Genomic DNA, 41,243 nt, shown 5'->3' on the forward strand with positions numbered 1-41,243 from the left:
GGTGGTCGCCGGCGTGCTGCTCGGCACCTCCTTCTTCACTGTGGTCAACCTGGGCTGCCTGGCCCAGGTGTTGGCCCGGGTCAACGGCGTCCCGGCGTGGCAGATCTTCCGCTCCGAGGTGCGGCTGTCGGCGTACATGGCGATCGGCACGGTCGCGACCGGCCTCACGACCGCCGTGATCGGGCTGAACGCACCGGTGCTGCTGCCGTTCATGGCGATGCCCGCGCTCGCCGTCACGTACGCCTACCGGGCGGCCGCGCAGGAGGCCGACGAGCGGGCCCGCTCGGCGTGCCTGCTGCGGCTCTCCCAGGCGCTGGCCGAACGCGATGACGTCGTACGCCAATTCCTGCTGCTGGTCCGCGAGGCGTTCGACGCCGACGTCGCCGTCGTGGTGCTGCACGACGCGCAGGTGGCGCTGACCGTGGACGAACGGAACCCGAAGGACGTGACCACCGGGCCGCCCCCGCAGCACCTGGCGAGCCTACGCGGGATCGAGCGCGCCGAACTGCTCTCCGAGGACCTGCCGCCGCAGCTGCGCCGGCTGCTCGTCGTGCCGATGGAGGCCGGCGACCGCCGCTTCGGCATCGTCGCGCTCGCCATCCGGCAGGGGCGGCGGGCGCGGCTCTCGACGCGCGATCTGACCGTGCTGGCGCCGCTCGTCAACGCCCTGGCGGCGGCGATGCGCGGCGCGGAGCACCTGGACCGGCTGGTCGCGGAGACGAGCAAGCTCCAGGCGATCGCGGAACAGTCCACCGAGGGCATCTTCATGGTCGACGGTGACGGCGCGGTGCAGATGTGGAGCCGGGCGTTCGCCGAGCTGACGGAGATCAGCGCGGAGCGGGCGGCCGGCCGGCCGCTGGCAGAGCTGCTCGACGTGCCGGACCCGGTGGAGCGCGCGGCGCTGCTGCCGGTGACCGCGGACCGGCCCAAGGCGGCGGTCGAGGTCACGATCCGTCGCCCCGACGGGGAGCCGCGACGACTCCGGCTGGCGCATTCGGCGATCTTCAGCGAGGACATCCTGGTGCGGGACGTCGTGGTCGTCCGCGACCTGACCCGGGAGCACCGCACCGATCGGCTCAAGTCGGACTTCATCGCGACCGTCTCGCACGAGCTGCGGACCCCGCTGACCCCCATCATCGGCTATCTCGACCTGCTGAAGACTCGGGGCGAGCGGATGACGCCGCAGAAGCGCACGGAGTGCCTGACCCTGATGGCGGACCGCGCGGCGCACCTGTCCCGGCTGGTGGAGGACCTCTTGATGGCCTCGCGGGTCGATGACGCGGACGAGGACCTGGCGTTGCACGTCTCGGTGGGGGCGCATGACCTGACCGCGATCGTCCGCCAGGTCGTCGACGACCTGGACAGTCCCCGCGTCACCGTCGCCCTGCCGGACCACGCCGTCCCGACACGCTGCGACGCGGAGCGGACGCTGCAGGTCGTGTCGAACCTCGTCGGCAACGCGCTGAAGTACTCGCCGGAGACGGAACCGGTGCGGGTGGCGATGCGGCTCGACGGGGAGCGGGTGCACGTCGAGGTCGCCGACCACGGGCGCGGAATCCCGGCCGATCAGTTGCAGAAGGTCTTCGAGAAGTTCCACCGGGTCGAGGACCCGATGACGATGAGCACCAGCGGCACGGGCCTGGGGCTGTTCATCGCGCGTCGGTTGGCGCAGGCGATGGGCGGCGAGATCACCGTCGATTCGACGCTGAACGTCGGTTCTGTCTTCACGCTCACCCTGCGGTGCGGTGACGCGCCGGCAATGAATGCCGAATCGGAGCTATCCGTTGTGAAACGCTAAGAGTGGCATGTTTTCTGCCTATATAAGCGACAATTCCGCAGGTTACGACTGCGCGCCTTGAGCGAGAAGGAAACGTCAATGACGGTCCGCCCCCGAATCCTCTGCGTGGACGATGAGCCGTTCGTCCTCGACGGACTGCAGCGGTATCTGCGTGTGAGCTACGACGTGGTCACGACGACGCAGCCGCACGAGGCGCTCGAACTCCTCGCGGACCAGGAGAAGAATCCCATCGCGGCCGTGCTCTCCGACATGCGGATGCCGGAGATGACCGGCGTGGCGATGCTGGAGCGCGCCGAGCAACTGGCACCGGACACCACGCGGTTGCTGTTGACCGGGGACGCCGACCTGCACAGCGCGATCGCGGCGATCAACCAGGGCCACGTCTTCCGGTTCCTGCTCAAGCCGTGCCCGCCCGAGGTCCTCAAGGCCACGATCGCCGCCGCCGCCGAGCAGCACCGACTCGTCCGCGCGGAGCGGGAGCTGCTGGAGGCGACGCTGAAGGGCGCGGTCGAGGCGCTCATGGAGACGCTGAGCATGGCGCAGCCGGAGTTGTTCAGCCGCGCAGCCCGGCTGCGTCGGCTGGTGGAGGCGCTCTGCGCCAAGCTCCAGGTCCCGGACGCGTGGCAGGTCGAGGTGGCCGCGCAGATGGGGGAGATCGCGGCTATCACGCTGCCTCCCTCGGCGATCGCCGCGCTCGAAGGTGGCAACCCCAACAGCGAGGCGGAGGCGGAGATGCTCGCGCGGCTGCCCGCCCTCGCCGACGGGGTGCTCGCGCGCATCCCGCGCCTGGAGGCGGTCCGGGAGATCGTCCGCCATCAGCTGCCCACCGACCGCAGCCCGGTCCGGCCGATGGCCGACGCCGCGCCGTCGGGCGCGCGACTCCTGCAGGCCGTGCGCGAATACGACGCGCTGGTGTGGCGCGGCATGCCGCCGGACCTGGCGGTGGCGACGCTGTCGTTCCGCAAGACCCACGACATGGAGACGCTGCGCGCGCTGGCCGAGGTCGGCGGGCTGCGGCTGCCCAACCAGGCGGTCCGGGAGATCGACGTCGACGACCTGGCCGTCGGCGACGAGCTTGCCGACGACCTCTACAGCGCCAAGAGCGTGCTGCTGGTCTCCCGCGGCCAGGTGATCACCGAACGACTGCTGATCCGCGTGCAGAACTACGCGATGACCACCGGCCTGCAGGGGCGCATTCTCGTCGTCGACCTGTAGCTCGTGCCAACACTGACCCGGCCGTGCGCTGACAGCGTCGTCGCAGACGCTCGCGGTGGCCGGCGGCGCGGCGGCGGGCGGTGCAGGGCGGAGGAAACTGCCGTTACTCGGGCGAAAGTCGCGTTAGCCGGATGGGGCGGCGGGTACCCGACCGGGCGCCGGGTGGCCCGGGTACGAGCAGGCGGGGGGCGGCCGTGGGGGGCTATGGCTTGCAGGTGGCGCTGGTGCTGGTGCTGGTGCTGCTGAACGCGGTGTTCGCGGGCAGCGAGATGGCGCTGGTGTCGCTGCGGGAGGGGCAGCTGCAGCGGCTGGAGCGCGAGTCGCGGGGCGGCCGCGTGCTCGCCCGGCTGGCGCGGGACCCGAACCGCTTCCTGGCGACCATCCAGATCGGCATCACGTTGGCCGGGTTCCTGGCCTCCGCGGCGGCCGCGGTCTCGCTCGCCGCGCCGTTGGTGAAGCCGCTGGGCTTTCTCGGCGGGGCGGCGGAGCCGGTGTCGATCGTTCTCGTGACGATCATCCTGACCTTCGTCACCCTCGTGTTCGGGGAGCTCGCCCCGAAGCGGATCGCGATGCAGCGCCCCGAGGGCTGGGCGTTGCTGGTGGGGCGACCGTTGGATGCCCTGTCGTCGTTCTCCCGGCCGGCGGTGTGGCTGCTCAGTGCCGCGACCGACGTCGTCGTACGGCTGACCGGCAGTGACCCGGAGGCGCGCCGCGAGGAGGTGACCACCGAGGAGCTGCGGGACATGGTCGCCGCGCAGCGGAGCCTCACCCCGGAGCATCGCACGATCATCAGCGGTGCCTTCGAGGTGGCCGACCGGATCCTGCGGGAGATCCTGGTGCCCCGCCGCGACGTCTTCTCGTTGCCGGCGACGATGCCCGTCGGTGAGGCGCTGCGCGGCCTCGGCGAGTCCGGCAAGACGCGGGCGCCGGTGGTCGGTCCCGGCGGGCTCGACGACGTGGTGGGGCTGGTGCACATGCGCGACCTGCTGGACGGCGCCGGCGTGGTGGCCGACCGGGCCAGCCCCGCGCTGTTCCTGCCCGAGACGCTCAGCGTGACCGATGCGATGCGCGAGATGCGCCAGCAACGACAGCCGTTCGCGCTGATCGTGGACGAGCGCGGCGCGATCGACGGCATCGTCACGATCGAGGACCTGGTGGAGGAGGTCGTCGGCGAGATCTACGACGAGACCGACCGGGACGTCCAGGCGGCGATCCGCGAACCGGACGGCGCCGTGGTGCTGCCCGGCGTCTTCCCGATTCACGACCTGCCGGACGTCGGCGTCTCGATCCGCGACATCGAGGACGGCGACTACACGACCATCGCCGGACTCGTCCTGGCCCGGCTGGGGCACATCCCGCGGGCGCCGGGCGAGATGGTCGAGCTGCCCGGCTTCACGGCCCGGGTCGTCGAGGTCACCGGTCGGGCGATCACCAAGGTCCGCGTCCAGCCGCGTCCGCTGGAGAGGCCCGACGACGACGTGGCGAACGTCCGCAAGCGCGAAGATGACTGATCACGCGATTTCCGGGACGGCCGTCACCAGTGCTGGGACAGTGTGAACGAGGCGACACGCGAATCGTGCGTCGCCGCTCCCGACGCTGCCCGTGGGCCAGAAGTGGCGGTGAATGCGGCGTGATCCAGCCGAACAGTCCCGACCCGATCCACTCGTGGGAGCCCGGCTACACCCCGGCGTTCGTCTCCAACGGGGTGGTCGGGCTACGGGTGTGCCCCATACCCCTGCTGTCCGGCGTGACCACCGTCAACGGCTTCGTCGGCATGGATCGGGAGACCGGGGTGGAGGGCTTCGCGCAGACGCCCTATCCGCTCGCCGGTGACCTGCGCATCAACGGCGTGTCGCTGTCCCAGTCGCCGGAACGGGCGACGCTGCGCGAGCAGCGGTACGACTTCTCCTGCGGCGAGCTGCACACGCGCTTCCACTTCGACGGCGACGGAGCGGGCGCCGAGGTCAACAGTGTGATGTTCTGCAGCCGGACCCGTCCGCCCGTTGTCGTGCACAGGCTGCAGTTCCACGTCGATCAGGACTGCCAGTTGGAGATCGCCGCCGGCCTCGACCCACAGGGTGTGCTCGGCCGCTGGCTCGAGCCGCCGCGCTGTCCGCCGGACCACGTCCGCAACATCGACTGCGTGACGCAGTGGGGCAGCCACGGCGACATGGGCTCGCTCGGGCTCGCCTACGGCACGGACTTCCGGGGCACCGATCAGGCGGTCCGCCGGTTCAGCGAGCAGACCGGCGGCCAGACGTTCACCACGTATGCGGTGCGGGCCGAGGCGGGGCGCCGGTACGAGCTGCGGCAGTTCACCAGCCTTGTTCCGGACGCATGGCACGAACGTCCCCTGCACGAGGCGGCCCGGCTGCTCACCGCCGCGGTGTCGGCCGGCGGCGACGATCTGCGGGCCGACAACCGCAGGGCCTGGGAGGAGCTGTGGTGTGGGCGGCCGACCCTCGTGGGTGCGCCCCCGCAGTGGCAGGGGATAATCGACGCGGCCTTCTTCTATCTGCACAGCTCCGCGAACCGCTCCGCGCCGGCGAGCACGCACCTGTTCGGGCTCTCCTCCTGGCCCGACTACCACTACTACCGTGGCCACGTGATGTGGGACGTCCCGGCGTTCGCCGTCCCGCCGCTGCTGCTGAGCTCCCCCGAGAGCGCCCGTAGCCTGATCACCTACCGCTACGCCAAGCTCTGCGGCGCCTTCGCCAACGCCGCCGCCCGCGGGTACACCGGTGCCCAGTTCCCGTGGGAGAGCAGTCCCAGCAAGGGGGAGGAGGCGGCACCGGTGGAGGTGCCGCACTCGTACACCGAAGAGCACGTCAGCATGGACGTCGCGCTGGAGTTCGCGAACTACGTGCACGCCACCGGCGACCGCGGGTTCGCGGCGGACTTCGCCTGGCCGGTGATGTCGTCGGTGGCGCGCTGGCTGGACAGCCGGGTGGAGCACACCGCGCGCGGCTACGAACTTCGTGGGGTGAACGGCATCGCGGAGACCGAGACGACCGTCGACAACAACGCGTTCGTCAACTGCTCCGCGGTGCTCGCGCTGCGCGAGACGGTGGCGCTCGGACGGTCCCTGGGGCAGACGGTCGACGAGCACTGGGAGAGCATCGCCGACCACCTGGTCCTCCCGATCGATCCGGAGACCAGAGTCATCCGGAACCACGACCGTCACGATCCGTGCGAGGACAAGGGGGAGACACCGGAGGGGGCGGCGGTGCTCTTCCCGCTCGGCTATCCGGTCGACGCCGAGACGGAACGGGCGACGCTGGAGTTCCACCTGCGCTCGGCCGACCGGTACGTGGGTGCGCCGATGCTCTCGCCGATGCTCGGCGTCTACGCGGCGTGGCTCGGCGACCGCGGCCGCGCTTACGAGCTGTTCGAGCGCGGTTACGCGTCGTTCGTGGTTCCGCCGTTCGCCATGGCGACCGAGTTCAGCCCGGCGCGGTATCCCGACAAGCCCCGGGCGGTGCCCTTCACCGCCAACCTGGGCGGCATGCTGGCCGCCTGCTACTACGGGCTTTGCGGCATGAGGTTGAACGACGGCGACCCGGCCACCTGGTGTGAACGGTCGATCATGATGCCGTGCGTCGGCGAGTCGATCCACGTGGAGCGGATGTGGGTGCGGGGCCGGCCCGCGGCGCTGACGGCCGAGGACGGGGCCGAGCGCGCGCGCATCACGTTCCTGTAGCGGTGTGCCCACGGCCGGGCCGTGGGCACACCACGCATGGCGGCTACGGGTAGTTCGTCAGGTACGACACCAGGTTCGAGGAGTTCGAGGTGCCGCCGGCGTTGTTGATGATCCGGGCGATCGTGCCGGCGCCGCCGAGCGAGACCGTCACCATGTTCGTGAACCGCACGTTCGGATTCTGCGGCACCTCGAAGGCGCGGTCCGCGGCGATGCCGGCGTCGGTGGTGAAGACGCAGTAGCTGCCCAGCCCCCACGCCTGGTGGCTGGTGACGTGGTCGGCCACCTTGTACGCGGCCCACCCGCGGCTGGACCCGTTCATCCACGCCGCCTGGTTCGGCGGGTCGTACGGCATCTCGTTCTGGTAGAAGTACGTCCGCCCGCCGTTGCCGTTCCAGATCGTCTGGTACTTCTGGTAGTGCTCGACGAAGAGGCCGTACATGGTGACGTCGTCGCCGTTGACGATCAGACCGGTGTCGGCGGTGTTCACGTTCCAGCCGACGCCGGTGCCGTGGTCGGCGCGCCACAGCCACATGTGGTCGCCGATCACGTGGTCGCTGTTGACCACGAGGGTGGTGGCCGCCCGGCCCACGCCGGGCCCGCCGATCCGGAAGAACACGTCGTGCAGCGAGATCGGGTTGGCGGCGTTGTTCGCGGCGGCGCCGGGCGGGCCGATCTCCATCAGCGTCGGCGAGGAGACGGGGCCGGCGTCGATCAGGATGCCGGCGACCTTCGCCCCCGGCACGTCGGCGACGCTCACCGCGGTGATGCCGTTCTGCGGGACCAGCGTGGCCAGGCCGAGCCCGAGCACGACGGTGTCGGGTCGGGTGATCCGCAGCGTCTGATCGAGGTTGTACACGCCCGGCGAGATGATCAGGTGCTTGCCCTGGGCGAGGGCGGCGTTCATGGTGGCGGCGGTGGTGCCTGGCCGGGCGATGAAGAACTGGTCGAGCGAGATCGACGTGCCCGCCGGGGTCTTGCCGTACCAGCTGGTGCCGCGGCTGTTGGTGCGCAACGCCGGGACGAAGACGCGGTAGACGCCGCCGCTGTCGACGTACAGGAACGGCTTCTCCCGTACGACGGGCGTGGTGTCGAGAACGGTGTGTGAGGGGTTCGGGAAGTGCGGCGCGGGGGCCCCGGTGACGCCCTGGAAGACCATGTTCCACACCGAGCCGGTCCATCCGTTGCCGAACTCGCTGTTGCGTGAGTACCACTGCTGCTGGGACCCCGAGACCACCAGGCCGTCGATGCGGGTGTCCGCCATCAGGCCGCCGCTGGACCAGCCGTCGCCGCCGTTCCAGAGCTGGATCTGGTTCTGACCGCCGCGCAGGTGCATGCGCCGGTACGGCGCGGCCTGCGAGACCGCCCACCGTTCGACGCTCACCCCGGCCGGCAGCGTCACCGACAGGTTCTCCGCGGACCGCCAGAAGTTCTGGGTGGCGTTGCCGCCCATCCAGAACGCCTCGGCCCGGACGTGCCCGTTGAGGTTGACGTCGTCGGGGGAGAGGCCGAGGCCGGCGACCTGGGTGAAGAAGCCGAGGTTGACGTCGGCGGTGTAGGTGCCGGGCTTGAACAGCACGGCGTAGCGGTTGGGGCCGAACTGGTTGGTCTCCTGCTGGGTGAAGATGCTGTTGAGGTGACTCTGGATCTGTGACGTCGGGGTGGACGGGTCGAAGATCCGGGTGTTCGGGCCGAAGTTCGGGTTGCGCGGGTCGGTGGGCTCCACCGGGGGGCCGCCGGTGCCGCCCGACTCGCCGTAGACCTGGAACTCCCAGAGCGAGTAGCCGTAGCCGGTAGCGCGTTGCGTGCCGTACATCCGCACGTACCGGCCCGCACCGGCCACCGTCAGGCTCTGCTCGCCGCCGGTTCCGGTGGTGATGGAGTAGATCGAGGTCCAGGCGCTGCCGTCGTCGGAGGTCTGGATCTGGAACGCGCGCCCGTACGCGGTCTCCCAGCGCAGGGTGACCTGGCTGATCGTGGCGCGGGCGCCCAGGTCGACCTGGAGCCACTGCGGGTCGCTGAAGGCGCTGGACCAGCGGGTGCCAGTGTTGCCGTCGACCGCCGCCGAGGCGGGCGTGCCGCCGTTCTCGGTCGAGGAGGCGAGGGCCGGCCGGCCCTGGGAGAGCAGCACCGGCGCGGCCTGCGCGGCCGGCGCGGCGCCGACCGGGAGCATGCCGGCCGGGAGCACGGCGCCGGCCGGGAGCGTGGCGCCGACCGGGAGCACGGCGGCGGCCAGCGCCACGGCGAGTCCGCGCGCCGCGCGCCGCAGCCGCGGGCCGCGGGCGCGCGGCGGCGGTGGCGAAATGAGCTGAGGTTTCATGATGACGCCTGTCGCTAGGAGAACTTCGGACGCCGGGTGACGGGGGCGCGACGCGGTGTCGCTCGGGGGTGGCGTCGTCCGGCCGGGGCGACGCCAGAGGCTGAGAGCGCTCTCAATGGTTCAGAAGTGTTACGGCGGCGTTGCCCGACGTCAAGACATCGACGTATTACGGTGTTATTTATGTAGATACGTCATTGGTGGCCGGTCGTCACTCCCGCGTCCCGCCCGCGGCCAGTAGCCCCGCGACCGGGAGCGTCGCCGCCCCCAGCGCCACCGCGTCCACGCCGAGCCGGCACACCTCGATCGACGCCTGGGCGTACGGCTGGCGCAGCGCCTGCCGCGCCGCGGCCTCGCGGATCGCCGGCAGCAGCCGCGTGCCGAGCGCCATCCCGGCCCAGCCGCCGAGGACGACCCGCTCGGGGTTGAACAGGTTGATCAGGTTCGCCACGCCGGCGCCGAGGTAACCCGCGGTCTCGTCCAGCACCCGTTGGGCCACCGCGGAGCTCTCCGCCGCCGCGATCAGCTCGGTGAGCTGCGACTCCTCGTCGACGCCCGGCACCGGGCGGCCGCGCCGCGCCTGCCGGTAGCGGTCGATGATCCCCTCCGCCCCGACGTACGCCTCCAGGCACCCCGTGGCCCCGCACCGGCAGGAGCGTCCGCCGTACACCAGCGTCGTATGCCCCCACTCGCCGGCGCTGCTCGACGCGCCCCGGTACGTGACGCCGTTGGTCACGATCGCCGCGCCGACGCCGGAGCCGACCAGCGCGAAGACCGCGTGCCGCGCTCCGCGACCCGCGCCGAACCACATCTCGGCCTGGCCGAGGGTCTTGGCGCCGTTGTCGATGTGCAGCGGCAGGTCGGTGCCGGCCCGGATCAGCCGCTCGAGCGGGACGCCGTCCCAGCCCAGCGTCTGGGCGTGCACCACCACCTCGGGGCCCTGCGCGACGACGCCCGAGACCCCGATCCCCACCCCGAGCAGTTCGGCGCGGGCCACGGTGGCCCGGGAGGTCACCTCGTCGATGCCGGCCAGCACGTGCCCGGCCACGACGGCCGGGTCCGTGCCGCCCGGCTGGAGCGGGTATTCGACGCTGGCCAGCAGCGTCATCGCGAAGTCGAACAGCTCGACCCGCACCCGGGTCTCGCCGACGTCGACGCCGGCCACGCAGGCGAAGCGCGGCGCGATCCGCAGCCGCATGCTGGGGCGGCCGCCGTCGGACTCCAGCACCCCGGCCTCGGTGACCAGCCCCTCGTCGATCAGATCGCTGACCACGTTGCTGACGGCGGGCTGGCTCAGCCCGGTGCTGCGGGCAAGGTCCTGGCGGGTGAGTGGCCCGTCGAGAAAGAGCTTCCACAGCAGCGCCGACCGGTTCCGCCGCCGTACGGACCGGTTGGTTGCTCGCTCCAGCTCCACGCGTCACCTCGATCTTTCGCGGTCTCCGGCACTCTACGGGCCGGGCCTTGACGGTCCCGTCGTCAACCACTTTAATAACGGCGTTAATTAAGCCCTGATGTAACTCCCCCCTCGACGCAGAAGGGCAGACCGTGTCGAATCGATATCTGGCGGCCGCGGCCGCGGCCGTGCTGGCGGCCGGGTCGCTGAGCGCCTGCGGCGGCTCCGGCGACTCCCCGGAGTCCACCAAGACCCTCACCTACTGGGCCAGCAACCAGGGCGCCAGCCTGGAGGCCGACAAGCAGATCCTCCAGCCCGAGCTGGACAAGTTCGAGCAGCAGACCGGCATCAAGGTCAATGTGGAAGTCGTGCCCTGGTCGGATCTGCTGAACCGGCTGCTGGCCGCCGCCACCTCCGGCAAGGGCCCGGACGTGGTGAACATCGGCAACACCTGGTCGGCCTCGCTGCAGGCGACCGGCGCGCTGGAGGAGTTCGACGACGCGACGCTGGCCGAGATCGGCGGCAGGCAGCGCTTCGTCCCCGCGGCGCTCGCCGCCACCGGGGCGGCCGGCAAGCCCCCGGCGGCCGTGCCGCTCTACAGCCTCGCGTACGCGCTGTACTACAACAAGAAAGCGTTCGCCGACGCCGGCATCAGCGCCCCGCCCGCAACGTGGGAGCAGCTCGTCGAGGCCGGCCGCAAGCTGACCAAGGGCGGCCGGTGGGGCCTGGCGGTGGAGGGGGCGAACCCCTCGGAGAACGCCCACCACGCGTTCACGTTCAGCCAGCAGTACGGCGGTGAGTGGTTCGACGCCGCGGGCAAGCCGACCTTCGACACGCCGCAGAACGTCGCGGCGGTCAAGCGGTACGTCGACCTCATGGCCGCTGACAAGATCGTCAACCCGAGCAACGCCGAGTACGCGCAGAACCAGGCGGTCTCGGACTTCGCCAACGGCAAGGCCGCGATGCTGCTCTGGCAGGCCGCCGGCTCGAACCTCAAGACCCAGAACATGGCCCCCGACGCGTACGGGGTGGCGCCCGTGCCGCTGCCGGCCAGCGCGCCCGCCGGTGGCAAGAAGGTCACCAGCATGGTCGCCGGCATCAATATCGCGGTCTTCAAGCACACGAAGAACCGGGACGGGGCGTTGCGGTTCGTGAAGTTCATGACGAGCGACGAGGAGCAGGTCGCGCTGAACAGGACCTACGGGTCGCTGCCGGCGGTGAGCACCGTCGCCGCCGATCCGGCGTTCGCGGGGCCGGAGCAGCAGGTGCTGCAGCAGACCCTCGCCGGCACCGCCGCCCCGCTGCCGCAGGTGCCCGACGAGAGCACGTTCGAGACCCTCGTCGGGACCGCGATCAAGGACCTCTTCGCGGACGCGGCCAGCGGCAAGCCCGTCACCGAACAGGCCGTGCGGACCGCGTTGACCCAGGCGCAACAGCAGCTGCGCTGACCTGCCGGACCGGTGGCCGTGGGCGGTACGCCGACCCGCCCACGGCCACCCCCGTGTCGAGAGGAGCGCGATGGCAACCCCCACCCGCGCGCCGGCGCTGACCGGCGCGCACCCCGGCGACGCCGCCGCGCGCCCCCCGGCCGTCCGGCCCCGAACGCGACGCCGGCCGCTCCTGCCGTACCTGCTGCTCGCCCCGGCGCTGGTGCTGGAGCTGGCGATCCACGTGATCCCGATGTTCGTCGGCGCCTTCATGAGCCTGCAGGAGCTGACCCGCTTCCACCTGCGGGACTGGTCCGGGGCGCCCTTCGTCGGCCTGGACAACTTCCGCGACGTGCTCGATGTGGACGGTCCGGCGGGCGCGCAGCTGCTGCACTCGTTCTGGGTCACGGTCGCCTACACGATCGCCTCGGTGGGGCTGTCCTGGCTGCTCGGCACGGCGGCGGCGGTGGTGCTGCAACGGCCGTTCCGGGGGCGGGCGGTCCTGCGCGCACTGTTCCTCACCCCGTACGCGCTGCCGGTCTACACCGCGGTGATCACCTGGAGCTTCCTGCTCCAGCGCGACACCGGGCTGGTCAACCACGTCCTGGTCGACCAGCTGGGCCTGCTCGACGAGCGGCCGTTCTGGCTGATCGGGGAGAACAGTTTCGTCGCGCTGCTGGTGGTCTCGGTCTGGCGCTCCTGGCCATTCGCCTTCCTCTGCATCATGGCCGGGCTGCAGAACATCCCGACCGAGATGTACGAGGCCGCCGCGATCGACGGCGCCGGCTTCTGGCGGCGGCTGCGTGATGTCACCCTGCCGATGCTGCGGCCGGTGAACCTGGTGCTGGTGCTGGTGCTCTTCCTCTGGACGTTCAACGACTTCAACACCCCGTACGTGCTCTTCGGCGGCTCCGCGCCGGAAGCGGCCGACCTCATCTCCATCCACATCTACCGCAGCTCGTTCGAGACCTGGGACTTCGGCGCCGGTTCGGCGATGTCCGTGGCGCTGCTGCTGTTCCTGCTCGCCGTCACGGCGGTCTACCTGCTGATCACCAACCGCCGGGGGAGGAGTCATGCGTGAGACCACGGGGGAGCGCTGGGGTCGACGCGTCGTGCTGACCCTGCTCGCACTCTTCGTCCTGACCCCGCTGTACGTGATGGTCACCTCCGCAGCGAAGCCGCTGCAGGACGTGCAGGACAGCTTCACCTGGTGGCCCAGCCGCCCGACCGCGCAGGCGTTCGTGGACATGTGGTCGACCGTTCCGCTGGGCCGCTACCTGGTCAACAGCCTGCTCGTGTCGAGCGTCGCCGCGGTCTTCTCGGTCACGGTCGCGATCTTCGCGGCGTTTGCGGTGAGCCGCTACCGGTTCCGTGGCCGCGGGCTGTTCTCGGTGACGGTGCTGTCGACGCAGATGTTTCCCGGCATCCTGTTCCTGCTGCCGCTCTTCCTCATCTACGTCAACATCGGCACCGCGACCGGCATCGAGCTGTACGCCAGCCGCACCGGCCTGATCGTCACCTATCTCACCTTCTCGCTGCCGTTCTCGATCTGGATGCTGGTCGGCTACTTCGACTCGATCCCGCGCGGCCTGGACGAGGCGGCGCAGGTCGACGGCGCGGGACCGCTGCGCACGCTGTTCCAGGTGGTCCTGCCGGCGGCGGTGCCCGGCGTCGTCGCCGTCACCGTCTACGCGTTCATGACCGCCTGGGGCGAGGTGCTGTTCGCGTCGGTGATGACCGACGAGTCCAGCCGCACGCTCGCCGTCGGGCTGCAGGGCTACTCCACCCAGTTCAACGTGTACTGGAACCAGATCATGGCCGCCTCCCTGGTGGTGAGCGTCCCGGTCGTGGCCGGCTTCCTGGTGCTGCAGCGCTACTTCGTCGCCGGCCTGACCGCCGGCGCGGTCAAATGAGCCGCTACCCGTCGGAGGAGAAACCACCCGTGTCGGATCTGTCCATGCTGCCGCCGGAGTTCGTCTGGGGCGTCGCCACCTCGGCCTACCAGATCGAGGGGGCGGTCGCGGCCGACGGCCGCGCGCCGTCGATCTGGGACACCTTCTGCCGGGTGCCCGGCGCGATCGACAACGCCGACACCGGCGACGCCGCGTGCGACCACTACCACCGGTGGGCGGAGGATGTCGCGTTGATGAGCCGGCTCGGCGTGGACGCGTACCGGTTCTCGGTGGCCTGGCCGCGGGTGATTCCGGACGGGACCGGTCCGGTGAACGCGCGGGGCCTGGACTTCTACGACCGGCTCGTGGACGCGCTGCTGGCCGCGGGGATCCGCCCGTTCGTCACGCTCTACCACTGGGACCTGCCGCAGGCGTTGCAGGAGCGTGGCGGCTGGCCGGAACGCGCCACCGCCGAGGCGTTCGCCGACTACGCGGCGGTGGTCGCCGGGCGGCTCGGCGACCGGGTCGCGGACTGGAACACGGTCAACGAGCCGCTCTGTGTGGCCTGGATCGGGCACCTGGAGGGGCGGATGGCGCCCGGCGAGCGGGACCTCGCCCGGGCGGTGCGCGCCTCGCACCACATTCTGCTCGGGCACGGCCTGGCCACCCGGGCGATCCGGGCGCACGCCGCCCGCCCCGCGTCGGTCGGCATCGTGCTCAACCTCAGCCCGTGCGAACCGGGGAGCGACCGCCCCGAGGACGTGGCGGCGGCGGTCCGCGCGGACGGGCACACCAACCGGTGGTGGTTGGACCCGCTGTACGGGCGCGGCTATCCCGCCGACATGATCGCGACGTACGGCGTCGAGCCGCCCGTGCGCCCCGGCGACCTCGACACGATCGCCACCCCCACCGACTTTCTCGGCGTCAACTACTACTTCCGGCAGGTCGTGGTCGACGACCCGGACGGGCCGGCGCCGTTCGCGCGGCAGATCCCGGTGCCCGGCGCGGTCACGACGGCGATGGGCTGGGAGGCGTACCCCGCCGGGCTGGAGCGGCTGCTCGTCTCGGTGGCCGAGGAGTACCGCCCCGGCCGGCTCTTCATCACCGAGAACGGCGCGGCCTGGCCCGATCGGGTCACGCCGGTCGGCACGGTCGACGACTCCGAGCGCACGGAGTACCTGGAGCAGCACCTCGCCGCGTGCGCCGCGGCGGTCGCCCGCGGCGTGCCGCTGGCCGGCTACTTCGCCTGGTCGCTGCTGGACAACTTCGAGTGGTCGTACGGGTACGACAAGCGCTTCGGCCTGGTGCACGTCGACTACGAGACCCAGGCGCGCACCGTCAAGGCGAGCGGGCACCGCTACGCCGCGCTGATCCGCGCCCACCAGCAGCTGTCGCGGGCCGTGGCGGGCCCGGCCCCGACGGCGTCCAGGCCGGGCTGACGGGGCCCGGGGGAACCCCGGGTGCCGCCCCGCGCGGCACCCGGGGCCGGACCCGCCCCGGGGCGGGGGTGGGTCAGCGTGCGGTTTGCGCGTCCAGCCAGGCTTCGGCTTCTTCGTGGGTGTCGAACTCCGCCTTGAACATGCCGGACTGGTTGGACAGGCGTCGGGTCTGCAGCCGGGTGGCGGCGCGTGGCAGGATCTCGGCGACCCGGGACATACCGGCCGCCATCAGCGCCTGCTGAGCCGCGATGTGCAGCGGCATGACGTCCTCGTGGTGCGGGCGCATCGTGGTCGCGTCGGTCAGCACGGCGAACTGCGGCCGGAGTCGCTTCGCCGCTGTCGTCAGATCCTCCACGTAGCGGGGCGCGTCCTGCGGCGACAGCCAGTACCCCTTGACGGTCAGGTAGAGCCGGTTCTTGGCGGTGTCGACCGCGATCGCATAGCGGTCGTTGCTCACGAGCTGCTGCATCTTCCCCCCACAGGTGCCACGGCACTGTCGTATCAGGATCGGCAGAAGGCGCCCGTGGTTGAGAGCCGCGCGGGGTGACGACGGCGGAGATCGACGGTGATTGCTTGACCGGCATTCAACAACGTGGATACATTCCTTCCGGAACACTTCCGGAATTCTCCATGCCGTCCCCCCTCCACGGAGAACCGATATGCGAAGGTTCGCTCCGCCCGCCCCGGCATCGACAACCACCCCGGCATCGAAACTCCTGCGGGTCGTCCTGGCGGTGGCGCTCGCGGCCACGGCCGCCGGCGCCATGGACCGGCCCGCCACGGCAGCCGGCGCCATCGGCCGGCCCGGCACGGCGGCCGCGCCGGCCACCGGGGACCAGCCCGGCACCTTCATCGCGTACGCCCCGACACGCGGCGGCTTTCCGCTGGTGGCCGGCGGCCGGGCCGCCCCGGTGGTGGTCAGCGGCGCCGACCACCCCGGCGTGGTCCGGGTGGTGCAGGACCTGCGCGCCGACGTCGACCGGGTGACCGGCGTGGCGCCGGCCGTCTCGGTCGACCGGGTGCCCGCCCGACGCGACATCGTGCTGGTCGGCACGATCGGCCGCAGCCCGCTCATCGACCGGCTGGTCCGCGCCGGCAAGCTCGACGTGCGCGGCATCGCCGGCAGGTGGGAGACGTCGCTGCAGCAGGTGGTGACCGATCCGCTGCCCGGCGTCGGCCGGGCGTTCGTCATCGCCGGCAGCGACCAGCGCGGCACGATCTTCGGCGTCTACGAGGTCTCCCGCCAGATCGGCGTCTCGCCCTGGTACTTCTGGGACGACGTGCCGTCGGCGCACCGGGACGCGCTCTGGGTGCGGCCCGGCCGGCACAGCCAGGGCACGCCGAAGGTGAAGTACCGGGGCTTCTTCATCAACGACGAGAACCCGGCGCTGGGCACCTGGGCGCCCGGCTTCTTCGGCCCCGGCAAGGCCCCCGGCTTCCCGAACGGCTTCAACGCCGACTTCTACGCCACCGTCTTCGAGACGATGCTGAGGCTCAAGGCCAACTACCTGTGGCCCGCGGTGTGGGGGCGGGCGTTCGCCGAGGACGACCCGGCCAACCACGCCACCGCCACGGCGTACGGCGTGGTGATGGGGACCTCGCACGAGGCGCCGATGATGCGCGGCATCGAGGAGTGGAACCGGCACGCCGTGCCCGCCGTGCGCGACGGCAACGGCACGATCACCACCCCCGGCCGCGACCCGTACGGCGGCACCGGGGAGTGGAGCTTCCGGCGCAACGAGGCGGCCGTCACGGCGTACTGGCGGGACGGCGCGCAGCGCATGAAGGAGCAGGACATCGAGGGCGTGATCACGCTCGGCATGCGCGGCAACGGCGACGTCAGCCTGCCCGACGGCGACGGCATCGACCTGATGGGCACCATCATCGACACGCAGCGGCAGATCCTGCGCGACACGGACCTGATCGACGCGCCGCAGGTGCAGACGCTCTACAAGGAGGTCCAGCGCTACTGGGACAACGGCTACCGGCCGCCGGACGACGTCACCGTGGTGTTCTGCGACGACAACTGGGGCAACATGCGCAAGCTGCCGCACCAGGGCCTGCCGGCGCGCAGCGGCGGCTACGGCATGTACTACCACTTCGACTACGTCGGCGGCGGGCGCAACTACAAGTGGGTCGACACCGCCAATCTGGCCAACACGTGGGAGCAGCTGCACCTGAGCTACACGTACGGCGTCGACCGGCTCTGGGTGGCGAACGTCGGGGACATGAAGAACGAGGAGCTGCCGCTGCAGTTCTTCCTCGACTACGCCTGGGACCCGGACCGCTGGCCGCTGGAGAAGCTGGGCGAGTGGGAGCGCCGGTACGCCGCGGAGAACTTCGGCCCCGCGCACGCCGACGAGATCGCCGAGGTCCTCAACCGGTACGGCTTCCTGCAGTCGCGCCGCAAGCCGGAGCTGCTGAACCGGCGCATCACCCTCGTCCCCGGCAAGGACCCGGCCACCGACCGCGACGCGATCGTCTACGACGACCAGGGCAACCCGTACACGCTGACCGACTTCCGCGAGATGGACACGGTGGTGGCGGAATGGCGGGCGTTGGCGGCGCGCGCGGAGCGGCTGCGGGCCACGCTGCCGGCCTCCCACCAGGACGCCTTCTACCAGCTCGTCTACTACCAGGTGAGGGCGTCGGCCAACCTCTACGCCCTGCGGCACGCCAACTTCACCAACCTGCTCTACGCGGCGCAGGGGCGGGCGGCCACCAACGACGTCGCCGCGCTCGCCGAGGCGCGCTTCGCCGAGGACCGGGCGATGTCGGAGTACTACAACACGCGGCTCGCCGGCGGGAAGTGGGCGGGCTGGCAGACCCAACCCAAGATCGGGTACGGCAACGCGGCCCGCTACAACAACGCGGCCTGGCAGCAGCCGCAGACCGACAACCACGTGGCGCTGCCGGACGAGATCTACCCGCATCTGAAGCGGATCACCGTGCCGGCCGCGGCCGAGCTCGGCGTGGCGATCGAGGGCTCCGAGCAGTGGTGGCCGGCCGCGTCCACCCCGGCCGTGCTGCCGACGTTCAGCCCGTACCAGAGCCGGCCGGCGCAGTACATCGACGTCTTCAACCGGGGCGCGACCGCCTTCGACTACGCCATCACGACGGGCGCGTCGTGGCTGCGCGTCACGCCGGCCAGGGGCCGGGTCGACAAGGAGGTCCGCGCCACCGTCCGGGTCGACTGGGCGCGCGCCCCGCACGGGATCACGCGGGTGCCGATCACCGTCACCGGCGCGGACGGCCGTCGGGTCGAGGTGACCGCGGTGGTCGACACCAGCCGGCCGCGCGGCGCGGCGCGCGGCTTCGTCGAGGCGAACGGCTACGTCTCGATGCTGGCCGACCACTACACCCGGGCGGTCACCGCCCCCGGCGTCGGCTGGAAGACCATCCCCGGCATCGCCAGGACCGGCAACGGGGTGACGCCGTGGCCGGTGGACGCCGCCAGCCGCGCGCCGGGCGGGGCGAGCCCGCGGCTGGAGTACGAGATGACCCTGACCTCGTCCGGCCCGGTGACCGTGTCGGCGCTCCTGTCGCCGCGCAACAACGTGTTGCCGACCGACGGGCTCAAGTACGCGATCTCCATCGATGACGCCGCTCCGCAGATCGTGAACATCACGAAGGCCACCGGTGCCGACGACGGCGGCATGAACCGACAGTGGGAGCGGAACACCTCCGACAACGTCAACGTCACCGTCACCACCCACACCATCGACAAGCCGGGCGTGCACACGCTGAAGCTCTGGATGGTCGACCCCACGGTCATCGTGCAGAAGGTGGTCGTCGACACCGGCGGCGTCCCGTACAGCTATCTCGGCCCGCCGGAGAGCGTCCGCGTCGGTCGATAGCCCTTCCTTTCCTCGAAAGGGGAACCATGCGCCGCCGCTGCCTCATATCGCTCGCCGCCGCCGCCGCGCTCGGCCTCGTCGCCGCCTGCGGGGCGCCCGACTCGCCCGGCGGGTCGGCCCGGACCGGCGGACCGGTGCCGGAGAAGCCGGGCGCGCCGGTGACGCTGAACGTGCTCGACGTGGCCGGAAACCTTCAGCTCACCCAGACGATGATCGACGAGTTCGTGCGGCGGCACCCCGACATCGTCTCCCGCGTCACCTACAGCAAGTCCCCGGCGCCGGAGCTGGTCGGCAAGGTCAAGGCCCAGCAGAACGCGAACCGGGTGGACATCGATCTGGTGCTGACCGGCGTCGACGGGCTGGCCGCCGGCATCGATCAGGCACTGTGGACGCCGCTGCTGCCGACGTACGCGGGGCGGCTGCCGGGGATGGCCAGCTATCTGCCGGGCGCGGCGGCGATGCAGAAGTTGGCCGGGGATTTCGGGGTGACGGTCACGTACTACCCGTCCGGCCCGCTGCTCGAGTACCTGCCGAGCAAGGTGCCGAACCCGCCGACCAGCGCGCAGGGGCTGCTCGACTACGCGAGGGCGAACCCCGGTGCCGTGCAGTACGCCCGCCCGTCCAACTCCGGGCCCGGCCGCACGTTCCTGATGGGGCTGCCCTACCTGCTGGACGACTCCGACCCGAAGGACCCGGTGAACGGCTGGGAGAAGACCTGGGCCTACCTCAGGGAGCTGGACAAGCACGTCAGGCTCTACCCGTCCGGCACCGGTGAGACGATGAAGAACCTCGCGAACGGCTCCGCGAAGATCATCGTCACCACGACCGGCTGGGACATCAACCCGCGGGCGCTCGGCACCGTGCCGAAGGACGCGAAGGTCGCGGCGCTCGACGGGTTCCACTGGGTGACCGACGCCCACTACGCGGTGGTGCCCAAGGGGGTCTCGACCGACAAGCAGGCCGCGGTGCTGGCGCTGCTGAACTGGATGCTCACCCCGGAGCAGCAGGCCAGGGCGTACGACAAGGGCTACTTCTATCCGGGCCCCGCGGTCCGGGACGTGCCGCTGAGCATGGCACCGGCCGACAGCCGCGCCGCGATCGAGGAGTACGGCCGCCCTGAGTACGAGCGGCTGATCGCCGACCACCCGCTCGAGGTGCCGCTGGACGCCAAGGCCCTGGTCGCGGCGTTCGACCGGTGGGACCGGGAAATCGGCGGGGGGAAGGTCACGCAGTGACCGCGCGGAGTGTGCGCAGCGAGCCCCGCAGTCGCGGACAACGGGTGGCTCAGTGAGTTTCGACAAGCTCCGGCTGGACGGGGTGACGCGGCGCTTCGCGGGACGGCCCGGGTTGGTCGACCTGACGCTGACGATCGAGCGGGGCGAGTTCATCGCCCTGCTCGGCCCCTCGGGTTGCGGCAAGTCCACCGCCCTGAACTGCCTCGCCGGGCTGCTGCCGCTCTCGGTCGGCAGCATCTGGGCCGACGACACCCGGCTCGACACACTGCCGCCCGAGCGGCGCGGCTTCGGCATGGTGTTCCAGAACTACGCGCTCTTCCCGCACATGTCGGTGCGCAGGAACATCGCCTTCGGGCTCCAGATGCGCCGGCTGCCCCGCGCCGAGGTGCGGCGGCGCACCGACGAGGCGATCACACTGGTCCAACTGGAGGAGCACGCCGCCAAGCTGCCCGGCCAGCTCTCCGGCGGCCAGCAGCAGCGGGTCGCCATCGCCCGCGCGGTGGTGCTGGAGCCGGCGCTGGTGCTGATGGACGAGCCGCTGTCCAACCTGGACGCCAAGCTGCGGCTGGAGATGCGTACCGAACTCCGCCGGCTGCACCAGTCGCTCGGGCTGACCACCGTCTACGTCACCCACGACCAGGAGGAGGCGCTGTCGCTGGCCGACCGGCTGGTGGTGCTCCGCGACGGCCGCGTCCAGCAGATCGGCACCCCCGAACAGCTGCACACCCGGCCGGCCAACCGGCACGTCGCCGACTTCATGGGCTACCGCAACCTGCTCCCGCTGACCGTCACCGAGAAGGTCGGCGACCGGGTCGTGCTCGCCCGCGGTGACCTGCGGCTGATCGGCACCGCGGTCGCGCCGGTCGACCTCGGCGACGAGGTCACCGTCGGCATCCGCCCCGAGGACCTGCGGCTCGTCGACGCCGACGCCATCCCGGCCACCGTGGAGGTCGTCGAGTACCAGGGTCGCGAGGTCGCCGTCGAGGCGCGCACGGCCGACGGCGTACGCCTGCACCTGCGTACCCCCGACCGGCCGGCACCCGGACACAAGATCCATGTGGCCGCGGACCCGGACCGGGTCCTGGCCTTCCCGACCGACGACGGGGCCGGCGGATGAGCGGGCGCACCGCGCTGCGGCACCGGCTCGCCGAACGCGGCATCGACCGGCAGCTGCTGCTGCTCGCCCCGGCCGCCGCGTTCGTCGCGGTGCTGTTCATCTACCCCTTCCTGTACGGCGTCGGGCTGTCGCTCCAGCCGGCCCGCGGTGGCCCGCTCGGCGCGTACCGGCAGTTCTTCGCCGACCCCTACCAGCGCGACACCGTGCTCACCACCCTCGGCCTGGCACTGCCGGCGGCGCTGCTCAACGTCGCCGCGTCGGTGCCGATCGCCTACCGGATGCGCGGGCACCGGTCCGGGTGGCGCAGTCGGGGCAAACGCCTGCTCACCACCGTGCTGGTTGTGCCGATCACGCTCGGCACCGTGCTCACCGCCCAGGGGCTGCTCAACTTCCTCGGCCCGACCGGCTGGTTCAACCGCATCCTGCTCGCGACCGGGCTGGTCGATGCGCCGCTGCGGCTCACCAACAACTACTGGGGCGTGTTCTTCTCGCTGGTCATCACCGGGTTCCCGTTCGCGTTCCTGCTGGTGCTGTCGTACCTGTCCGGGATCGATCCGACGCTGGAGCGGGCCGCCGCCACCCTGGGCGCCGGCGGGGCGCAGCGGTTCCGCCGGATCACCCTGCCGCTGCTGGCCCCCGGCCTGGCCACCACGTTCTGCTTGACGTTCGTGCTGGCGTTCAGCGTCTTTCCCTCGGCGGTGCTGGTCGGCGACCCGGCGGGACAGACCCGGGTCATCTCGATCGCCGCCTACGACGCCGCCTACGTGCGCTACGACTACCCGATGGCCGCCGCCATCGCCGTGATCATGGGCGTGGTCGAGCTGGCCGTCATCGCCGCGGTCCTCGGCTGGCGGTCGCTGCTCTATACCGGCTCGACGAGCGGGGGCAAGGGATGAGGCGCGGACTGGTGGCGCGGCCGGCGGCCTGGCTGGTGTGGGGCCTGGTCGCGTTCTTCTTCGTCAACCTCGCCGGCGTGATCGGCTCGGTGGTGGTCAGCTCGTTCGGCACCCGCTGGTTCGACACCTGGCTGCCGCAGGGCTGGACCGGCGGCTGGTACGCCCAGGCGTGGCAGGAGTTCGGGCTGCTGTCCGTGCTGCTGGTGACGGTGCAGGTGTCGGCGCTGGTGGTCGGCATCTCGGTGCTGATCGGCGTGCCCGCCGCGTACGTGCTGGCCCGGCGCTCCTTCCCCGGCCGGCGGCTGCTCTACCTGCTCTTCCTGCTGCCGATCCTGATGCCGCCGATCACCTACGGCATCCCGCTGGCAACCGTGCTCTACAAGTACGGCTTCGCCGGGCACGTCTCCGGGGTGGTGCTGGCCAACCTGGTCCCGTCGGTGCCGTTCGTCATCCTCACCATGACGCCGTTCATCGAGCAGATCGACCCGGCGATCGAACGCGCCGCCCGGATGTGCGGCGCCGGCACCCGGCAGATCTTCACCCGGATCCTCGCCCCGCTGCTGGTGCCCGGTCTGCTCGCCGCCTCGATCCTGGTGCTGGTCCGCACGGTCGGGATGTTCGAGCTGACCTTCCTGACCGCCGGGCCCGACTCGCAGACCCTGGTGGTGGCGCTCTACTACTCGATGTCCGCCGCGGGCATCCGCGCCCAGCAATCGGTCGACGCGATGGCCGTCATCTACACCACGATGATGCTGGTGCTTCTCGTCGTGGCGCTGCGCTTCGTCAACCCCACACAGCTGGTCGCGCGGGTCAAGGAGGACGTGGAGTGAAGATCACCGACGCCCGGGTCATCGTCACCTGCCCCGGCCGCAACTTCGTCACCCTGAAGATCGTCACGGATTCCGGTATCACGGGGGTGGGGGACGCGACCGTCAACGGCCGCGAGATGGCCGTCGTGGCGTACCTCCGCGAGCACGTGGTGCCGCTGCTGATCGGGCGGGACCCGGCGCGGATCGAGGACACCTGGCAGTACCTCTACAAGGGCGCGTACTGGCGGCGCGGCCCGATCACCATGGCCGCGATCGCCGCGGTCGACACCGCGCTGTGGGACATCAAGGGCAAGGTGGCCGGGCTGCCGGTCTACCAACTGCTGGGTGGGCGGTCCCGCGCCGGCGCCACCGTGTACGGCCACGCCTGCGGCGAGACCATCGAGGAGATCCTGCGCGAGGTGGCCCGGTTCGTCGACCGGGGCTACCGGGCGGTGCGGGTGCAGTCCGGCATCCCCGGCCTGCACGGCGTCTACGGCATCAGCAACAACACCCCGATCTACGAGCCTGCCGACGCCGCGATCCCCACCGAGGCGGCCTGGTCGACCGAGCGCTACCTGGCGCACATCCCGTCGGTCTTCGCGAAGCTGCGCGACGAATTCGGGCCGTCGCTGCGGCTCCTGCACGACGTGCACCACCGGCTCACCCCGATCGAGGCGGCCCGGCTCGGCAAGGAACTGGAGCCGTACCACCTGACCTGGCTGGAGGACCCGGTGCCGGCCGAGCTGCAGGAGGGGTTCCGGCTGATCCGCCAGCACACCACCACGCCGATCGCGGTCGGGGAGGTCTTCAACACCGTCTGGGACTGTCAGCAGCTCATCACCGAGCAGCTCATTGACTACATCCGGGCCACGGTGGTGCACGCCGGCGGGATCACCCACCTGAAGCGGATCTTCGACCTCGCGGCGCTGTACCACGTCCGCAGCGGCTCGCACGGGGCGACCGACATGTCGCCGGTCTGCATGGCGGCCGCCGTCCACCTGGACGTGGCGATCCCCAACTTCGGGCTGCAGGAGTGGGCCGGGCACAGCGGGGAGACGGACCGGGTCTTCCCGCACGGCTACCGGTACGACGACGGCTACCTGCACGTGTCCGAGGAGCCGGGGCTGGGCGTGGACATCGACGAGGAGCTGGCGGCGCAGTACCCGTACAAGCCGGCGGCGCTGCCGGTCAACCGGCTGGAGGACGGCTCCCTGCACAGCTGGTGAGAGTTGCGCGGACGGCTGAGGGCGGTGAAGCCGTCGTCGGTTCCGGGCCAGTGTCTGCGGACGGCTTCGAGGCCGGCGCGGCGAACGGTGGAGCGCAGGACGGCGGTGACGATGACCGCATCGTCGGCGTAGCCGAGACCTGGGATGAAGTCGGGGATCAGATCGTTGTGAGGCGCGACCTCGGGCGCTGACGACCGCTTCACCAGGCGCGTTCGTTCGCGCCCGGCCCGCCGTGCCGAGGCTGGTCGGCCGCGCCGCCCTGGCACCGCCGGGCGTGCATGCTCTGCCAGTCGCGCAGCGCCCGCTTGATGCGCTCGTTCTCCCGGCGCACCCGTACCACCTCGGCCTGTAGCGCCCCGAGATCGACCGCGACGCGGTCGAGAAAGGTACGCACGTCGTGCGGGTCGAGACCCCGGCGGCCGAGCCGGGTGACCGCGAATTCGCGCTCGCGCACGTGGCGCGGGCTGAGCAGCATCGCCGATTCCGCCCGATACACGGTGCCGGCACGCGGATCGCGATGGTGAATTGCGGGCATGAGATAACCCTTTCTCGTCGACACGATGGATGGGGCGGAGCGCTGCCTGCTGATCGGGTCCCGGCCGCGCTCCGCCCCGCCCTGCGACCGCAGCCTCAATTGGCGGGTACGGCGGCAGGGCCGTCTATCGGGACCGGGTCGCACCGGGGAGAACGTTCGTGATAGATGTGTGTCAAGTCGGTGCGGGGATCCACGGATCCCTCCTCAGAGACTCGACGTGTTTCGGTATGCGACTGCCACTCGCAACGCCCATTCACGTCACCTTCTCGGCTCCTGGCAAAGCCGCGGTTGCTCGCTGACTGCCCGCGGCGGGCGGTAACCACCATCACCTGCTCCGATGGCCACGTTTTCAGTGCCATTGAGGTGGAGCAATGGTTCATGCGCCAACTTCCCCGGGAACTCTCGAGAGGTGGACAATGCCGCACAAGCCGTTCATCCGAACCCTGCGCGCGCAGTGGCTCGGCCAGCAGCTGCGCGAGCTGCGTGAGCAGCGCGGGATGACGTTGAAGCTCGTCTCCGAGCACCTGCAACGGGACATGTCCGCGCTCGGCCGCTACGAGCGCGCCGAGTGGCCGATCCGGCGCGGCGACGTGGTCGCGCTCCTGGATCTCTACGGATTCCACGAGGCCGGTGAACGGGACCGGCTACTGCGCCTCGCCGAGGAGGTGTGGCGCACCGACCGCTGGGACGAGGACTACGGCGACGTCGTCGACGCGTCGTTCATCGACTTCCCCTGGCTCGAATCCAAGGCCGAGCAGGTCTGCTCCTACCACGCGATGCTCGTGCCCGGACTGTTCCAACTTCGCGAGTATGCGGAGCTGGTGATCCGCTGTGTCGAGGGGCCGAAGGCCACCGAGGAGAAGGTGTTGCGCTGGGTCGACCTACGGATGCAGCGGCAACACGTCCTCGACGATCGGAGTAACACCAAGGTTGAGAGCATCATTGACGAGTCAGCACTTCGACGCCAGGTCGGAAGTGCGACGGTGATGCGAGCACAACTGGACCACATCGTCCAGCTCATGCAACACCCCAATGTTCAGGTGCGCGTGCTGCCCTCGCGCGTCGTGCTGCACCCGGGCGTCGACGGGTCGTTCTGGCTGTTCAAGATGCCCGAGCCGTATCCGGCGGTCGGCTATCTCGAGAACCTGGCGGGACAGCTATACGTGGAATCACCGAAGTCAAAGCGCTTCGTCGACACGTACGATCGGCTCCGGGAGGCCGCACTCGACCCGCGCGAGTCGGCGAAGCTGATCGGGACCATCGCGGAGGAACTGCAATGAGCGAAGACTTGTCGGCAGTGGCGTGGCGCATCAGTACCAAGAGCGCGGACAGCGGTGGCAGTTGCGTGGAGGCGGGGCCGGTCGGGGACGGCAGCGGTCGGGTCGCCCTCAGGCACAGCAAGAACCCCGACGGTCCGACCATCGTCTACACCCGAGCGGAGTGGGACGCCTTCATCGGCGGCGTCAAGGACGGCGAGTTCGACTTCGACGAGAGCTAGTCGACGCCAGGGCGAGTGTGTGAACGCTTATTGCTGTTCCGGCGGCAACGAGCGTTCACACACCGCCCTCAGTCCAGGAGCCAGTTGTGCAGGCTCGCGCCGTACGGGGTCAATGTGAACGCCACCAGCGCGAAGCAGAGCACGGTGCCGACCGCCAGCCGGACGACGGTTGGCCGGCGTGAGCGGACACGGGCGGCCTGGGCCAGACCGGCGGCCCCGACGAGCCCGCCGAGGATCGCCAACGGCGCGATGAACAGCGCCACGGCGCGCGCGACGCCGAAGATCCAGGTCAGCGGGTTCCACGCGGATGCCGGTCCGAGCGGTGGGATCCAGTCCTTCGGATCGCCGTACCGCTCCAACCCCGGATCGAGCAGCCCCGCGTAGTCGCCGGTGCCGATCGCGGCGGTCAGCAGCGTGACCCCGGCGCCGAGCAGGTACGCGATCACCACCAGGTGCTGCGCCCAGCTCGCGAAACGGAGGCCCACCGCACGCTCAACCCGCCGGACCGCGCCGTCGTCAGCCACGTCGGCCATGAGTGGTCGTCCTCTCACACGTCGCGTACACCTGCAGGGGTAACCCGCGGTCCCATCTGTTACAACAACGGCCACGTCCCCGGCGCGGCCAACACAAGCTCCGATGTGGACCGCCCGCGTCACGACACCGCTCGCTCATCGTGTCACGTCGAACTGAGCGTCAGTACCAGGAGCGGGCCCGAACATCGATGTCCGCGCAGCCATCCGGGCCGAGTAGTCGACCACCAGGGTCCGCCCGTATCCGGCCCGCACCGCGGACGCTCCGGACAGCGGATGAACTGGCGTCATCCCGCACGCGTACACCGGACGTTTCAGATCGTGGCACCGCCAGCGGCACCGCGGCTCAGTCCTGATGCAACCGAGCGCCGCGATGAGGCGTGACAGGCGCAGGATCGCAAGGGGGAGGGGACGTTGGACAGAGACGAAGGGTTCGAGGAGTTCTATCGAACCAGCAGACATCGGGTCGTCACGGTGCTCTACGCGCTCGGTGGTGACCTGACCGAGGCCCAGGACGCCGCGCAGGAGGCGTACGTGCGGGCCTGGCAGCGCTGGTCGCAGGTCAGTGAGTACGGCGATCCGGAGGCGTGGGTTCGCACAGTCGGCTACCGGCTTTTGGTCGACCGCTGGCGCAAGATCCGCAACGGGATCGCCGCGTACCGCCGCCACGGGCCGGACCCGGCGGCCGGCCCACCCTCGGAGAACACCGTCGCCCTGGTGGCGGCGCTACGCCGACTGCCCGCGGAGCAACGGCAGGCCATCGTGCTGCACCACCTGGCCGACCTGTCGGTCGCGGAGATCGCGGCGCAGACCGACACGCCGACCGGCACCGTCAAGGCCCGCCTCGCCCGGGGCCGCAAGGCCCTCGCCACCCTGCTCGACACCACCCTGCCCGAGGAGGTCAGCCATGCCTGATCCACTCTTCGCCGAGCTGTACCGCGACACCGAGTACCTGACCTGGGCGCCGACCGAGCAGGTGCGCCGGCGCGGCCGGCAGCGCACCCGGCGTACCCGGATCGCGGCCGGCCTGGCCAGCGCCGTGGCCGTCGCCGTGGTCGCCACCGGCGCGGCGGCCCTGGCTGGTCGCCCGGACGCTTCCCCGCCGGCACCTCCGGCGACGAACCCCCCGGCGCCGTCCAGCACTCCCAGCCGCGCCGCCGATCCGACGCCCTCCCGCGGTCCGACCTCCGCCGACGCGACGCCGCCGGGCCCACCGCGGACCAGCAGCCGACCCAGCACCGAAACGCCGGATCCGGCCGTCCCCGCCGCCGCGCTGCTGCAACTGTCCGACCTGCCCGACGGCTTCGTCAGGAGGGAGAGCGACCTCGACGGAGACTGGTCGCTGGAGGCGGTGACGATCTACTGCCGCAACAACTCCCCGTCGATCCGCGTCGGCGAGGTGGCCCTGCGGGGGGTCGTGTTCGACTCGCCGACCGCCGGATTGATCGAACGGGTGACCCGCCACTCGGGTGACAACGCCGCCATGTCCATGGACCGGGTACGCCGCGTGGCCCGGGAATGCGTCCCGCACCGGGAGGGCGACTCGCTGTCGATCATGGCCGAGGGGCTCGCCGGTGACGAGTCGGTGCTGGTGGGCGCGGTCATCGAGGGCAAGCCGGGCCGCTGGCTCTTTGTCCGGCAGGGTGACCTGGTGGCGCAGCTTCGGCTCGACAGCAAGTCGACGCCGGCCGAGGCGCGGATCTATGCGCAGCGGGCGGCAAATCGGCTCTGCGCTGGCACCGACGCCTGCTGACCTTTACTGCGGCGGTGACCCGCGCGCCGGAACCGGTGCGCGGGTCACCGCCGCAGCGTGGGTGTGGATCACCGGCCACGCCGAGACCTGCGCGTACGACCATCCGCCTGCGCGTACGAAACGCTGGCAGACGACTGGTTCGGACAAGCGGCGACGGCCGGCGCCGTCCGGACTCGGACGGACGTTAGCGTGTGTCCGTGAACGTGGCCGACGATGAGCAGGTGGCGGCGTCACTGGCTGGCTGGATCAGGGAGCTGACGTTCGTCGACCGGGCTGAGGACGAGGTAACGGCGCTGCTCGTCGACGCGGCGGTGGCGTGGGGGACGGGCCAGGGCTGGCGGGTCTACCGCAGAGCGCCCAGCGTCGTCTCCCTTCCGCCCCCGTACGAGCATCGTCGGTCGTCGCTGGACGTGGCATGTGCGCGGGCCGGGGGAGCGCCGATCGTCATCGAGGTCGACCGCTCCCACCGCCGGCGTACGGTCGACAAGCTCGTGGCGGAGTCCGAGGCGGGTCGGATCGCGATCTGGGTCCGATGGGGAACCGGCACGTTCGAGCCCCCCGCGGCACCGGTGAGGATGGTGACCTGCCCGGTCACCTCCCGTCGCGGTCTCGGGGGCCAGGGCACCCTCTACTCGCGCCTACCGGCAAGTGACCGGCCGGCCCCCCAGCACACGGCGGTCGATATCAGCGTGGACCGGCAAGGGGACCTGTTCGACTGACCGGCCGTCGGGCTGCGCCGCCGGTCACATGGCGTGTGAGCAGCGGTACAGGCCCGAAAGAGGGAACGTGCCGCACGACGGCGATCTCGACATCCGACGAGTGGATAATGAAACCGGCCCGCGCAATGTCGCCCGACGCCGTGACCGTCGTGCCAGTTCGAAATCGTAAGGTCGTACTCTCGTGTCCGCGCTCACGCTGCTGGGTATCACCGGCAACGTCCTGTCCACCGTCGCCATCTTTCCCCATCTCGCCCAGGCGATCCGCGAACGCCGCCCGAGCGGTTCCGCCTTCGGCTGGAGCCTCGGAGCCCTCTGCGGCCTGCTCTGGCTCACCTACGGCATCCTCACGCAGAACCTGATCGTCGGCGCGCCCGGCTGGATCACCGTACCGGTCGGTGCGGCCCTGGGCTTCTGGTGCTGGAAGTCGGAGCGGGGCCCGGTCATGGCGCTGGTCGCGCCGTCCCTGGCACCCGCCCCGGCGCCGGCCGTCGCGCCCGCAACGCCCGCCGTGGTTGCCGCAACGCCGGATCAGGCCGGGATTCCCCGGCAGTCCGCGGCAGCGACCTTGACGATGCCGAAGCTGACCCCGTCCTGCACGCCGCCGCGGCAGCAGCTGCGTCGCGCGCCCGCCGTGCGCGCCCGCGCCGCGGCCGGACGACGTCAGTACTGACACCGCGCACCACATCACCGCGTAGCAGCCCCGGCTCGGTCGTCGATGCCGGGGCTGCCTGCTGCTCCCATGTGGACGCTGGCTCGCGAGGACACCGAAATACGTGGTTACGTTGTCGCGACCGGGGGGTATCAACCGACCGTCTACCTCGACCACGCCCCCCCGTGCGGGGACCCCTCTTGCACGCTAGGAGACGCCAGTGCGTACCGGATCAATAGGTGGAGTGATCATCCTCATCTGGCTGGTCATCGGCGCGATAGCGGCGGGCCAGCGCGGCTACTTCGACAACTCTGAGAAGAACTGCGCCGAAGCCGGCACCATCGCGGTGACGGTTGTCGCCGGGCCACTCAACTACCTCGGCGTCAACCCCAAGATCAAGTGCACGCTGCCCCAGCCTTCGAAGTAGCGTGACCCGCTCGGACGTCCGCCTCCCGCCCGTCCCGGGGGGAGGCGGGCCCGGGCGGCGTCGACGATCCGTCGGGGCGGCCGCGCGGGGTTCGTCGTTCGGGCGACCCGTTCCCGTGAGCTTTTTTCCGGACCGCTCTACAGCGAACGTCCACGCTAGACACACGTGAAACTCGGCCGCTTGAACATCGTTTGTAAATAATCGCGCGGAATGCCGCTCGCCGTTGCCGGCTCGCGCGGCGTCGGTTCGTCGAGGAGCTCGGCCTCGACCCCCGGCTCGAACTCCAACGGCTGGAGCACCTGCCCGCCCGACCCGGACGACGTGCGCGGCGCACCGCGGCGCCGGTAGAGGAACGCGCAACGCCCCCGCCGCCCGCGGTCGCGCCCCGGAAATCGTCACGGTGGGTAATCCGCGGCGCCCTGTTATCCGTACCCATGGTCATGAATGCCGTGGCGCCGTCCGTGAGCGACGGACGCACAGCGGGTCCGCCATCGCCGCCGGTGTGGTCCCTACCGTTCCTGACTGGGAGGTCAGCCACCGTGATGACTATCGGGGACGCGCCGCGCGTCGAGTTGACCGACCGACAGCGGGCGGTGCTCCGGCTGCTCTGCGCCGGCGCCACCGACCGGCAGATCGCCGCGCACATCGAGGCGAGCGGCCGCACCGTGCAGCGCGAGATCGCCCGTGTCCGGGCCGTGCTCGGCGCACCGACCCGGGCCGCGATGATCGCCGCCACGGTGCGGGCCGGCGAGCTCGACGCGGCGCGTCACGGGTAGCGCGCCGGCGGTGACGTCGGTCCGTCGTTGGGCGGTGCGCCCGGCATGAAGCCGGACGACGCGGGTATCCGGGCGGGGTGCCGCGCACACCAGCCGGGAGAGGGATCGGCAGATGACACAGCTCCCCACCACCGAGGACCCGCGCCTCACGCCCGTGTGCGCCGCGGACCGGGTCTGGACCGGGGTGACCACGACGCCGGACGGACGCATCTTCGTCAGCTTCCCGGCGGCGGACGGCCCCGGCATCCAGGTCGGCGAGGTCAGGGACGGGACGATCGCGCCCTATCCGGACGCGTCGTGGAACGCCGTCCGGGAAGATCACAACCCCGACGGGGCGTTCGTACGGGTCAACGCGCTGCGGATCGGCCCCGACGGCTACCTCTGGATCGTGGACGCCGGCGCGCCCGGCATCGGGCTCAGCCGGGTCCCCGGCGGCCCCCGGCTGGTCGTCGTCGACCCCGAACTCAACCAGGTCATGCGGGTCTACGATCTCGATCCGGTGACGCGGGAGACGAGCTACGTCGACGACATCCGGTTCAACGGCCGCTACGCCTACCTGACCGACGCCGGTGCGCCGGCCCTGATCGTGCTCGAAGTCAACAACGGCCACCTACGCCGGGTGCTCGACAGCCATCCGAGCACGACGGCGCAGCGTCCGATGTACGCCGACGGGAAGCTGCTGCGCGACCAGCACGGCGGCGAGGTACGCCTGCACGCCGACCAACTCGAGGTCTCGCCCGACGGACGGTACCTCTACTTCCAGCCGCCCTGCGGCCCCCTGTCCCGGGTGGAGACCCGCTGGCTCGACGACCCGGACGTGTCCGCCGCGACGCTGGCGGAGCACGTCGAGACGGGCTGGGTGGACACCCCGACGACCGGCGGCACCGCGATCGACGGCAACGGCGTCATCTACCTCAGCGACAGCAACCAGCGCCGCGTCCTCACGATCGCGCCGGACGGCGAGGTGCAGACGCTGATCGCCGATCCCCGGCTGATCTGGCCGGACGCGATGTGGGTCGACGCGCGGGGCGACCTGTGGATGCCGGCCGCCCAGCTCAACCTGACGCCCGGATTCAACGGCGGCAGGACCGAGGTGCGCTATCCCGTACAGGTCTACAAGCTGCACGTCGACGCCGGCCCCGCCCCCAACGACCACGCCTGACCGTGGCGCGGGGCCGTGCCCGCCGCGTCACGACGTTGCCGGCGCTATGCCCGACTCACCGCGGGCACAACGCGCAGTTCGTGCGCGAGCTCCAGCGACGCCCGCACGGGGTCCTGCGCCCACCTGCTGGCGAACGCGTCGCGCAGCGTCCAGCCCATCCGCCGCAGCGCGCGGTGCCGCTCCAGGTGCGCGGCGACGCCCTCCGGGTGCACCCCGCAGATCAACCCGACCGCGCTGTCGCCGTCACCGACGCACAGGTCGACGCTCCACCGTCCGACCGGGTAGTCGACGCGCACCGTGAGGCCGTGCGACGCCAGCCGCGCGCCCAACCGGGCAGGCCAGTCCGGCCCCTCGCCGGGCGGGTGTTCGACGCCGGCCGGGAGCACCGACGCGTACCCGAGGTAGTCGCCGACGATGCCGGAGCTGTCGCGGAGCGAGGTGACGACCACCAGGCGCTCACGGGCACGCGTCACCATCACGTTGAACAGGTGCCGGTCGCTGACGAACCGCTGACGGGCCGGGGAGTCGTCGTCCGCCAGCCCCAGCGACACCACCACGGTGTCGGCCTCGCTGCCCTGGAACGCGTGCACCGTGCCGGTCCGCAGCCGCAGCCGCTCGATCTCCTCGACCGGGAACGCCGCCAGCAACGCCGACTCGAGCGCGTCCGCCTGGTCCCGGAACGGGGTGATCACACCGATGTCGGCGGCGTCCCGCTCGGCCAGCTCGCGCACGATCCCGACCACGGCGTCCACCTCGGCGCGGTTGACGCCGCCCTGCACCGCCGACGTGTCGAGCCGTACCACGTCGATGGCGTCGGCGCGCTCCGTGCGCGGATGCCGCGTCATCAGCGCGATGCGGTCACGGTAGAACCGGCGCGCGGAGAACTCGATGAGGTGGGGCACGGAGCGGTAGTGCTCCTCCAGGTACGTCACCGACGTCGCGCCGGCCGCGATGTCGAAGGCGCTCACCCGCCGTACGTCCAGCCGGTCGCCGTACCCCTCCAGTTCGTGCCGGGCCAGCGTCACCGCCACGTCCACGTCGGCGACGAAGGAGACGAACCGCAACTGCTGCGGGTCGCCGACCACGAGCGCCGACCGGGCGCGGGCCAGCACCGGGGCCGCCCGGATCTGGTCGATGTGTGCCGCACGGCGTGGCTCTTGCCGTTGCCGGGCGGGCCCGAGACCGCGACGACCGGCTCGTGCCGCACCCGGTGCACCACCTCGCGCTGTGCGTCGCTCAACGGCAACGGCGACAGCACCGCCTCCCGTGACGGCGGCCGGTCGAGCCCCGCGGACCCGCCGTACACCCGCGCGAGCGCCGTGTCGGCCAGGCCCTCGCGGCCCGCCCACGTCAACAGGGTGTCGCGCAGCCCCGTCGCGGAGACGTCGCGGACGACGAAGAGCGCCGCGACGGCGTACCCGACCAGCTCGCCGTCGGGGGTCTTCGGCAGCGGACCGTCGACCGCGGTGACCCGGGCCGGTGTCAACCCAGCCGCCGCGGCGGCGGTGCTGATCCAGGCGGCCGAACCCGTCGCCCCCAACCACGCCGCGCCGCCGAGTCCGGGCGCCGCCTCCAGCGCTGCGGCCGTCTCGCGATCGGTGACCAGTGGGGTCAGCTCCAGGTCCCCGGCGGGCACGATCCGGTATCCGCGCAGCCCGCGTTCCAGCCGGACCGGTTCCGCGAGCAACGGCAGCCGGACCTGCCGCCGTGTCCCGTCGATCTCCGTGCCGCCGACGACCCACGCCCAGCCCCGCCGCAGGATCCGCTCGTGCCGGTGCAGCTCGTCGAGGGCCGCCAGCCGGTCCGTCGTGCGGTTGCGCGGCGCCCGTTCCGGCTCCCGCAGCCACACGATCGGCTGGCCGCCGCGGCCGACGTCGAGCACGCGTTCCCCACCCGCCGGAGCCAGGTCGGCGAGCGCGGCCAGGATCCGACGCGGATTCATGACGTGTGATTCTGCCGGACGCACTCGCGGGGGCGCCGCGCCGGCCGGCCCGCGCGGGGGCTTCCACGCAGGTCAGGGCCGCGCCGCGTCCGGCGATGGTCGGTGCCGGGACGCGACGGCCGCGAGCTGCAGCCGGGCGTGCAATCTCGATGAGCGATATACCGGGGAGGCATATTTATGACTCTGCGTCATATGCAGCCGTGGTTGCCTGCCCCCGCAGTCGAGCTGCTCGTCACCGCGCACGCGGGGACCGTCCGGGCGACGCGGTGCGGAGCACGTAGTCGCGGAACGCGCTCACCGCGGGCGCCGCGGGACGGTCGGCCAGCCAGACCAGCGCGATCTGGCGGCACGCGCGGGGCGTGATCGGCACCTCCACCACGCCAGGGGGCAGCGGCCGTTCGGCGACGGGCAGCAGCGCGACGCCGAGCCCGGCGGCCACCACGCCGCGGACGGTGTCGACCTCCTCGCCCTCGAACGCCAGCTCCGGCTCGAAACCGGCCGAGCGGCACAGCTCGTCGGTGATCTGCCGCAGGCCGTACCCCGGCTTCATGCCCACGAACTGCGCGTCGGCCAGCTCGGCGACGCGGATGCGACCGCGGTGGGCCAGAGAGTGGTCGGCGGGCAGGTTCGCGACGATCGGCTGCTGGTCCAGCACCGCGTGCGCGAACTCCGGCGCGGCCGGCAGCGGTGAGGTGAGCGCGAGATCCGCCTGACCCGCGCGCAGCCGCCGCAACAGCTCCTCATGCGCGCCCTGCGAGAGCGTGAACCGTACCGCAGGATGCTTCCGCCGGAACGCGCGCAGCAGCTCCGGCACGCGGCGTTCGCCCATGGTGTGCAGGAAGACCAGCCCGACGTGACCCCGCTCCGGGTCGGCCTCCTCGATGACCCGCTGACAGCCGCCGCGGAGCGCGGCCAGCGCGGCCGACGCGGACGCCGCGAGGTGCTCGCCGGCGCGGGTGAGCTGCAGAGCACGCCCGGAACGCACCGCCACCGGCGTGCCCAGCTCGTCGCCGAGCCCGACGAGCCAGCGGCTCGCCGTGGGCTGTGGCACCCCGAGCCGCTGCGCGGCGCGGGTCAGGTTGCGCTCCTCGACCAGTGCGGCCAGGAGCGCCAGCCGGGGTGCCAGCGTTGCGGTCATCGCGTCCACATCATCATTCATTTCTGAATCCATTGCTCCGCATCTGCGTATTGGACGAATGAATAATCCGAGCCTAGCGTCGGGTTTGTGTTGCTGGAACGCGAAGAATGTGTCACGACCGTGCCCCACCGCCGGGGCACACCCGGATTCCGCCGGATCACGTGGGCGCTGTTCGCCGCCGGGCTGGCCACCTTCACCACGCTGTACTGCGTGCAGTCTCTGCTGCCCGCGCTGACCGAGCAGTTCCGGATCTCGCCGGCCACCTCCAGCCTCGCCGTATCGCTCGGCACCGCCGGCCTGGCCGTCGGGATCATCCCGCTCACCGCGCTCTCGGCCGTGTGGGGCCGTACCCGGATGATGACGACGTCGCTCTTCCTCGCGGCCTCCCTGGGGATCGCCCAGGCGTTCAGCCCCGGCTTTCCGGTGTTGCTGGCGCTGCGCGGGGCGCAGGGGCTCGTGCTGGCCGGGGTGGTGGCGACCGCCATGTCGTACCTGGCCGAGGAGGTCGAGCGGGGGTCGCTCGGCTTCGCCATGGGCCTCTACGTCGCCGGCAACAGCATCGGCGGCATGGCCGGGCGGCTGATCGGCAGCCTCGTGCTGGACGTGTCGAACTGGCGGTGGGCGCTCGCTGTCGTCGGCGCGCTCGCGCTGGGCTGCGCGGTGCTCTACCGGGCGCTGATCCTGCCCTCGGCGCACTTCCGGCCGGTGCCGCCCCGGCTCCCCGCGCTGGCCGGCGCCGTCGCCCGCGCGGTGGCCGACCGCGGCCTGCTCCGGCTCTTCTGCTGCGGCCTGCTGCTGATGGGCGGCTTCGTCACCGTCTACAACTACCTGGGCTTCCGGCTGCTGGCCGTACCGTTCGGGCTGCCGCACGCGGTCGCCGGGCTGATCTCCGTGGTCTACCTCGCGGGCTCGATCTCGTCGGCGCTCGCGGGAAGAATGGCCGACGTCCTCGGCCGGCCGCGAATGCTCTGGGCGACGACGCTGGTCATGCTCGCCGGCGTGGTGCTGATGCTGCCGTCCAACCTCGTGTCGGTCACCGTCGGCCTGGTGGTGACGACCGCCGGCTTCTTCGCGGCGCACACCACGGCCAGCAGCTGGGTCGGGGCCCGCGCGGCCACCCTGGGCGTGCAGGGGCCTGCGCTCTATTTGTGCTGCTACTACCTCGGCTCCAGCATCGGCGGATGGCTCGGTGGCCTGGCGTACGGCGGTGCCGGCTGGGCGGGCGTCACCGGCTACGTCGGTGCCTCCGTGCTGACCGTCCTGCTGCTGGCGCTGAGCCTGCGCACGCTGCTTCCGGCGACGTCCACGACGACGCCCCCGTCCGCGATGCGCGCAGCGGGGGCGTCGTGAGTCGCGGCTACGCCCGCGGCGCGGCGACCGCTGCCCCGGCGTCGACGATGCCCCAGCCGTAGGCCGGGGTGTAGACGCCGCGCAGCACCCCCGCCGGCGTGCGGGCGGTGGACATCAGCACCGAGTACACGTTGTCGAGGCTGCGGCCCTGCGCGAACAGCAGCGCCGCCACACCGGCGACCTGCGGGGCCGCCATCGAGGTGCCGGCGAGCGCGTCATAGTCGGACTGCCCGCAGCCGGCCGCGCCACTGCCCCGCGGCACTACCGACCAGATGTCGTCGTCGCACGACACCAGACCGGCGCCGCCCGGCGCGGCGACCGCCTTCAGGTCGAGCTTCGCGCCCAGGTTCGAGTACCACGCCTTCAGCTCATTGCGGTCCGTCGCCACCACGCACATCGCCCGGCTCCCACGCCGGCGTCGCGCACAGTGGGGCCGCCTCGTTGCCCGCGGCCGCGATCACCGCGACGCCCTTCCCGCTCGCGTACGCGATCGCGTCGGTCACATCGGAGACCAGCCCCGTCAGGGTGAGCGCCTGGGTGCCGGGCAGCCCGCCGAGGCTCAGGTTGACCACCTGCGCGCCGTGGTCGGCGGCGTAGCGGATCCCGGCCGCGATGTCGGCAAAGCTGCCGGCGCCCTGTTCCAGCACCTTGATCGGCATGATCCTGGCGTCCGGCGCCACCCCGGCGATGCCGACGCCATTGCCGGTGGCCGCGGCGGCGATGCCGGCGACGTGGCTGCCGTGTGTGTCCTCCGGATCGGCCACCCCGTCGGGACCGCGCCAGTCGCCATTGCCGCACGAGGCCGACCCGCAGTCCACGAAGGTCGCGCCCGGTACGAGCTTGCCCGCGAAATCCGGATGGCCGAGGTCGACGCCGGTGTCCACCACCGCGATGATCACGCCGGCCCCCGTGCTCGTACGCCACGCCTGTTCGGCGTGCAGTTGCTGCAGGCCCCACTGTTTGCCGTACAGCGGATCGTCGCTGGCGGCCCAGGCGGGCGCGGCGGTCAGGGTGAGGGCGGCCGCGGCGACCGTGGTGGCGCCGGCGAGCAACCGAAACATCGACATCAGCGCTCCCGAAGGTGAGTACGGCCCGTTGTGGTGGATATCGCGGCGGGCGTCGATGTCATAACAGCGAAGGCGGCCGTCGGCGTCGGGGCAGTACCCATCGGGTGACCGGTCCGATCCCGATTGAGCGGCGGCGCAACCGGAACGCCCGCGGTCGCACTCTATGCACGTATGAAGGGTCATGTTTCGGGCTTCACGTTACTGACCATGCTGATCCTGGCCGGGTGCGACGCGTCCGCGCCCGTCGAGCCGCAGCCCGGCACGCCGCGGCCCACGACTTCGGTGCCGTCGCCGACCGGGGCGTTCCAGCTCCGCCCGCTGCGGTTGCCCAGCGTCCCCGCCGGAGGCCCATGCCCGGTCACCCCGCGCACGCCGTGGTCCGGGCCGGGCGTCGCCGGGGCAGTGCTCGGCGAAGGTCCGCTGTACCCGGTCGCCGACTACTTCCGCGACGGCGTGCTGCAGTTGCGTGACACCGACCGTCGGCCGGCCGGCGGGTACGAGGTGAAGGTGCGGTGGATCGGCGCCGGGTACGCCGGACCGGTGCTCGTCCGGGCCGGCCGCATCGACGGCAAGGGGGCGGCGTCGGTCACGTTCTCGAACGTCGGCGAGAAGCGGGACGGTGGTCACTACGCGGAGCTGAACGGGCCGACCACCGACATCCCGGCGACGACCTCGGTGGACGGGCCGGGCTGCTACGCCTATCAGGTCGACGGGACCACGTTCAGCACGGTGATCGTCTTCCGCGCCGCGCTCGGATGACTTCGGCGGGCACCGGGGTCAGCCCTGCTGCGGCCGGGAGATGTTGACCATCCACGTGATGCCGAACCGGTCCACGCAGCTGCCGAACTCGTCGCCCCACATCTGCTTCTCCAGCGGCACCGACACCGTGCCGCCCTCGGACAGCTGCTTCCAGTACCCGCGCAGGTCGTCGGCGTCGTCACCGCTCAGGCTCACCGAGATGTTGTCCCCCCGGGTGTGCTCCATCCCGGGCGGGGTGTCGGAGGCCATGAGCGTGAAGCCGCGCTCGGTCTCCAACTGGCCGTGCATGATCTGCTGCGCGAACGGAGCGTCGGCCGCCCCGGACTCGCCGAACGTGTTCAGCGCCAGCGTGCCACCGAACACGCGGTGGTAGAACTCCAGCTTCCCGGGCGTTGCCCGGGAAGCTGATGTACGGGTTGAGGCGCGAGGTCATCGCATGCTCCTTGCCGTGACAGAGGTCGATAGCCCGGAGACTAGACCTCGGCATCGACAGGAAAGGCCGGTTCGACTATTTCCACCGATTCGGCGACGGTGGTGTGCAGGTCCATGGATCACGATCGCTTTGGGGGCGCCCCCGGGTTCCCGGCGCCCCCACAGCGATCAGACCAATGTGCTCAGGTGCTTCTCGAGCGCCGCGTACGACTGCGACGCTCCCTGCGCCATTCCGGAGTTCAGCATGCCGTCCCGGTCTTCCCGGGAGTCGAACCGCGACGTACCGGTCACGACCGTCCGCCCGTCCCGCTCCTCGAACTCCAGCGTCTCGACGATCACGTGCCCCGGCATGCCCTCGAACTCGAATGTCTGCACGATGCGCTGGGGCGCCACGATTTCGCGGAACTCACCGCGGAAGGCGTAGGCGGCGCCGTCCGGGGCATGCTCCACGAACCGGTAGCGCCCGCCGACCCGGAAATCGATCTCCACGTCAAGCGGGTTCCCCCGGCCCCACCAGTGCTTGAGGTGTTCCGCCTCGGTGTGTGCCGCGAAGACCAGGTCGCGCGGCGCGTCGAAGGCGCGGCTCATGGTGATCTCGTGGTCGGAGGGGAGGTCGACGGCCAGATCATTGGTCTCGGTCATCCGTGTTCTCCTTCAGTTCGCGCAGGTAGCCGTCCAACGTGTCGTAGCGGTCATCCCAGAGCCGCCGGTACTGATCCACCCACTGCGCGAGGTCGCGTAACGGCGCCGGGTTGAGCCGGCATCGCCGCCACTGCGCCTCGCGGACCCGCGTGATCAACCCCGCCCGCTCCAACACATTCAGGTGTTTGGAGACGGCCTGCAGGCTGATGGGGAAGGGTTCTGCCAGCTCGTTGACCGTCGCGTCGCCGGCCGCCAGCCGGGCCAGGATCGCCCGCCGGGTGGGATCCGCGAGCGCCGCGAAAACGTCGCTGACCTGATTCGCTGCCACTTTCGTCGCCTTCAACCAAGTGGTTAATTAACCGACCCGTTGAACGTACGTCCGGACATGGGCTCTGTCAACCCGTTCCGGCGTGGCGGCCCGGTCGGCGGGCGTCCCGGGTCCGGGGTCCGCGACGTAAGGTGTCGATGTGGCGTACCTGCACCGGTCGGATCCCGTGGCGGCGATGGAGGCGTTCCTCGCGAAGATTGCGCCACACGATCCGCACCCGGAGGTCCGGGCGCTCTCAGTCGAGCTGCGCAGCGATGGTCCATCTGCGGTGTTCGCTCTGAGCGAGCGAGCCGCCGGCGCGTTGGCCGAGCTTCTGGTCGGCTATGTCGACCCCGACGACTGCGGGTCGTGCGCGGACTGCGGCAAACCGCTCGACAAGAACCTGTGCTGCGTTGCGTGCGGACGCGTGGACGGGATCTTCGGCCTGACGATCGCGTCGCGCGCGGCGGATGTCCGCCGGCGGGAGGGCGGCCGTCACGGTGCGCCCACCACGGAGGGATGACCGCGTACGCCGCCGCGGCGTGCCGCGGGAATGCCGGGGCCGGTGAGCGGGTTGTAACCGTCGCTGCCAGATGCACGAGTGCCGGGCGGCGCGCGGGCCGGAATGCGCGCCCGCGTCGGGTCGTTGACCCCGGGTCGCTCGACCGCGGCGTTGCCATCTCTCCGCACGACGCGGGGAATGTGACGCCCGATGGTCGCGCGCGTTGAGCCCCGTTCTCCTTCCTGCGGCTTCGGGTCGTGCGCCGGATCGGCGCGGGTCTCCGCGGGACGGGGAATCCGCGAGGGCGGCGGGGTGTTGCACCAACTGCTGTCCGACGGATCCGGCCGCGCCGACGAGGCGCGCGGGGCGGGAATGATCCGCCTGGCCGGGAAGTTGTACGAAAGAGCGCCCGGCGTGACGCTCGGTCACTGACGCTCCACGGAGTGGTCGTCGGTCGAGTGTGCGCGGGGACACGGTCCACCGGATTTGCATTCACAGCCGATGGGACGGTAACTTTCTCTCTGCCCGCAGGGAGCCGGAGAAAACGCCGGATGCCTCGGGTGCTCAGGCAGGTGGCGTGGAAGCGCCGGCCGTGACTGACGACAAACCTTCGGAGTGATTGCCGACAGAGTCGGTGTATGCTCGGTGTGTGTTTGTTCTTTGAGAACTCAACAGGGTGCTTGATAAGCCAGTGCCAAATTGATTTATACCCCGGCCGGCTTGGATCTTTATGGTTC

40 protein-coding genes and 1 pseudogene (1 of these 41 only partly in view) are annotated in these 41,243 nt (G+C 71.2%); 26 read left to right on the plus strand and 15 right to left on the minus strand.

Going from position 1 to position 41,243, the window contains the following annotated elements; translation table 11 throughout:
• The 4 genes from BLW47_RS17740 to BLW47_RS17755 form a co-directional block, all read left to right on the plus strand.
• Positions 1–1,798: the 3' portion of a sensor histidine kinase gene (locus BLW47_RS17740; RefSeq protein WP_091558650.1), read on the plus strand. It extends 497 nt beyond the left edge of the window; the window shows 1,798 of its 2,295 coding nt (coding positions 498–2,295); its start codon lies off the left edge, out of view; its stop codon occupies positions 1,796–1,798.
• A gap of 78 nt (positions 1,799–1,876) precedes the next feature.
• Positions 1,877–3,013, plus strand: a complete 1,137-nt coding sequence (locus BLW47_RS17745; protein WP_091558654.1) for a response regulator — start codon at positions 1,877–1,879, stop codon at positions 3,011–3,013.
• A 194-nt stretch (positions 3,014–3,207) separates the two neighbouring features.
• Positions 3,208–4,524: a hemolysin family protein gene (locus tag BLW47_RS17750; protein WP_175543684.1), complete on the plus strand. Its 1,317-nt coding sequence runs from the start codon at positions 3,208–3,210 to the stop codon at positions 4,522–4,524.
• A 119-nt stretch (positions 4,525–4,643) separates the two neighbouring features.
• The gene (locus tag BLW47_RS17755) at positions 4,644–6,713 is read left to right on the plus strand and encodes a glycoside hydrolase family 65 protein (protein WP_091558663.1); all 2,070 of its coding nucleotides are present in this window, start codon (positions 4,644–4,646) and stop codon (positions 6,711–6,713) included.
• Positions 6,714–6,756: 43 nt separating this feature from the next.
• On the opposite strand, the gene BLW47_RS17760 is transcribed toward BLW47_RS17755, so the two are convergent.
• A complete protein-coding gene (locus BLW47_RS17760; RefSeq protein WP_091558666.1) occupies positions 6,757–9,030 on the minus strand; it encodes a discoidin domain-containing protein in 2,274 nt (757 codons plus the stop codon).
• Positions 9,031–9,238: 208 nt separating this feature from the next.
• Entirely contained in the window at positions 9,239–10,441 is a 1,203-nt protein-coding gene (locus tag BLW47_RS17765; RefSeq protein WP_091558670.1) for an ROK family transcriptional regulator, read from the minus strand.
• 131 nt (positions 10,442–10,572) lie between these two features.
• On the opposite strand from BLW47_RS17765, the gene BLW47_RS17770 reads away from it, so the two are divergent.
• The 4 genes from BLW47_RS17770 to BLW47_RS17785 all read left to right on the plus strand — a co-directional run bounded on the left by BLW47_RS17770 (position 10,573) and on the right by BLW47_RS17785 (position 15,178).
• On the plus strand, positions 10,573–11,868 hold the full coding sequence (locus BLW47_RS17770; protein ID WP_091558674.1) for an ABC transporter substrate-binding protein: 1,296 nt from the start codon (positions 10,573–10,575) through the stop codon (positions 11,866–11,868).
• A 70-nt stretch (positions 11,869–11,938) separates the two neighbouring features.
• A complete protein-coding gene (locus BLW47_RS17775) occupies positions 11,939–12,928 on the plus strand; it encodes a carbohydrate ABC transporter permease (protein WP_091558678.1) in 990 nt (329 codons plus the stop codon).
• Positions 12,921–13,760 carry a carbohydrate ABC transporter permease gene (locus tag BLW47_RS17780; RefSeq protein ID WP_091558682.1) on the plus strand — a complete coding sequence of 280 codons (840 nt, stop codon included), beginning with the start codon at positions 12,921–12,923 and terminating at the stop codon, positions 13,758–13,760. Before BLW47_RS17775 ends, BLW47_RS17780 begins: the two co-directional genes overlap by 8 nt.
• Positions 13,757–15,178 (plus strand): GH1 family beta-glucosidase, encoded by a 1,422-nt coding sequence (locus BLW47_RS17785; protein WP_091558686.1) that lies wholly within the window; start codon positions 13,757–13,759, stop codon positions 15,176–15,178. Before BLW47_RS17780 ends, BLW47_RS17785 begins: the two co-directional genes overlap by 4 nt.
• A gap of 73 nt (positions 15,179–15,251) precedes the next feature.
• Here BLW47_RS17785 and BLW47_RS17790 read toward each other — a convergent pair whose 3' ends face one another.
• Positions 15,252–15,647 carry a hypothetical protein gene (locus BLW47_RS17790; protein ID WP_091558689.1) on the minus strand — a complete coding sequence of 132 codons (396 nt, stop codon included), beginning with the start codon at positions 15,645–15,647 and terminating at the stop codon, positions 15,252–15,254.
• A 190-nt stretch (positions 15,648–15,837) separates the two neighbouring features.
• On the opposite strand from BLW47_RS17790, the gene BLW47_RS17795 reads away from it, so the two are divergent.
• The 6 genes from BLW47_RS17795 to manD are packed head-to-tail and all read left to right on the plus strand — an operon-like array spanning position 15,838 to position 24,318.
• Entirely contained in the window at positions 15,838–19,035 is a 3,198-nt protein-coding gene (locus BLW47_RS17795) for a glycosyl hydrolase 115 family protein (RefSeq protein WP_091558692.1), read from the plus strand.
• Between the two features lie 26 nt (positions 19,036–19,061).
• Complete coding sequence (locus tag BLW47_RS17800; RefSeq protein WP_091558696.1) at positions 19,062–20,270, plus strand: extracellular solute-binding protein; 1,209 nt, start codon at positions 19,062–19,064, stop codon at positions 20,268–20,270.
• Positions 20,271–20,322: 52 nt separating this feature from the next.
• The gene (locus BLW47_RS17805) at positions 20,323–21,387 is read left to right on the plus strand and encodes an ABC transporter ATP-binding protein (RefSeq protein WP_091558699.1); all 1,065 of its coding nucleotides are present in this window, start codon (positions 20,323–20,325) and stop codon (positions 21,385–21,387) included.
• Positions 21,384–22,283 carry an ABC transporter permease gene (locus tag BLW47_RS17810; RefSeq protein ID WP_091558702.1) on the plus strand — a complete coding sequence of 300 codons (900 nt, stop codon included), beginning with the start codon at positions 21,384–21,386 and terminating at the stop codon, positions 22,281–22,283. Before BLW47_RS17805 ends, BLW47_RS17810 begins: the two co-directional genes overlap by 4 nt.
• A complete protein-coding gene (locus BLW47_RS17815; RefSeq protein ID WP_091558706.1) occupies positions 22,280–23,113 on the plus strand; it encodes an ABC transporter permease in 834 nt (277 codons plus the stop codon). Before BLW47_RS17810 ends, BLW47_RS17815 begins: the two co-directional genes overlap by 4 nt.
• Complete coding sequence (manD, locus tag BLW47_RS17820) at positions 23,110–24,318, plus strand: D-mannonate dehydratase ManD (protein ID WP_091558709.1); 1,209 nt, start codon at positions 23,110–23,112, stop codon at positions 24,316–24,318. Before BLW47_RS17815 ends, manD begins: the two co-directional genes overlap by 4 nt.
• Before the next feature lie 107 nt (positions 24,319–24,425).
• Here the strand turns inward: manD and BLW47_RS26070 are convergent.
• Together BLW47_RS26070 and BLW47_RS17830 are read right to left on the minus strand one after the other, a co-directional pair.
• Positions 24,426–24,584, minus strand: a pseudogene (locus BLW47_RS26070) (YkvA family protein); the annotation flags it as partial.
• The gene (locus BLW47_RS17830) at positions 24,518–24,853 is read right to left on the minus strand and encodes a DivIVA domain-containing protein (protein ID WP_091558712.1); all 336 of its coding nucleotides are present in this window, start codon (positions 24,851–24,853) and stop codon (positions 24,518–24,520) included. The pseudogene BLW47_RS26070 and the gene BLW47_RS17830, both read right to left, overlap by 67 nt.
• 416 nt (positions 24,854–25,269) lie before the next feature.
• Here BLW47_RS17830 and BLW47_RS17835 point away from each other — a divergent pair, with 416 nt between their 5' ends.
• The gene (locus tag BLW47_RS17835; RefSeq protein ID WP_091558715.1) at positions 25,270–26,133 is read left to right on the plus strand and encodes a helix-turn-helix domain-containing protein; all 864 of its coding nucleotides are present in this window, start codon (positions 25,270–25,272) and stop codon (positions 26,131–26,133) included.
• Positions 26,130–26,351 (plus strand): DUF397 domain-containing protein, encoded by a 222-nt coding sequence (locus BLW47_RS17840; protein WP_091558719.1) that lies wholly within the window; start codon positions 26,130–26,132, stop codon positions 26,349–26,351. Before BLW47_RS17835 ends, BLW47_RS17840 begins: the two co-directional genes overlap by 4 nt.
• A 68-nt stretch (positions 26,352–26,419) precedes the next feature.
• Here the strand turns inward: BLW47_RS17840 and BLW47_RS17845 are convergent, their stop codons facing one another.
• Complete coding sequence (locus BLW47_RS17845; RefSeq protein WP_091558723.1) at positions 26,420–26,884, minus strand: hypothetical protein; 465 nt, start codon at positions 26,882–26,884, stop codon at positions 26,420–26,422.
• Between the two features lie 411 nt (positions 26,885–27,295).
• Between BLW47_RS17845 and BLW47_RS17850 the strand changes: the two genes are divergently transcribed.
• From BLW47_RS17850 to BLW47_RS17870, 5 genes are all read left to right on the plus strand, one after another.
• A complete protein-coding gene (locus BLW47_RS17850) occupies positions 27,296–27,796 on the plus strand; it encodes a SigE family RNA polymerase sigma factor (protein ID WP_091558726.1) in 501 nt (166 codons plus the stop codon).
• A complete protein-coding gene (locus BLW47_RS17855; RefSeq protein ID WP_091558728.1) occupies positions 27,789–28,634 on the plus strand; it encodes a hypothetical protein in 846 nt (281 codons plus the stop codon). Before BLW47_RS17850 ends, BLW47_RS17855 begins: the two co-directional genes overlap by 8 nt.
• Positions 28,635–28,831: 197 nt before the next feature.
• A complete protein-coding gene (locus tag BLW47_RS17860; protein ID WP_245736721.1) occupies positions 28,832–29,353 on the plus strand; it encodes a hypothetical protein in 522 nt (173 codons plus the stop codon).
• Positions 29,354–29,534: 181 nt separating this feature from the next.
• Entirely contained in the window at positions 29,535–30,023 is a 489-nt protein-coding gene (locus tag BLW47_RS17865) for a PQ-loop repeat-containing protein (RefSeq protein ID WP_091558732.1), read from the plus strand.
• Between the two features lie 199 nt (positions 30,024–30,222).
• Positions 30,223–30,429 carry a hypothetical protein gene (locus tag BLW47_RS17870; protein WP_091558735.1) on the plus strand — a complete coding sequence of 69 codons (207 nt, stop codon included), beginning with the start codon at positions 30,223–30,225 and terminating at the stop codon, positions 30,427–30,429.
• Between the two features lie 155 nt (positions 30,430–30,584).
• Here the strand turns inward: BLW47_RS17870 and BLW47_RS25820 are convergent, their stop codons facing one another.
• A complete protein-coding gene (locus tag BLW47_RS25820; RefSeq protein ID WP_281247285.1) occupies positions 30,585–30,716 on the minus strand; it encodes a hypothetical protein in 132 nt (43 codons plus the stop codon).
• 255 nt (positions 30,717–30,971) lie between these two features.
• Here BLW47_RS25820 and BLW47_RS17875 point away from each other — a divergent pair, with 255 nt between their 5' ends.
• The gene (locus tag BLW47_RS17875) at positions 30,972–31,205 is read left to right on the plus strand and encodes a LuxR C-terminal-related transcriptional regulator (RefSeq protein ID WP_175543685.1); all 234 of its coding nucleotides are present in this window, start codon (positions 30,972–30,974) and stop codon (positions 31,203–31,205) included.
• A 112-nt stretch (positions 31,206–31,317) separates the two neighbouring features.
• Positions 31,318–32,367, plus strand: a complete 1,050-nt coding sequence (locus tag BLW47_RS17880) for an L-dopachrome tautomerase-related protein (protein ID WP_091558742.1) — start codon at positions 31,318–31,320, stop codon at positions 32,365–32,367.
• Between the two features lie 44 nt (positions 32,368–32,411).
• On the opposite strand, the gene BLW47_RS25655 is transcribed toward BLW47_RS17880, so the two are convergent.
• From BLW47_RS25655 to BLW47_RS17890, 3 genes are all read right to left on the minus strand, one after another.
• Positions 32,412–33,479: an AAA domain-containing protein gene (locus BLW47_RS25655; protein WP_245736722.1), complete on the minus strand. Its 1,068-nt coding sequence runs from the start codon at positions 33,477–33,479 to the stop codon at positions 32,412–32,414.
• Positions 33,389–34,309, minus strand: coding sequence for a DEAD/DEAH box helicase family protein (locus BLW47_RS25660; RefSeq protein WP_245736723.1), 921 nt, complete (start codon positions 34,307–34,309; stop codon positions 33,389–33,391). The genes BLW47_RS25655 and BLW47_RS25660 overlap by 91 nt, the downstream gene beginning before the upstream one ends.
• 232 nt (positions 34,310–34,541) lie before the next feature.
• Positions 34,542–35,468, minus strand: coding sequence for a LysR family transcriptional regulator (locus BLW47_RS17890; protein ID WP_091558747.1), 927 nt, complete (start codon positions 35,466–35,468; stop codon positions 34,542–34,544).
• Between the two features lie 66 nt (positions 35,469–35,534).
• On the opposite strand from BLW47_RS17890, the gene BLW47_RS17895 reads away from it, so the two are divergent.
• Complete coding sequence (locus BLW47_RS17895; RefSeq protein WP_091558750.1) at positions 35,535–36,797, plus strand: MFS transporter; 1,263 nt, start codon at positions 35,535–35,537, stop codon at positions 36,795–36,797.
• A 7-nt stretch (positions 36,798–36,804) separates the two neighbouring features.
• Here BLW47_RS17895 and BLW47_RS25825 read toward each other — a convergent pair whose 3' ends face one another.
• Positions 36,805–37,185, minus strand: coding sequence for a S8 family serine peptidase (locus tag BLW47_RS25825; protein WP_217634879.1), 381 nt, complete (start codon positions 37,183–37,185; stop codon positions 36,805–36,807).
• Positions 37,166–37,864, minus strand: a complete 699-nt coding sequence (locus BLW47_RS25830; protein ID WP_217634880.1) for a S8 family serine peptidase — start codon at positions 37,862–37,864, stop codon at positions 37,166–37,168. The genes BLW47_RS25825 and BLW47_RS25830 overlap by 20 nt, the downstream gene beginning before the upstream one ends.
• Before the next feature lie 207 nt (positions 37,865–38,071).
• Here BLW47_RS25830 and BLW47_RS17905 point away from each other — a divergent pair, with 207 nt between their 5' ends.
• The gene (locus BLW47_RS17905; protein ID WP_091558752.1) at positions 38,072–38,623 is read left to right on the plus strand and encodes a hypothetical protein; all 552 of its coding nucleotides are present in this window, start codon (positions 38,072–38,074) and stop codon (positions 38,621–38,623) included.
• Positions 38,624–38,641: 18 nt separating this feature from the next.
• On the opposite strand, the gene BLW47_RS17910 is transcribed toward BLW47_RS17905, so the two are convergent.
• The 3 genes from BLW47_RS17910 to BLW47_RS17920 all read right to left on the minus strand — a co-directional run bounded on the left by BLW47_RS17910 (position 38,642) and on the right by BLW47_RS17920 (position 40,025).
• The gene (locus BLW47_RS17910; RefSeq protein ID WP_245736724.1) at positions 38,642–38,986 is read right to left on the minus strand and encodes a VOC family protein; all 345 of its coding nucleotides are present in this window, start codon (positions 38,984–38,986) and stop codon (positions 38,642–38,644) included.
• Positions 38,987–39,223: 237 nt separating this feature from the next.
• Positions 39,224–39,697 (minus strand): SRPBCC family protein, encoded by a 474-nt coding sequence (locus BLW47_RS17915; RefSeq protein WP_091558754.1) that lies wholly within the window; start codon positions 39,695–39,697, stop codon positions 39,224–39,226.
• A complete protein-coding gene (locus BLW47_RS17920) occupies positions 39,681–40,025 on the minus strand; it encodes an ArsR/SmtB family transcription factor (RefSeq protein WP_091558758.1) in 345 nt (114 codons plus the stop codon). Before BLW47_RS17920 ends, BLW47_RS17915 begins: the two co-directional genes overlap by 17 nt.
• Positions 40,026–40,164: 139 nt before the next feature.
• Between BLW47_RS17920 and BLW47_RS17925 the strand changes: the two genes are divergently transcribed.
• Positions 40,165–40,527, plus strand: coding sequence for a hypothetical protein (locus BLW47_RS17925; RefSeq protein WP_091558761.1), 363 nt, complete (start codon positions 40,165–40,167; stop codon positions 40,525–40,527).
• Positions 40,528–41,243 lie beyond the last annotated feature (716 nt).

It is taken from the genome of Micromonospora pattaloongensis, assembly GCF_900107255.1.
GTDB classification, from domain to species: domain Bacteria; phylum Actinomycetota; class Actinomycetes; order Mycobacteriales; family Micromonosporaceae; genus Micromonospora_I; species Micromonospora_I pattaloongensis.

Excerpts from the sequence above, each read along its gene's own strand:
- BLW47_RS17830 (WP_091558712.1), bottom strand. The coding sequence starts at position 24,853 with ATGCCCGCAATTCACCATCGCGATCCGCGTGCCGGCACCGTGTATCGG.
- BLW47_RS17785 (WP_091558686.1), top strand. The coding sequence starts at position 13,757 with ATGAGCCGCTACCCGTCGGAGGAGAAACCACCCGTGTCGGATCTGTCC.
- BLW47_RS17790 (WP_091558689.1), bottom strand. The coding sequence starts at position 15,647 with ATGCAGCAGCTCGTGAGCAACGACCGCTATGCGATCGCGGTCGACACC.
- BLW47_RS17890 (WP_091558747.1), bottom strand. The coding sequence starts at position 35,468 with ATGAATGATGATGTGGACGCGATGACCGCAACGCTGGCACCCCGGCTG.
- BLW47_RS25660 (WP_245736723.1), bottom strand. The coding sequence starts at position 34,309 with ATGAATCCGCGTCGGATCCTGGCCGCGCTCGCCGACCTGGCTCCGGCG.
- BLW47_RS17745 (WP_091558654.1), top strand. The coding sequence starts at position 1,877 with ATGACGGTCCGCCCCCGAATCCTCTGCGTGGACGATGAGCCGTTCGTC.
- BLW47_RS17845 (WP_091558723.1), bottom strand. The coding sequence starts at position 26,884 with ATGGCCGACGTGGCTGACGACGGCGCGGTCCGGCGGGTTGAGCGTGCG.
- BLW47_RS17810 (WP_091558702.1), top strand. The coding sequence starts at position 21,384 with ATGAGCGGGCGCACCGCGCTGCGGCACCGGCTCGCCGAACGCGGCATC.
- BLW47_RS25830 (WP_217634880.1), bottom strand. The coding sequence starts at position 37,864 with ATGTCGATGTTTCGGTTGCTCGCCGGCGCCACCACGGTCGCCGCGGCC.
- BLW47_RS17880 (WP_091558742.1), top strand. The coding sequence starts at position 31,318 with ATGACACAGCTCCCCACCACCGAGGACCCGCGCCTCACGCCCGTGTGC.
- BLW47_RS17835 (WP_091558715.1), top strand. The coding sequence starts at position 25,270 with ATGCCGCACAAGCCGTTCATCCGAACCCTGCGCGCGCAGTGGCTCGGC.
- BLW47_RS17800 (WP_091558696.1), top strand. The coding sequence starts at position 19,062 with ATGCGCCGCCGCTGCCTCATATCGCTCGCCGCCGCCGCCGCGCTCGGC.
- BLW47_RS17760 (WP_091558666.1), bottom strand. The coding sequence starts at position 9,030 with ATGAAACCTCAGCTCATTTCGCCACCGCCGCCGCGCGCCCGCGGCCCG.
- BLW47_RS17780 (WP_091558682.1), top strand. The coding sequence starts at position 12,921 with ATGCGTGAGACCACGGGGGAGCGCTGGGGTCGACGCGTCGTGCTGACC.
- BLW47_RS17840 (WP_091558719.1), top strand. The coding sequence starts at position 26,130 with ATGAGCGAAGACTTGTCGGCAGTGGCGTGGCGCATCAGTACCAAGAGC.
- BLW47_RS17815 (WP_091558706.1), top strand. The coding sequence starts at position 22,280 with ATGAGGCGCGGACTGGTGGCGCGGCCGGCGGCCTGGCTGGTGTGGGGC.
- BLW47_RS17775 (WP_091558678.1), top strand. The coding sequence starts at position 11,939 with ATGGCAACCCCCACCCGCGCGCCGGCGCTGACCGGCGCGCACCCCGGC.
- BLW47_RS17855 (WP_091558728.1), top strand. The coding sequence starts at position 27,789 with ATGCCTGATCCACTCTTCGCCGAGCTGTACCGCGACACCGAGTACCTG.
- BLW47_RS17905 (WP_091558752.1), top strand. The coding sequence starts at position 38,072 with ATGCTGATCCTGGCCGGGTGCGACGCGTCCGCGCCCGTCGAGCCGCAG.
- BLW47_RS17875 (WP_175543685.1), top strand. The coding sequence starts at position 30,972 with ATGACTATCGGGGACGCGCCGCGCGTCGAGTTGACCGACCGACAGCGG.
- BLW47_RS17915 (WP_091558754.1), bottom strand. The coding sequence starts at position 39,697 with ATGACCGAGACCAATGATCTGGCCGTCGACCTCCCCTCCGACCACGAG.
- BLW47_RS17795 (WP_091558692.1), top strand. The coding sequence starts at position 15,838 with ATGCGAAGGTTCGCTCCGCCCGCCCCGGCATCGACAACCACCCCGGCA.